Annotated in this window: 61 protein-coding genes, 2 tRNA genes and 4 pseudogenes (2 of these 67 running past the window's edge); 28 read left to right on the top strand and 39 right to left on the bottom strand. The window is 37.5% G+C overall.

Annotation, left to right across the window (positions count from 1 at the left end; translation table 11 throughout):
- From ACLLO5_RS13215 to ACLLO5_RS13205, 3 genes are all read right to left on the bottom strand, one after another.
- A protein-coding gene (locus tag ACLLO5_RS13215) for an SPFH domain-containing protein (protein WP_413175919.1) crosses the window boundary here: on the bottom strand, positions 1-1302 show its 5' portion. Its footprint begins 240 nt before the window's first position; the window shows 1302 of its 1542 coding nt (coding positions 1-1302); the start codon lies at positions 1300-1302; the stop codon falls past the left edge of the window.
- Positions 1303-1719: 417 nt separating this feature from the next.
- A tRNA-Lys gene (locus ACLLO5_RS13210) sits at positions 1720-1795 on the bottom strand.
- A gap of 1 nt (position 1796) precedes the next feature.
- Positions 1797-1869 (bottom strand) — tRNA-Lys (locus ACLLO5_RS13205).
- Positions 1870-2024: 155 nt separating this feature from the next.
- Between ACLLO5_RS13205 and ACLLO5_RS13200 the strand changes: the two genes are divergently transcribed.
- On the top strand, positions 2025-2231 hold the full coding sequence (locus ACLLO5_RS13200) for a hypothetical protein (RefSeq protein WP_413175918.1): 207 nt from the start codon (positions 2025-2027) through the stop codon (positions 2229-2231).
- Between the two features lie 35 nt (positions 2232-2266).
- On the opposite strand, the gene ACLLO5_RS13195 is transcribed toward ACLLO5_RS13200, so the two are convergent.
- Both ACLLO5_RS13195 and ACLLO5_RS13190 read right to left on the bottom strand, forming a co-directional pair.
- Complete coding sequence (locus tag ACLLO5_RS13195; protein WP_413175916.1) at positions 2267-2713, bottom strand: HNH endonuclease; 447 nt, start codon at positions 2711-2713, stop codon at positions 2267-2269.
- A complete protein-coding gene (locus tag ACLLO5_RS13190; RefSeq protein ID WP_413175915.1) occupies positions 2700-2876 on the bottom strand; it encodes a hypothetical protein in 177 nt (58 codons plus the stop codon). Before ACLLO5_RS13190 ends, ACLLO5_RS13195 begins: the two co-directional genes overlap by 14 nt.
- Positions 2877-2895: 19 nt before the next feature.
- Here ACLLO5_RS13190 and ACLLO5_RS13185 point away from each other — a divergent pair, with 19 nt between their 5' ends.
- A complete protein-coding gene (locus ACLLO5_RS13185; protein WP_413175914.1) occupies positions 2896-3069 on the top strand; it encodes a hypothetical protein in 174 nt (57 codons plus the stop codon).
- Between the two features lie 7 nt (positions 3070-3076).
- Here ACLLO5_RS13185 and ACLLO5_RS13180 read toward each other — a convergent pair whose 3' ends face one another.
- On the bottom strand, positions 3077-3385 hold the full coding sequence (locus ACLLO5_RS13180) for a hypothetical protein (protein ID WP_413175913.1): 309 nt from the start codon (positions 3383-3385) through the stop codon (positions 3077-3079).
- Between the two features lie 33 nt (positions 3386-3418).
- On the opposite strand from ACLLO5_RS13180, the pseudogene tnpC reads away from it, so the two are divergent.
- Positions 3419-5017, top strand: a pseudogene (gene tnpC, locus ACLLO5_RS13175) (IS66 family transposase).
- Positions 5018-5072: 55 nt separating this feature from the next.
- Here tnpC and ACLLO5_RS13170 read toward each other — a convergent pair.
- Entirely contained in the window at positions 5073-5600 is a 528-nt protein-coding gene (locus ACLLO5_RS13170) for a hypothetical protein (protein ID WP_413175912.1), read from the bottom strand.
- 150 nt (positions 5601-5750) lie between these two features.
- Here ACLLO5_RS13170 and ACLLO5_RS13165 point away from each other — a divergent pair, with 150 nt between their 5' ends.
- On the top strand, positions 5751-5942 hold the full coding sequence (locus ACLLO5_RS13165; RefSeq protein WP_413175911.1) for a hypothetical protein: 192 nt from the start codon (positions 5751-5753) through the stop codon (positions 5940-5942).
- A gap of 32 nt (positions 5943-5974) precedes the next feature.
- The gene (locus ACLLO5_RS13160; RefSeq protein ID WP_413175910.1) at positions 5975-6160 is read left to right on the top strand and encodes a hypothetical protein; all 186 of its coding nucleotides are present in this window, start codon (positions 5975-5977) and stop codon (positions 6158-6160) included.
- A 91-nt stretch (positions 6161-6251) separates the two neighbouring features.
- Here ACLLO5_RS13160 and ACLLO5_RS13155 read toward each other — a convergent pair whose 3' ends face one another.
- Positions 6252-7178, bottom strand: a complete 927-nt coding sequence (locus ACLLO5_RS13155) for an SDR family NAD(P)-dependent oxidoreductase (protein ID WP_413175909.1) — start codon at positions 7176-7178, stop codon at positions 6252-6254.
- 309 nt (positions 7179-7487) lie between these two features.
- On the opposite strand from ACLLO5_RS13155, the gene ACLLO5_RS13150 reads away from it, so the two are divergent.
- From ACLLO5_RS13150 to ACLLO5_RS13140, 3 genes are all read left to right on the top strand, one after another.
- On the top strand, positions 7488-8066 hold the full coding sequence (locus ACLLO5_RS13150) for a Uma2 family endonuclease (RefSeq protein WP_413175908.1): 579 nt from the start codon (positions 7488-7490) through the stop codon (positions 8064-8066).
- 68 nt (positions 8067-8134) lie between these two features.
- Positions 8135-8713 (top strand): hypothetical protein, encoded by a 579-nt coding sequence (locus tag ACLLO5_RS13145; protein WP_413175907.1) that lies wholly within the window; start codon positions 8135-8137, stop codon positions 8711-8713.
- Positions 8714-8868: 155 nt separating this feature from the next.
- Complete coding sequence (locus ACLLO5_RS13140; RefSeq protein WP_413175906.1) at positions 8869-9384, top strand: peptidylprolyl isomerase; 516 nt, start codon at positions 8869-8871, stop codon at positions 9382-9384.
- Positions 9385-9489: 105 nt separating this feature from the next.
- Here ACLLO5_RS13140 and ACLLO5_RS13135 read toward each other — a convergent pair whose 3' ends face one another.
- Together ACLLO5_RS13135 and ACLLO5_RS13130 are read right to left on the bottom strand one after the other, a co-directional pair.
- Positions 9490-10065, bottom strand: a complete 576-nt coding sequence (locus ACLLO5_RS13135) for a Uma2 family endonuclease (RefSeq protein ID WP_413175905.1) — start codon at positions 10063-10065, stop codon at positions 9490-9492.
- A gap of 67 nt (positions 10066-10132) precedes the next feature.
- Positions 10133-10876: a Uma2 family endonuclease gene (locus ACLLO5_RS13130; RefSeq protein WP_413175904.1), complete on the bottom strand. Its 744-nt coding sequence runs from the start codon at positions 10874-10876 to the stop codon at positions 10133-10135.
- A 439-nt stretch (positions 10877-11315) separates the two neighbouring features.
- On the opposite strand from ACLLO5_RS13130, the gene ACLLO5_RS13125 reads away from it, so the two are divergent.
- On the top strand, positions 11316-12020 hold the full coding sequence (locus ACLLO5_RS13125; protein WP_413175902.1) for a nuclease-related domain-containing protein: 705 nt from the start codon (positions 11316-11318) through the stop codon (positions 12018-12020).
- Between the two features lie 346 nt (positions 12021-12366).
- On the opposite strand, the pseudogene nifD reads toward ACLLO5_RS13125, so the two are convergent.
- A pseudogene (gene nifD, locus ACLLO5_RS13120) lies at positions 12367-13731 on the bottom strand (nitrogenase molybdenum-iron protein alpha chain); the annotation flags it as partial.
- Between the two features lie 135 nt (positions 13732-13866).
- Positions 13867-14328, bottom strand: a pseudogene (gene nifH, locus ACLLO5_RS13115) (nitrogenase reductase); the annotation flags it as partial.
- Between the two features lie 110 nt (positions 14329-14438).
- On the opposite strand from nifH, the gene ACLLO5_RS13110 reads away from it, so the two are divergent.
- Positions 14439-15866 carry an integrase gene (locus tag ACLLO5_RS13110; RefSeq protein WP_413175901.1) on the top strand — a complete coding sequence of 476 codons (1428 nt, stop codon included), beginning with the start codon at positions 14439-14441 and terminating at the stop codon, positions 15864-15866.
- A 10-nt stretch (positions 15867-15876) separates the two neighbouring features.
- Here the strand turns inward: ACLLO5_RS13110 and ACLLO5_RS13105 are convergent, their stop codons facing one another.
- Both ACLLO5_RS13105 and ACLLO5_RS13100 read right to left on the bottom strand, forming a co-directional pair.
- The gene (locus ACLLO5_RS13105) at positions 15877-16413 is read right to left on the bottom strand and encodes a response regulator (RefSeq protein ID WP_413175899.1); all 537 of its coding nucleotides are present in this window, start codon (positions 16411-16413) and stop codon (positions 15877-15879) included.
- A 61-nt stretch (positions 16414-16474) separates the two neighbouring features.
- The gene (locus ACLLO5_RS13100; protein WP_413175898.1) at positions 16475-17137 is read right to left on the bottom strand and encodes a class I SAM-dependent methyltransferase; all 663 of its coding nucleotides are present in this window, start codon (positions 17135-17137) and stop codon (positions 16475-16477) included.
- A gap of 179 nt (positions 17138-17316) precedes the next feature.
- Between ACLLO5_RS13100 and ACLLO5_RS13095 the strand changes: the two genes are divergently transcribed.
- Both ACLLO5_RS13095 and ACLLO5_RS13090 read left to right on the top strand, forming a co-directional pair.
- Entirely contained in the window at positions 17317-17571 is a 255-nt protein-coding gene (locus tag ACLLO5_RS13095; protein ID WP_413175897.1) for a UPF0175 family protein, read from the top strand.
- Complete coding sequence (locus ACLLO5_RS13090; RefSeq protein WP_413175896.1) at positions 17564-18049, top strand: DUF3368 domain-containing protein; 486 nt, start codon at positions 17564-17566, stop codon at positions 18047-18049. Before ACLLO5_RS13095 ends, ACLLO5_RS13090 begins: the two co-directional genes overlap by 8 nt.
- 92 nt (positions 18050-18141) lie before the next feature.
- Here the strand turns inward: ACLLO5_RS13090 and ACLLO5_RS13085 are convergent, their stop codons facing one another.
- From ACLLO5_RS13085 to ACLLO5_RS13070, 4 genes are all read right to left on the bottom strand, one after another.
- The gene (locus ACLLO5_RS13085) at positions 18142-18561 is read right to left on the bottom strand and encodes a retroviral-like aspartic protease (protein WP_413175895.1); all 420 of its coding nucleotides are present in this window, start codon (positions 18559-18561) and stop codon (positions 18142-18144) included.
- Entirely contained in the window at positions 18554-18814 is a 261-nt protein-coding gene (locus tag ACLLO5_RS13080; RefSeq protein ID WP_413175894.1) for a hypothetical protein, read from the bottom strand. The genes ACLLO5_RS13085 and ACLLO5_RS13080 overlap by 8 nt, the downstream gene beginning before the upstream one ends.
- A 193-nt stretch (positions 18815-19007) precedes the next feature.
- On the bottom strand, positions 19008-19310 hold the full coding sequence (locus ACLLO5_RS13075; RefSeq protein ID WP_413175893.1) for a type II toxin-antitoxin system RelE/ParE family toxin: 303 nt from the start codon (positions 19308-19310) through the stop codon (positions 19008-19010).
- Positions 19310-19570: a type II toxin-antitoxin system ParD family antitoxin gene (locus ACLLO5_RS13070; protein ID WP_413175892.1), complete on the bottom strand. Its 261-nt coding sequence runs from the start codon at positions 19568-19570 to the stop codon at positions 19310-19312. Before ACLLO5_RS13070 ends, ACLLO5_RS13075 begins: the two co-directional genes overlap by 1 nt.
- A 156-nt stretch (positions 19571-19726) precedes the next feature.
- On the opposite strand from ACLLO5_RS13070, the gene ACLLO5_RS13065 reads away from it, so the two are divergent.
- On the top strand, positions 19727-19966 hold the full coding sequence (locus tag ACLLO5_RS13065) for a hypothetical protein (RefSeq protein WP_413175891.1): 240 nt from the start codon (positions 19727-19729) through the stop codon (positions 19964-19966).
- A 20-nt stretch (positions 19967-19986) separates the two neighbouring features.
- Here the strand turns inward: ACLLO5_RS13065 and ACLLO5_RS13060 are convergent, their stop codons facing one another.
- The 6 genes and pseudogenes from ACLLO5_RS13060 to nifB all read right to left on the bottom strand — a co-directional run bounded on the left by ACLLO5_RS13060 (position 19987) and on the right by nifB (position 26144).
- Positions 19987-20811, bottom strand: a complete 825-nt coding sequence (locus ACLLO5_RS13060) for a hypothetical protein (RefSeq protein ID WP_413175890.1) — start codon at positions 20809-20811, stop codon at positions 19987-19989.
- A 320-nt stretch (positions 20812-21131) separates the two neighbouring features.
- Positions 21132-21569 (bottom strand): annotated as a pseudogene (locus ACLLO5_RS13055) (AAA family ATPase); the annotation flags it as partial.
- A gap of 203 nt (positions 21570-21772) precedes the next feature.
- Positions 21773-22687 carry a Fe-S cluster assembly protein NifU gene (gene nifU / locus ACLLO5_RS13050; RefSeq protein ID WP_413175889.1) on the bottom strand — a complete coding sequence of 305 codons (915 nt, stop codon included), beginning with the start codon at positions 22685-22687 and terminating at the stop codon, positions 21773-21775.
- A 189-nt stretch (positions 22688-22876) separates the two neighbouring features.
- Positions 22877-24085 carry a cysteine desulfurase NifS gene (gene nifS / locus ACLLO5_RS13045; protein WP_413176081.1) on the bottom strand — a complete coding sequence of 403 codons (1209 nt, stop codon included), beginning with the start codon at positions 24083-24085 and terminating at the stop codon, positions 22877-22879.
- A gap of 171 nt (positions 24086-24256) precedes the next feature.
- Positions 24257-24595 (bottom strand): 4Fe-4S binding protein, encoded by a 339-nt coding sequence (locus ACLLO5_RS13040; protein WP_413175888.1) that lies wholly within the window; start codon positions 24593-24595, stop codon positions 24257-24259.
- A gap of 109 nt (positions 24596-24704) precedes the next feature.
- Complete coding sequence (gene nifB, locus ACLLO5_RS13035; RefSeq protein ID WP_413176080.1) at positions 24705-26144, bottom strand: nitrogenase cofactor biosynthesis protein NifB; 1440 nt, start codon at positions 26142-26144, stop codon at positions 24705-24707.
- Between the two features lie 1220 nt (positions 26145-27364).
- On the opposite strand from nifB, the gene ACLLO5_RS13030 reads away from it, so the two are divergent.
- The gene (locus ACLLO5_RS13030; RefSeq protein ID WP_413175887.1) at positions 27365-28306 is read left to right on the top strand and encodes an NAD(P)-dependent alcohol dehydrogenase; all 942 of its coding nucleotides are present in this window, start codon (positions 27365-27367) and stop codon (positions 28304-28306) included.
- A 233-nt stretch (positions 28307-28539) separates the two neighbouring features.
- Entirely contained in the window at positions 28540-29370 is an 831-nt protein-coding gene (locus ACLLO5_RS13025; protein ID WP_413175886.1) for a metallophosphoesterase, read from the top strand.
- A 629-nt stretch (positions 29371-29999) separates the two neighbouring features.
- On the opposite strand, the gene ACLLO5_RS13020 is transcribed toward ACLLO5_RS13025, so the two are convergent.
- The gene (locus ACLLO5_RS13020) at positions 30000-31532 is read right to left on the bottom strand and encodes a gamma-glutamyltransferase (RefSeq protein WP_413175885.1); all 1533 of its coding nucleotides are present in this window, start codon (positions 31530-31532) and stop codon (positions 30000-30002) included.
- A gap of 235 nt (positions 31533-31767) precedes the next feature.
- Here ACLLO5_RS13020 and ACLLO5_RS13015 point away from each other — a divergent pair, with 235 nt between their 5' ends.
- Together ACLLO5_RS13015 and ACLLO5_RS13010 are read left to right on the top strand one after the other, a co-directional pair.
- The gene (locus ACLLO5_RS13015; protein ID WP_413175884.1) at positions 31768-33393 is read left to right on the top strand and encodes an alpha-keto acid decarboxylase family protein; all 1626 of its coding nucleotides are present in this window, start codon (positions 31768-31770) and stop codon (positions 33391-33393) included.
- 279 nt (positions 33394-33672) lie between these two features.
- On the top strand, positions 33673-34704 hold the full coding sequence (locus ACLLO5_RS13010; protein ID WP_413175883.1) for a Glu/Leu/Phe/Val dehydrogenase dimerization domain-containing protein: 1032 nt from the start codon (positions 33673-33675) through the stop codon (positions 34702-34704).
- A gap of 226 nt (positions 34705-34930) precedes the next feature.
- Here ACLLO5_RS13010 and ACLLO5_RS13005 read toward each other — a convergent pair whose 3' ends face one another.
- The 9 genes from ACLLO5_RS13005 to cysE form a co-directional block, all read right to left on the bottom strand.
- Positions 34931-35704 carry a hypothetical protein gene (locus ACLLO5_RS13005; RefSeq protein ID WP_413175881.1) on the bottom strand — a complete coding sequence of 258 codons (774 nt, stop codon included), beginning with the start codon at positions 35702-35704 and terminating at the stop codon, positions 34931-34933.
- 32 nt (positions 35705-35736) lie between these two features.
- Positions 35737-36846, bottom strand: coding sequence for a hypothetical protein (locus ACLLO5_RS13000; protein ID WP_413175880.1), 1110 nt, complete (start codon positions 36844-36846; stop codon positions 35737-35739).
- 404 nt (positions 36847-37250) lie between these two features.
- Positions 37251-37808 (bottom strand): (2Fe-2S) ferredoxin domain-containing protein, encoded by a 558-nt coding sequence (locus ACLLO5_RS12995; protein WP_413175879.1) that lies wholly within the window; start codon positions 37806-37808, stop codon positions 37251-37253.
- Positions 37809-37952: 144 nt separating this feature from the next.
- On the bottom strand, positions 37953-38156 hold the full coding sequence (nifT, locus tag ACLLO5_RS12990; protein WP_413175878.1) for a putative nitrogen fixation protein NifT: 204 nt from the start codon (positions 38154-38156) through the stop codon (positions 37953-37955).
- The gene (locus ACLLO5_RS12985) at positions 38131-38418 is read right to left on the bottom strand and encodes a nitrogen fixation protein NifZ (RefSeq protein WP_413175877.1); all 288 of its coding nucleotides are present in this window, start codon (positions 38416-38418) and stop codon (positions 38131-38133) included. The genes nifT and ACLLO5_RS12985 overlap by 26 nt, the downstream gene beginning before the upstream one ends.
- Entirely contained in the window at positions 38405-39538 is a 1134-nt protein-coding gene (gene nifV / locus ACLLO5_RS12980; protein ID WP_413175876.1) for a homocitrate synthase, read from the bottom strand. The genes ACLLO5_RS12985 and nifV overlap by 14 nt, the downstream gene beginning before the upstream one ends.
- Positions 39539-40027: 489 nt before the next feature.
- Positions 40028-40225 (bottom strand): DUF2949 domain-containing protein, encoded by a 198-nt coding sequence (locus ACLLO5_RS12975; RefSeq protein WP_413175875.1) that lies wholly within the window; start codon positions 40223-40225, stop codon positions 40028-40030.
- 327 nt (positions 40226-40552) lie between these two features.
- Positions 40553-40783 (bottom strand): Asr1405/Asl0597 family protein, encoded by a 231-nt coding sequence (locus ACLLO5_RS12970; RefSeq protein WP_413175874.1) that lies wholly within the window; start codon positions 40781-40783, stop codon positions 40553-40555.
- A gap of 3 nt (positions 40784-40786) precedes the next feature.
- Positions 40787-41521 carry a serine O-acetyltransferase gene (gene cysE, locus ACLLO5_RS12965; RefSeq protein WP_413175873.1) on the bottom strand — a complete coding sequence of 245 codons (735 nt, stop codon included), beginning with the start codon at positions 41519-41521 and terminating at the stop codon, positions 40787-40789.
- Positions 41522-42104: 583 nt separating this feature from the next.
- Here cysE and ACLLO5_RS12960 point away from each other — a divergent pair.
- The 5 genes from ACLLO5_RS12960 (at position 42105) to ACLLO5_RS12940 (ending at position 44004) form a co-directional block, all read left to right on the top strand.
- Complete coding sequence (locus tag ACLLO5_RS12960; protein WP_413175872.1) at positions 42105-42437, top strand: DUF433 domain-containing protein; 333 nt, start codon at positions 42105-42107, stop codon at positions 42435-42437.
- Positions 42434-42787, top strand: a complete 354-nt coding sequence (locus tag ACLLO5_RS12955) for a DUF5615 family PIN-like protein (protein ID WP_413175871.1) — start codon at positions 42434-42436, stop codon at positions 42785-42787. Before ACLLO5_RS12960 ends, ACLLO5_RS12955 begins: the two co-directional genes overlap by 4 nt.
- Before the next feature lie 53 nt (positions 42788-42840).
- Complete coding sequence (locus ACLLO5_RS12950; RefSeq protein WP_413176079.1) at positions 42841-43437, top strand: Uma2 family endonuclease; 597 nt, start codon at positions 42841-42843, stop codon at positions 43435-43437.
- A gap of 62 nt (positions 43438-43499) precedes the next feature.
- Positions 43500-43763: a hypothetical protein gene (locus tag ACLLO5_RS12945; protein WP_413176078.1), complete on the top strand. Its 264-nt coding sequence runs from the start codon at positions 43500-43502 to the stop codon at positions 43761-43763.
- Entirely contained in the window at positions 43747-44004 is a 258-nt protein-coding gene (locus ACLLO5_RS12940; protein ID WP_413175870.1) for a type II toxin-antitoxin system RelE/ParE family toxin, read from the top strand. The genes ACLLO5_RS12945 and ACLLO5_RS12940 overlap by 17 nt, the downstream gene beginning before the upstream one ends.
- A gap of 321 nt (positions 44005-44325) precedes the next feature.
- Here ACLLO5_RS12940 and ACLLO5_RS12935 read toward each other — a convergent pair whose 3' ends face one another.
- Positions 44326-44598, bottom strand: coding sequence for a hypothetical protein (locus ACLLO5_RS12935; RefSeq protein WP_413175869.1), 273 nt, complete (start codon positions 44596-44598; stop codon positions 44326-44328).
- 380 nt (positions 44599-44978) lie between these two features.
- On the opposite strand from ACLLO5_RS12935, the gene ACLLO5_RS12930 reads away from it, so the two are divergent.
- Positions 44979-45194 (top strand): DUF5615 family PIN-like protein, encoded by a 216-nt coding sequence (locus ACLLO5_RS12930; RefSeq protein WP_413175868.1) that lies wholly within the window; start codon positions 44979-44981, stop codon positions 45192-45194.
- Positions 45195-45337: 143 nt separating this feature from the next.
- On the opposite strand, the gene ACLLO5_RS12925 is transcribed toward ACLLO5_RS12930, so the two are convergent.
- The gene (locus tag ACLLO5_RS12925) at positions 45338-47515 is read right to left on the bottom strand and encodes a DEAD/DEAH box helicase (RefSeq protein WP_413175867.1); all 2178 of its coding nucleotides are present in this window, start codon (positions 47513-47515) and stop codon (positions 45338-45340) included.
- 120 nt (positions 47516-47635) lie between these two features.
- Here ACLLO5_RS12925 and ACLLO5_RS12920 point away from each other — a divergent pair, with 120 nt between their 5' ends.
- Entirely contained in the window at positions 47636-48985 is a 1350-nt protein-coding gene (locus ACLLO5_RS12920) for a serine/threonine protein kinase (RefSeq protein WP_413175866.1), read from the top strand.
- A 97-nt stretch (positions 48986-49082) separates the two neighbouring features.
- Here ACLLO5_RS12920 and ACLLO5_RS12915 read toward each other — a convergent pair whose 3' ends face one another.
- The 3 genes from ACLLO5_RS12915 to ACLLO5_RS12905 form a co-directional block, all read right to left on the bottom strand.
- Positions 49083-50408 (bottom strand): ATP-binding protein, encoded by a 1326-nt coding sequence (locus tag ACLLO5_RS12915; RefSeq protein WP_413175865.1) that lies wholly within the window; start codon positions 50406-50408, stop codon positions 49083-49085.
- 154 nt (positions 50409-50562) lie between these two features.
- Positions 50563-51879 (bottom strand): tellurite resistance TerB C-terminal domain-containing protein, encoded by a 1317-nt coding sequence (locus ACLLO5_RS12910; RefSeq protein ID WP_413175864.1) that lies wholly within the window; start codon positions 51877-51879, stop codon positions 50563-50565.
- A gap of 70 nt (positions 51880-51949) precedes the next feature.
- On the bottom strand, positions 51950-53278 hold the full coding sequence (locus ACLLO5_RS12905) for an ATP-binding protein (RefSeq protein WP_413175863.1): 1329 nt from the start codon (positions 53276-53278) through the stop codon (positions 51950-51952).
- Positions 53279-53388: 110 nt separating this feature from the next.
- On the opposite strand from ACLLO5_RS12905, the gene ACLLO5_RS12900 reads away from it, so the two are divergent.
- The 4 genes from ACLLO5_RS12900 to ACLLO5_RS12885 form a co-directional block, all read left to right on the top strand.
- A complete protein-coding gene (locus ACLLO5_RS12900) occupies positions 53389-53706 on the top strand; it encodes a TMEM14 family protein (RefSeq protein ID WP_413175862.1) in 318 nt (105 codons plus the stop codon).
- 596 nt (positions 53707-54302) lie between these two features.
- Positions 54303-55538: a phosphotransferase gene (locus tag ACLLO5_RS12895; protein ID WP_413175861.1), complete on the top strand. Its 1236-nt coding sequence runs from the start codon at positions 54303-54305 to the stop codon at positions 55536-55538.
- 50 nt (positions 55539-55588) lie between these two features.
- Positions 55589-56680: a T3SS effector HopA1 family protein gene (locus tag ACLLO5_RS12890; RefSeq protein ID WP_413175860.1), complete on the top strand. Its 1092-nt coding sequence runs from the start codon at positions 55589-55591 to the stop codon at positions 56678-56680.
- Positions 56681-56758: 78 nt separating this feature from the next.
- Positions 56759-57153 carry the 5' portion of an acyl-CoA thioesterase gene (locus ACLLO5_RS12885; RefSeq protein WP_413175859.1) on the top strand. It continues 55 nt past the right edge of the window, so only the first 395 of its 450 coding nucleotides appear in the window; its start codon is at positions 56759-56761; the stop codon falls past the right edge of the window.

Raw genomic sequence — 57153 nt, 5'->3', positions numbered from 1 at the left:
CAAAATTGCCTTAATTTCCCCAGGTAAAATAATATCTTTCACCCCCACAGAATCTACTTCAATTCCATAGTCTGCGGCTTTTTGACGAATATATTCAGAAATACTTCTATCAATTGCTCCTTTGTCTTCCAATAAAGCATCTAAAGTCCGTTCACCAACTGCACCACGCAAGGCAAATTGCAACTCTTTGTACAAAAAGCCATTAATATCTGATAACGCATTTTTTGCTCTTAATGGGTCTTGAATGCGAAAACCAGCAGTCAAATTTAACCGCAGAGGTACTTTATCTTTAGAGAGGATTTCTTGACCAGAAATTTCCATGTTTTGCAATCGCAGGTCAATAGTTTCCGTTTGTAAAGAACGTCCAAATGACCACCAAGCGTGTATTCCTGCTTGGAGTTGCCCTTGAAATTCTTGATTAATGTAAAGTAGTCCAATATGCTGGGTGGGAACGTGGCATATATGCAAATAATTACGAGTGAGCAATTTTATTTCTGCTGCACCTTCAACCAATTCAGCCACTAAGGAGGATTGTAACTTTGCATTATTGCTAATGTCGATAATTTCCACTCCCACACCTTGCCAAAATAGCTTCCGGCTTGTGGGTGGTAAAATAGAAATTACCTTACCTCGATAGCGCACGATTCCAACTTGTGAAGGTAGTAATTCCACAATTTCACAGTAAGCAGCAACAAAATCAGGATGTCTTTCAATTAATATATCTTCCAGAGGAAAATCTGGGTTAGGGACAATCCGGCTGATACTCCGCACCGCTACTGTCTTATCTATTGACCAAAAAGCATACTCTCCTGGTTCTAAAGGTCGGACAAAATTATTTTGCAGATATAGTAAACCAATCTCAGATTCAAAGATTTGGAATTTCTTCAATCCATTTAACGCAAATGCGCGTAATTGCTGGACAAAAGAATTAGGTAATTCCCAGTTTTCTTCTAAGTTAAAAAGATGAAATTCTACTTCAATAAAGCCACGCCAAAAAGCCCGTAATTGATTAGGGGCAATGCTGATCCAATTCTGACCCAAACGAACTAAAGCCGCTTCATTAAAAGCAGTTCTGACAATTAATATATGTTTTTGCAGTTCTGTTCCATGATTTTGCAACAATAATTCTAGGTTTTCAATTTCCACTTCTGGTTCGTTGAGGTCATAAGTTCTAATTTGCCAATGACGACCAAAATAAGTATATGTACCAGGCTGCAAAATTTTTTTAAAGTCGCTGCGGTGATATAAAATGCCAATTTCATTAGGTTTGATGTAAAATGTTTGCCAGATAATAATTTGCATATTTGGACGATAAATGATTTATTGTATTTTCTTGTAACTACATACTACATAATATTTTTTACTCTGTCAATACAAGTGTTCACAGTTTATGCGTGGGCAAAAACTTCGCCAAAACTGGATTAAGAAGAATGTAACTTTTTCCTAGCTGCTCCGTAGCAACCGAGAGCAAGAAAACATTCTGCAAATATGCCGTTCAATTGTCCTTATGGAAACTGAAGGGACAAACTCAAGTTAGGGAGAAAAGCAGTTGCGCTTACTCATTAACTGTAGCCATTAAGCATCACTCTTGCGAGTAATAACCAACAGCAGAACACTTGCACCGCAGAGTTAGTGAAGATAACACGGATTTGAACCGTAGGATTTCTCCTTTACCACTTGCTACTTCCCAAAAGTAGTGTCCTGTAACCCGGACAGGGTTGGTTGAAAGTACAGGAATTGAACCTGTTACACATCGATTAAAAGTCGATTGCTCTACCAAATGAGCTAACTTCCGGGGTTTGATACAGGATTTGAACCTGCGACGGGTTGATTAAAAGTCAACTGCTCTACCAACTGAGCTAATCAAACGATAGAATAGGTTGGATGACTCAGCGGTATACGCTCATACTAGAGTTTGGCGCACCAGTTAGGTATACAGAACCTAAACTATAGCTTTGTAACTTTACTACTATCCCACTTCAAATGTAGCATATTGTAATTTACTATGAGTTTTTTTTTAATTTTTGCCAAAATTAGTCAGAATTTTACTAGATAGACAGTGTTTTTTATGGTGGTTTGCTGAACCTGAGCGTTTGAATGAAGAGGCGATGCCTTCGGCGAGCGCAGCTATCGCACATATTGCTGATGAAGGCAATGAACTATGGCTTTCTGTGGCTAGTGTGTGGGAAATGGGGATAAAGGTTTTAGTTTGGGAAGTGCGACTACAATGAATGCTTACCGAAGCGATCGCTTCTCTATTTTTCCATCATTCTTGTGGATCGTCTTCAGGAGGATGGAGTCCGCTTTCAACCCATCGTTGTCGAGATTTCTGAATGAATTTTTCTCCACGACGTTCATCATTTAGATCAAGACGTTCGCAGGTTGCACGTCCCGTAGGAGTAGTACCAATAATACATAAGCCGTCAGATTTCCAGATGAAGTGTTCAGACCAGATTTGCTGACGGGGATTAAACAAGGGAGTTTCTTTTCCCGTATCAGGATCAATACCCGTAGTGAAGTTATAGCGTCTTTCGTTGCAACGACGACAGGCCAGAGCAAGATTATCGGAAGTATCCGTACCTCCCAGAGATTGGGGTTGCAGATGGTCAATGGAAAGGGGGGCTGTGCTGAGAAGTTCAGGGTAGTGACAGTATTCGCAGCGACATTGAGCGCGTTGTCTAACCTGCTGATAAAGAGTTTTAGGAATGGGCATGGTCTTGAGCAGCAACAGCAGCGTTAATATAACTGAAGATGTCGTCAAGTTCCCCTATTGCTTCTAATTCTATTGCTTCTTCTGGGGTAAGGGTATCTAATTTGTTTTTATCAAGCAGTTCTTGCATCCGTTCACCTAGCTTATCGGTAAATTTGAATAGCATGAGATTGTTGATATGCTTGATGCAGATTCCTTCTGGTAGGAATTGGGAGGGTTTAACCAGTGTAGTTGTCATTGGTGGATTATCTTTAGTTTTCTTGATTTTATCATTGGATATTTTGGTTGGGGTGCGATCGCTCATTGAGGTTGGGGGTTTGGGAAGGTGCGATCGCTATTTGGGATTTAAGGAAGTATGATCACATTTTATTCAGGATAAAACCATAGATGCTTCCCATCTGGGTCATCGTGTATAAATTTCCGCTTGCGATACCATTCAATAAGTTCTTTACTGTCTCTGTCTCTTTTCTCAATTATCTCTGCTTGCTTTTCCCAAAAATCAGGTTGCTGCATTGCCAGATCCGATGCTTCACCCATAGCGTTTCGTTCTTCTTCAGAATATGTCTCTTCATCGTGTTTTAATCTCTCGTATAACTCCTCCATTCCTTGCTGTCCAATAGCTGGGTGAACTCGGATTCTTAGTAACCGTTCAGGGGGTAGAAGAGAGATAGCCAAAAATTACCCCCAAAATCTGATAAATTAAGTGACATGGAACAGAAGTGCGTCAATCACTTAGAACAGATACCCCCAGAAGATTGGGGAAAGACTCCAGCCAGCGTCAAAAAGCTGGTGGAGGAGATGGCGCAGCAAATAGAACAACAGTCAAAAAAACTAACGGAAGTCCTGAGTGTTCAAGAAGAATTATTAGAAAAAATTAATAGAACTTCCGTTAACTCATCATCACCACCATCAAGTGACCCACCGGGCTTTGGTAAAAAGCTGCAAAAGAAAAAAAGCAGTAAAAAGCGAGGGGGTCAGCCAGGTCATCAGGGAAATAGCCGCGACTTATACCCAATAGAAGAATGTAGCGAAGTAATAGACCATCATCCAGAAGAATGCAGAAATTGTGGTTCTACCCTGACTGGAGTTGATACAAACCCCTATCGTCACCAGATAGTAGAAATACCACCAATCAGTCCAATAGTCATAGAGCATCGTCTACATCAATTGACCTGTGCAGGATGTGGCACAAAGACCCGTGCAATACTACCAGAAGACGTGAACCCAAGTGGTTACGGAGTCAGAGTAGTAGCACTAGTAGCACTTCTGAGTGGAGTGTACCGCAATAGTCAAAGAATGGTACAAAGTGCCATGCAAGAAGTATTTGGGATTTCAATATCATTGGGGACAGTCAACAGACTGCGGCAAGAAGCGAGTAACGCCCTGGCAACCTGTGTAGATGAAGCCAAACTATATATTCAAAACGCAAACATCGTCGGAGCCGATGAAACCAGCTTTAATCAAGGAAATATAGATGGTAGTAATCCTGAACAGAGAAAAGCCTGGTTATGGGTTGCGGTAACACCCCTAGTCACATTTTTTGAAATAGCCCTCACCCGTTGCACCCAAGGGGCAAAGAATTTATTAGGTGAAAACTTCAGGGGAATGTTGAACTCTGACCGTCACGGTGCTTACAACTGGGTAGATTTAGAACGACGGCAATTATGTTGGGCCCATCTGCGACGGGAATTTATCAAAATATCGGAACGGACTGGAGTCTCGGCAGAATTGGGAACTGCACTGGTTAAACAACAGGAGAAGTTATTTGAGTTATGGCATCGAGTCCGAGATGGTACGTTATCTCGCGGTGAATTTGTGGAGTTGGTTCAGGAGATTCGCTCATCCATCAGAGCAACTTTGCAAGAAGCTAACGAATACGAGATTACAGGACGGGAAAAAACTCCCTTAGCAAAAACAGTCCGCACTTGTCGTCAACTGCTCAAAGTTGAGTCGGCGATGTGGTTATTTGTCACAACTGTTGGTGTCGAACCCACTAAATAATGCAGCAGAAAGAGCGATTCGTCCTGCCGTGATCTGGTGAGCCAGCGCGTTGGGCGGGTTCCCCGACTTGAAGCGACTGGCGAACCCGAAGGGAGACGGACTAGTTTTGGCTCTCAAACTCAGGCTGGTAGTGTTTTTGTGGCTCGGATGTTAACTGTGGTGACAACCCTCAAGTCCCAACAGCGTCATGTTTTGGAGTTTATGACTCAGGCTGTTATTGCGGCTCGTGGTGGTACACCCCCTCCTTCTTTGATTCCAAAGCCTACTACTTGTGCTGATGATTCTGATTTGTTGACAGCTGCCTAATTTTATTGCTCGATTTTGGGGGTTGTTTTTCGTCTTCTTTATACCCCCTGAACGCTTACTCAGTTCCATCAATACTGTATCTACGAATTGCGCTTAAAATATCTTGAATTCTAGATATTAGATATACTTTAAGCTCTTTGGATAAATCAGTTGATAAGACTTCTTCTAATATATTTTCAAACTCAGCATTTAAGTCTTTTAAAAAGTCCTTCTCTAGAAGAATTTTAGGATTCTGTCTATGAAAATCATTCGCTAGTGCATCTAGTATAGTAAGAATATTTTTGGATTCAATATGTGTTGCAAAAACACTCCATTTTGTAGTCCAAATACTATTGACAATAAAAACATGATGTAATTTTCCTATAGCTTGAATATATCTATCAATTTTGGGATTATTACTTAATTTTTTTGCTTCTTCTTCTGCTTTACTCAAAAGCTCATAAAAATTCACCATGTTTTTGGGGATAAGCTCAAGATTCATTGCACTCAACAAAATATGTCCAGATGTCTGTTCCCTAGAACCATTTGTGACTGCCTCATCAAGAATCATCTCTAGTTGTCTTAATGCATTAGATTGACTCATTTTTTTACTCAAATTAACTCAAATTAATAGTTGCTATATATTGTAATTACGAAAAGTATATCATACCACAATCAGTATCTGTAGTGTGATCGCATTTCTTCCATAGCGTAGTCAGGATATACTAAGAATAAATCTTATCAAAAGATAACTATGATTCAGACAGTAGATGCCTTATTCGATGGGAATATTCTTCATCCTGAAGTACCATTAAATTTGAAAGCAGGTACACGAGTGCGAATTATTGTGGAGACTGTATTACCTGAGACAAGCAGCAAACCAAAATCATTTCTGCAAACTGCCAAATCACTTGCTTTGGAAGGTTCACCAGTTAGATTAAAATAATAAATAACCACAGAACAAGATCGTAACCTATTATGAGTGACAAAGAAACTGTCCTGGAACTTGTAAAACGTCTGCCAGCAGATGTCTCAATCCGTAACATAATTCAAGAAATTGAGTTCATTTTAGCAGTTCAAGAAGGATTAAATGAGATTGACCAAGGGGAAGGAGTATCAATTGAATCAGTGGAGCAGATGATTGAATCATGGACTACTGTATAATTCTTGCTCCCAGGGCTGTTACTGATTTGGAAGATATTGTTAGATATAATGTCCAGTAGATTTTACCGGACACTGCTTATTTTCACGTACTTTATACCTGTTTATTGAATTCAAATTTCACGCTGGTGAGTTTTTCCGATACTTCCCATAGTTTTTGAGCGATCGCACGATCTTTGGATAACGCATTCGATTCCACCTTGACTGGATAGCCACCTATCTCCATAAACCCATTGGGACCAAAATATTCTGACCCTTTTAAACCTTCTTCAATTGCCGCCCGCAGAGTCGGTAATGCACCCATTGTGATATCTTGAGCAAAGATACCATTGAGATATTTCATCACATCACCCGCAGTTCTCTGCAATTCAGTAGCAGTCCAACCTGGATGTGAGGCAGTTACAACGGTCTTAATTCCCTGCTCTTTTAGTTTCCGGTCGAGTTCGTAGGTAAAATAAAGATTAGCAAGTTTGCTATCACCGTAAGCCGTCCATTGGGCATAATTTCTCTTTTCCCAATTCAAATCATCGAAATCTATTTTGCCAAAATTATGTGCGCCGCTGGAAACATTGACAATTCGAGAACCTTCCGTGCTAATCAAAAGTTTTAAAAGTTGTCCCGTCAAAGCAAAATGTCCGAGATGATTAGTTCCAAATTGTAATTCAAAACCATCTATAGTTTTTGAATAAGGTGGAATCATCACACCCGCATTATTAATCAATAAATCCAAACGTGAATAATTTTTCTGAAAGTTTTCAGCGAAATTTTTAACCGATGCTAAATTTGCTAAATCAAGTTCCATTACCTGAACATCAGCATCTTTATTTTGTTGAATAATTTTCGCCAATGCCTTATTTCCTTTGTCCAAATTGCGAACTGCAATAATCACAGATGCTTGTTTATTAGCTAAAACCCGCGCTGTTTCATAACCGATGCCGCTACTCGAACCTGTGACAATTACTATTCTGCCTTTTTGACTCAGAATATTTTCCGTGTTCCATTTTTCGTTTTTCATCATCATAAGATAGTTAAACTAACTAATTTACACAAATAAATGCCACATTCAAATTAGTGAAAATATTTAATTTTTCAGCTTTGTTTAAAGCAAGTTTATCTACGCATAATATACTAGACTCATTTTAAACCACCATCTGCACCGCAAAATGTGAAAATAATCTTAATAATTGAGTATTTGCATCCTTTCTTACTTTGCGTCTTTGCTCCTTTATATCTACCCTGCGGTATCTCTAAGAGAGATTGCGCGAAATTTACCTGAAAATAGTTGTAATTGTTGTTGCTATAATCAAAGCAAGCTTGAAAAAATCCTGATATGATAGCTATTCCCCAACAACCGCAAAAAATGACCATTGAGGAATATCTCGCATGGGAACTTAACCAAGATATTCGCTATGAATACATCAACGGCGAAGTTTTCGCCATGACAGGTGGTACAATTCCCCATAATGATATTGCTCTCAATCTTTACCGACCTCTATATTCTCATCTCCGACCTAGAGGTTGTCGAGTTAATGTGTCAGATGTGAAAGTACAAGTTAGTCCTAAAAGCCCATACTTCTATCCTGATCTTATCGTTAGTTGTCACCCTGAAGACCTCAATGCCCGCAAATTTATTCAAAATCCTAAATTAATTGTTGAAGTTCTTTCTACTGGTACAAGCGGTAAAGATAGAGGAGAAAAATTCAGATATTATTTAACAATGCCCAGTTTGCAAGAATACATCTTGATTGATTCTGAAAAAATATCTGTTGAACGTTACTGTCGAGGAGAAGGAAGAATGTGGCTTTACTATCCCTACACTACTGGAGACATCATCACTTTATCAAGTATTGAATTTGAATTTCCAATTGAAATGCTTTATGATGGTGTTGGGTTGGAAACTGAAGAATAACAATACAATTAACATACTTGATCAAACAAATCTGAATCTAAAATAGAATTTAGTGACTTATTACGATTATGGCAAAACGTAAAAAAAGTAATTTTCAATGGATTAAAGAAACCCTGGAATTAAAGCCAGATCATCATTGGGAATCTCCCCCAGAATATAATATTTTTGTAGCAGGTAGAGGGGCTGTACGCTTCAATGTTCCTCGCAGTTGGATATCTGAACCACAGGAAAAATCATTCAAGTTCATGGATAAAAAACCACCTGATGATGATTGTTGTTTGGAGGTATCGTACAATCACTTACCTCCTAACGATTGGACTCTATTTCCTCTCAAATCAACTTTGAAAAAAATCATGGAAGATGATAGCCGTGATGTGATTGAAAGGGGAGAAGTGATTACCGTCAAGCGACAAACTGCCCGGATTATGTGGTGTGAAATTAAATTTATTGATACTCAAGCCGAAGCAAGGGAAGCTTTTTCTCGGACTTGTGTTGGTTTAGGTTCAAATATTCAATGTTTGATCACTTTTGATTATTGGGCAGATCAAGCAGAACAATTAATACCTGTTTGGGATGAGGTGATGCGGAGTTTGACACTGGGATTATATATCAGAGATCCGAGAACTGGTTTAGCTTTCCCAGATTAAAATGCCGAGAAAACAACCTAACCTTGAGTTTCTTTATCACAAGTGGAAGTTGTTGGTTTGAAAAGTTATGGATTTTAGTCAACATTATGTTCAAGATTTTGGGTAAACTGGAAGCGACAAAATAACGCATTGCACAGATTAGTAATTCAATATTCATGACAAATCCCACCGCAACTCTTGAAACTTCCCTTGGTACTATTACTCTTGAGCTATTCACCGACGTTATGCCCATAACTGCGGGAAATTTCATCAAATTGGCCAAAAGTGGCTTTTATGATGGTCTGCATTTCCACCGTGTGATTAAAAACTTCATGGTGCAGTTTGGTTGCCCCTACAGCAAAGATCCTAGCTCTCCTCGTGCGGGAACAGGTAATAGTCCTGATGGGTGCATTCAAGATGAGCATCCCGAAGATGGGAAACTTTCTAACGAACCAGGAACTCTATCTATGGCTAATACGGGGAGACCTAATAGTGGCAGTTGCCAGTTTTTCATCAACACTGTCCACAACTCCTATCTAGATTGGTTTACACCCGGTCAATCCAAGCATCCTGTTTTTGGTCGAGTTACTGAAGGCATGGATGTATTGAAAGCCATTGAAACTACTCCTACGGGTGCAGGCGATCGCCCCAAAACTCCGGTTAAAATGATCAAAGTTACTATCCACGAATAAACTAAAGGATTAGTGCGGAGGTGTCTCCGCACACCGCTATCTTCAGGCAAAATCTCCTGTTTCTCATGAAAGAACTCCACAAAAAAACTAATCCGATCAAACAAACTAACCTTGAGTTTCTTCTTCAGTAAAAATAGGAGGCCATAATTCAGAAATAGCTAATTCCCAACCTGGAAAAAGTTCTGGTAAAGTTAAAATATCGCCATTATTTAAAATACTTGGTTCACCTTGATGACGATAAACCGTTACAGTCTCCTCATCAGGATCAATTAAAATTCCAATCACAGCACCTAAGTTTATAAAATTGAGAATTTTAGTAACTAAAGGTTTAATTCTATCACTTTGAGATTTAATTTCTACTACTAAATCTGGTACAAGTTCACCAAAATAACGGGGACTTTGACGCAGACGTGCAGCCCGAACAAAAGAAACATCTGGTGCGGTGAGGTTGCTATCAGGTAAAATAAAACCACCAGCAGAATCAAATACTCTTCCTAAACGACGAGGATAAACCCAATTAGCTAATAGCCGGCTAAAAAGAATGCTAACTTCACTAGATACAATATCCGATGGACCCACAATAGAAATTCTCCCGTTTGTTAACTCAACATCGTAATCTAAACCGGCTGCACTAAAAGCGGTTTGGACTTGTTCTACATCTTTAATAGTCATTATTGACATAAAATAATACTCCTAGATATACAAAGTTGGGGTAATTAAAACAAACACAATTTGATTTTAGATTTCCTTAAATCGTATCTGGATCAATATTTAATTCTCTCAATTTCGCGGCTAACTTTTGGGATTTTTTATCTGATATTTTCGCCTTTTCTGCTTCCACTGCTGCTCTTTTAGCTTCAATTTCTGCTCTTGTTGCTTCCATCTCTGCGCTTTCTTCCGGTGTAGGAACTAAAGCTCCTGATGATGTAAAATATCTTAATAAACCATCATAAATCCCTAAATATAAACCCAATTCTTCACTCCATAAATGTCCTTTTTCGTTAGGTTCTAAGGGTTGATATTTGCCACTGATTAAATTAAATCCTGCAAATTCTAATGTATAAGGATCAAACCAAAAATAATCAGGTGTCCGGAAAGTATCTTGATAAAGTAGTTTTTTAGTTTCTCTATCAGTTTTAGCTGTAGTTGGTGAAAGAATTTCGACAATGACATGAGGATATTTGCCATTTTCTTCCCACACAACCCAACTTTTTCTAGTTTTTCGTTCTGTTCCTAAAACTACGAAAAAATCTGGACCTCTAACATCTTCTGATTTCTTTTGATGAGGACTATAGTAAATACTCAGGTTTCCGACAGCATAAAAATCACTTCTCTCTTTCCATAACCATTTGAGTGATTTTATTAAGAGCATTATTTGTTCGAGATGCAGTTCTGTTTCCACAGGAGGTTCATCACTATATAGGTCACTGGGCGGGAAAATGATATCTTCTAAGGTGTTAGGTTGTGATTCCAGTGCTTGAGTAATCATCATGATATGATACCAAGTAATTATTTGTTTATTGTAGCATTAATTGTCCGAATCAGGATATCCAGAATTTACAGGATTTTATTTATCATTATTGTTATGCGATCTCACTACAATAAAATTGATATCCAATCATTGAAATCAAAATGGAAGTTATTCAACTTACAAAGATAGTGGATTTATCAGTCCATTTACATCTTGATATTCCTACACAAATTGATCCAAAACAAGTAAATATTATGCTGGTAATTTATTCAGTTGTCGATCTAAAGATCAGAATCTAAACTAGGATTTTTCTGATTTGTTAGGATAGTTAAATTGTCCGTTATTAAACAGATTGAATTTTTGGTGTTTTCTGAGCTAACTGAAAGCGATTGCCAAACAGGTTTAGAATAGTATAATATATTTATTATCAATCTTAGTAAATATCATTAAATACATACCCATGCCAAAGCTAAATTCTCAAGCAGGAGAAAACGTTCGTGAAATGGCTTTAAAAAGACGGATAAAAGCCATTACTTCTTTTGCTTCCGCAGGTTTTATGGTGTTATTCCCATTTTTATTTGTGAAAATTTTTGATGATTTTTTGAAAAAAATATTTTCTCTAAATTCTTCCCAAGCACCACCTCCAACATTACAATTCCCAATAATATTTTATGCTCTGTTTATTTTTATTTCTGTCTGCTTATTCATCAATGGTATTTATTTGTGGAAAAGAGCAAATCATGCTGATCAAGGTGCTAAAGGTGAAGAGGATATTGCCCAATTAATGACTCAATTAAAACACGCAGGATGGCAAATTGAATATGGAATGCGCTTAGGTAATGGATTAGGAGATGCTGATATTATTTGCATTTCACCTAAAGGAAAAGCTTATGTAATTGATGTTAAATCACACCGAGGAGAAGTTACCACAGATGGAACACAATTATATAAACAGATGGGAAAATCAACTTATGCGTTTGAAAAAAATTTTCTGCAACAAGCAATGAAGCAAGCTTTACAAGTAAAAAAACAGAAAACCTTAAATTTTGTTACACCAATTGTGGCTTTTTCTAATGCTCAGGTTTCCTTACCAGCAGAAAAACTACAAAATGTTTATGTGGTTGGAAAGGAAAAATTAATCCCACTTTTAAAGTCGCTGGATTAGAAATCGTAAGCTGTTGAACATTGAACTTGCATATTGCTTAAAAATAAAACTCTTGTGGGGTGGGCATCCTTATGCAAATCAAAAGTTTATCAGTTTACTCAAAATTAGATAAATTTAGGCTAATAAAATTCCCCATAAAAAAGTGTTCCATTTAACATTCTTGATTTAAGCCGAATTTAAGCTAAATCTCAAAACCAGACTGAATCAGAGTTATACTATATTCAGTATTTAACAAACAATGTTACTCACAAACCATATAACTTTCACTTAGACTAAAAATCAACTTCTCTTAATTCCCAAATCAAAAAACCTCAAATTAACGCACCTTTCAACAAACACGATCAAGTTCGGAGTAATCCCAAGAGTGCATTTGACGGAAAGGAAGACCCATCTTTTGGAAGACATACTTCTCTTTCACACCAGAAGCAACTAAGTCTGGCTTCAATGCTTTGATGAATTCTTCAAATTCGTAAGCGGTAACGTCGTCATAAACGATAGTTCCGTTTTCGATGTAATTGGTAGTACGTTTATAGTCGTCATTATGAGCGAACTCATAACCTGTACCAATCATCTTCATTCCTAAATCTTGGAAAGCGGGAACAACGTGACGAGGACGTAGACCACCAACCATCATTGCAACTGTCTTACCTTCCAAACGGGGGCGATATTGCTTAACGATCGCATCCATTGTGGGTTGGTACTTAGCAATTACCTTCTCAGCATTTGCTTGGATTTTTGCATCAAACTTAGAAGCGATTTCACGTAAAGATGCAGCAATCTTGGTGGGTCCGAAGAAATTATACTCAAGCCAGGGTATACCGTAGGCTTCTTCCATGTGACGGCTGATGTAGTTCATCGAGCGGTAACAGTGGATGAGGTTCATCTTCACGTTGGGGGTCATCAACATTTCGTTGATTGTACCATCACCAGACCACTGAGCAACAACACGCAAACCGATTTCTTCTAACAAAATACGGCTGGCCCAAGCATCACCACCGATGTTGTAGTCACCAATGATGGCTACGTCATAAGGAGTGCCTTCAAACTTCAATGTACCATCTTTCTTAGCTTGGTCGGCTCTGGGGAATACCCAGTCACGAATCATGTCGTTAGCGATGTGGTGTCCTAAAGACTGAGACACACCACGGAAACCTTCGCAACGGACAGGAATTACTGGCTTACCGATGGTTTTGGATGTCTTCTTAGCTACTGCTTCGATGTCATCCCCAATTAGACCGATGGGACATTCAGATTGAATAGAAACCCCACGATTTAAGGGGAATAATACGTCTAATTCTTCAATTAACTTGGTCAGTTTCTTGTCTCCACCGAACACGATGTCGCGTTCTTGGAAATCTGAAGTGAAGTGCATGGTACCAAAGGTATCAACACCTGTTGTACCTAAGTAGTAGTTACGACGACCAGACCAAGACCAGTAACCGCAACCTACAGGACCGTGGCTGATGTGGATCATGTCCTTAATAGGACCCCAAACCACACCTTTAGAACCTGCGTAAGCACAACCACGAGCAGTCATTACACCAGGAAGGGATTTGATGTTAGATTTAACACCACAATCAGCCTTACCTTCTTCGTATACGTTTAAGTGCTTCTCGCGCTTTTTAGCAGCTTTTTCAGGGTAAGCTTTGAGAACTTCTTTAACTAGTTCTTTTCTTTGTTCAACAATCTTCTTGTCATCGGTCGAAGCCATTGTCTATCTCTCTTGCTTCTAAGGAACGGGTATAAGGATGGGGACTTGATGTCCCCTGTGGGTATGAAGGGGAAGGGAAGGTAAAAAGGAAATTGTGTAGAGTTTCCCTTTTTCCTTTTCCTAATTTATAGATTTCTACTTAGCAGCAGATGCTGGTTTGCCAATGATTTCAGCGTGCTTGGAATCATCGTCAAGAATACCGAATTCAACCAACAATGCTTCCAACTCATCCATTTCGATTGGGGTGGGGATGGTGAGATTTTTGTTGTTGATGATCTTCTTAGCTAATGCGCGGTATTCATTACCCTGATCGCTATCAGGTGCATATTCGTTAACAGTCATACGGCGCAATTCTGCGTGTTGAACGATGTTGTCGCGGGGTACGAAGTGAATCATTTGAGTGTTCAAACGTTCAGCCAAGGTTTCGATCAATTCGATTTCACGGTCAACCTTACGGCTGTTACAGATCAAACCACCTAAACGTACACCACCGGAGTGAGCATATTTCAAAATACCACGAGCGATGTTGTTTGCAGCGTACATCGCCATCATTTCACCAGAGGTAACGATGTAGATTTCTTGTGCTTTACCTTCACGGGAAAGAGCAATAATATAATTTTAAAAGCCGGAAAATGTTTATTTTCTACAATGTTTGCTGCAATCATTGTTTTGAGTAAACAGTTTTTTTATTAGGGTAAATCTAGGGTATGGACAGAACACAGGAAGCATTTGCCGATTTTCACCAAACAGCTATTACCGATGGGGGATATTTAGGCAGAATGCAAGCAGTAGAAAATCAAGAAAATCACCTAACGGCAAAACTGACAACAGAATTAAAAGCAATTAATGCTAGACTAAGAGCCGCAAGGGTGAGTGTTTCTGTCAGAAGATCCGGTAATTCTTTACAATTGAGAAGTACACTACCTATTAAACCAGGTGATATTGATAAAAACGGTAGCGGGACAAAGCAATATGATATTTCTTTGGGTATTCCCTTTAGTTTTAATGGTTTAAATACTGCGGAAGAAGAAGCTAATGAATTAGGAAAATTAATTGCTAGAAAACAATTTGTATGGAATGATAAATATTTAGGTAAAACTAGATTCAAAGCTAAATTTCTCACCATTGGAGAATTGATTTCTGAATTTGAGCAAAACTATTTTCAAACCAGAAAACGCACTCTCAAAAGTAACAATACCTTTAATAGTTATTTCTATATTGCTAAAACACATTTACCAAAGGATAAATTAGCTATAAATGCTAATTTTATTGATGCTGTGAAATTCTGCACGTCATCGGATAGTGTAAAAAATGAATTAATTAAGGTAATTAGGGTTTTGTGTAAATGTTCTGGTTTAGAAGTTCCAGAATTGAGTAATTTAAAAATTAAAGCTATTTCTCAACGTAAACGTGATATACCCACTGACGCAGAGATAGAACAAGAATATTTAAAGTTTGAAAATTATGCTATCAATCGTCCTAGTAAGTTAACAACTAGAGAAGATAGAAATAATTGGAAATTGTGGAGATGGGTTTATGGAATGTTAGCCACTTATGGATTAAGACCAATTGAAATTTTTGTTAATCCTGATTTAACTTGGTGGTTATCGTCAGAAAATACAATGAATACTTGGCGAGTAAATGAAGAATGTAAAACCGGAGAAAGGGAAGCTTTACCATTATATCCGCGCTGGGTAGAAACTTTTAATTTAACAACAGATACAGAAGCAATTGAATTATTAAAAGTAAAAATTAAAGATAAAGTTACGAGTAGAGAAATCAACTCTGCGCGACATGGTACAGATAGATGGTTTAGATTTGTGGGTATTGCTTTTCAACCTTATGATTTACGTCACGCTTGGGCAATTAGAGCGCATTTAATGGGGATTCCCATTAAAGCTGCTGCGGATAATTTGGGTCATTCTGTGAATATGCACACATCCATTTATCAAAAGTGGTTTAGTTTGGAAAATCGCAAGGTTGCAATTGAGGAAGCGATTAAGAAAAAATCGAAGGTGGAAGATTTACAGGATATGGTGATTACATTGGAACAGGAAAATGAGAGGTTGAGAATTGAGAATGAAAGATTAAGGTTGCAGATAGGAAATCAAAGTTTGATGAAAATGATTAATTAAAGTTGTAAAGTTAATTTTTTTCATCAGTATAAATAAAATTTTTGACAACTTTGATTAAATTTGGAAGTGAGTAGTCAATAAGTCTACGAGAAATTTGATATTTTAATTCAGGATCTTCATTAGCATGAAATTCTGTAATTAATACTTGTATTTCCTGTAGTGCATCATCTCCAACGAAATAACTAAATTTGTTATTACAGATGCGTGATACTTTGCTATCTGTTTTGTTAACATAGGCAGATAATATACTTCCCTTAGAAGCCCAAAAATGATCAAAATTTTGATCTTTATATGTGTAAAAAATCCAATTTACTGGATGCAGTGATAAATTATTACCAGCACGCCTAATTAATTCATAACCATTCATTTTTGGCATTACTATTTCTGTAATCACACAATCTGGAATTATAGGAGATATCTTTTGTAAAGTTTCCCATACTTCCAAACCATTTTCCAAAGTAATAACTTCTACATTCAAGTTTTCGAGTTGTATTTTGATTTGTGCGCGAGTATATTCATCGGGATCAGCAATGATAATTAATGTCATATATTTGATGATTTTAATGAAATCTTTAGGTTGGGTTAAGTAACAACATAACCCAACTTACCTATTTTTTAAATGTTACTCTAAATCGTCTCACGGAAGATGATCTTTCATAATCTAAATAATCTTCAAAATCTACTAATGATAAACCAGCATCTACAAATTTCATCACGTCATTTTTAGTTAATGGATAAGGGACTTTATCAAGTTGATCTTCCATATTTCTACCTCTACAAATTACCAATAATGTACCATCAGGAGCGAGAAAATTAGCAATTAAAGAAATGGCTGGTAAACTTAATTCTGGAGGTAATGCTTGCAGTGTATAGGATTCTAAAATAAAATCAAAAGTTTGATTCCATGTACTAGGAGGATTTAATAAATCAGCCACTAAATAGTTAACATGAGAATTAGGAAATCTATTTTTACACCATTCTATTGCTGAGGGTGAAATATCAAAAGCTGTGACTTTAAAACCACGTTGAGATAATTCTTCTGCGTCATCTCCCAAACCACAGCCAATTGTTAATGCTGTTTTTTCCTGACTTTGAATATTATGATGATCTAACCATTGTACTAGGTTATGATTAGGTTTCATCTCTGCCCAAGGAATAGCTGTATTGTCGTTGTTTGCTTGAGAGTAAAGTTGTTCAAACCATTCTTTTGGTTTACCAGCTTCAATATATTGCTGGGCTAGATTTTGAACGTAAGCTCGATTTTCTGTCATATATTTATCATAAATCTCTATATTCTAGTTTATCAGCAATCACTCGCCTAAGCTAAAGCTTGCACAATTGATTAATAATAGGTAACAACTGATTAAGATTCATATTTTTGTGGATAAAAAATGGTTAAAAATTATATAATGCTATTGTAAATTAGAAACCTCCCAATTTGATTAATGTCATGAGTATAAACATTAATGTTGAACTTCCTAATGATGTTTTTTCAGCACTTCGCAGTAACCCAGAAACTTTTGTGAAAGAAATGCGTTTAGCTGCTGCTGTAAAATGGTATGAAGTGGGTATGATTTCCCAATCTAAAGCTGCTGAAATTGCAGGAGTTAGTCGTCATCAATTTTTAGAAGCACTTGATAAGTATAATGTTTCTCTTTTTCAAGTAACTCCTGAAGAATTAGCTGAGGAGTTAGCGCGTGAATAGAAAATGGGTGGTGAATAGTTCACCATTAATTGTATTAACTAAAATTAATCAGGTTCATCTACTCAAAGAACTTTGTAATGAATTGATTATTCCCAGTGGTGTTGTTCAAGAAATATGTGTTGCACCTGATAATGATCCGGCAAAAATTTGGATAAATAATGAAGGATCTATCTATATTAGAGATGTGGATCAGATTGATATATCAATTGCTGCATGGGATCTTGGTTTAGGTGAAAGTCATGTTTTAAGTTGGATATATAAAAATCCCGGATATGAAGCAATTATAGATGATCGCGCTGCCAAAATAGCCGCAGTAGCTTTGGAAATTCCTGTACGCGGAACTTTAGGTGTTATTTTACTTGCGAAACAAGAGGGTAAGTTAAAATCTGCTCGATCAATTTTTGAACAACTTCCAGAGGTTGGTTTTAGAGTTAGTAGGCAAGTTTTAGATTCAGCACTTAAATTAGTTGGTGAATAGTGCTGCGATCGCACTCCACAAACCACAACATCGGAAAAGCGATCGCACTAAGAACCCACAACATCGGAAATGCGATCAGATCAGTTTATTATTTATTTTCTTCTTGGATGTACCTCAAAAGCTAAATCTGCACGATAAAAACACACATCAAACTCTGCAAAAAAATTCATGTGTCCAAGTATGACGGGTGCTTCTCTAGATTCTGTCCAAGCAAATGCAAGCAAAACAGGCGAAAATTCAGCAATGGTAGCTGATAAAACTAATCCCCGTGCTGGGAAATGGGCTAAATTCCCGATTAACTGAATTGGAACTTTTTGCTGTTCCCAAATTGCTCCTAGTTGCAGACCTATTTCATAGGGTAATACATTAACGCTTGCACCTGTATCTAGCAAAGCCATAACTTCAATAGAACGGTTTTTGTGAGTTAATGTTAATGGTAAATAAGGCATATTGCTGGAAACACCAGGAGTGTTACTTCGCTCAATAAAGGGAAATCTTTTACTTTCAAGCATAGCCTTCTTCCTTTGCTGCTGTTAGCATATCAGATAATGCTTGAGCCGCTTCATGGGCATGATATGGAGACCAAACAACGGCTTCAGTAGATGCTAGTTGCTCCAGCAGCAAGTCTTCCTGTTCTTTATTATCAGGTGATTCTAAATTGCATCCTTCTTCTTTTGCTACGGCTAATAATAGAAAATGAATAAGACGCAATTTATCTTGGTGGGATAGCTGACTAACAGTAGGTAGCAATTCATTTAGTGGCATATAGCAAGTTATGACAGTATTGGATAATAATCCTAAGATAACAATATTTTAATCGCACTCAAACCAAACACCGAAAAGCGTTAGCGTCTCGTAGAGATAGCTTACCAAAGGTATCGCTCACCCATAAACCACAATACCGGAAATGTGATCGCTTACCTCACCGCAGGTATCGCATCATAGTAAATTTTTGATTTTAATCTTTAAATTCTTCAAATACAGCCTTTAAATCTCGTTTTCCATAAACAACACGGACAATTTCAATTCCATTTTCTAAAGGATAATAAAAAACAATATAATCATTCACTATAAAACCACGTAAATCAGATGCAACCCAAGGATAGTCTTTTCCCATGTTTGGAAAACTAGAGACTAACTTACATTTTTGCCTAATATTATCAAAAAGTTGACTTGCTGCTTTGATATTGGTTTGAGCGATAAATTCACAAATTTCATTGAGGTCTTGAACCGCAAGTTTAGAGAAAAAATAAGTACCCATTATTGAAATTGTTCCATTTGCTTTAACTTTTCTTGTAATTGTTGAAAAACTAATTCACCTTCTATTACTTCACCTTGACGAAGTTGTTCTGTTCCTTCTGCAATTTTTTGTCTTAATTCAATGAGTTGCTTTTCTTTTTCATCATGTTGTTCTAAAAGTTGAAAAGCTACAGATAATAGTTCATCAATATTTTTGTACTTACCTTCTTGTAGTTTTTCAAGAATGTATTTTTCTTGATCTGGCTTGACTGCAATTTGCATCTTTATCTCCTTATCTTTGAATTGATAAAAGTTCTCAAAATTTTATTCTCAATACTAATTTTACCATTAAATCACCTACTTTGACCCACTAAATACAATCGCTCTCAAACCCACAACATCATAAATGCGATTGCTCTCAAACCCACAACATCATAAATGCGATCGCTCTCAAACCACAACACCGAAAATGCGATCGCTCTCAAACTAAACACCGGAAATGCGATCGCACATCAACCAAAACATCGGAAAAGTGATCGCACATCAACCACAACATCGGAAAAGCGATCGCACCCACAACCCAACACCGGAAATGCGATCGCATATCAACCACAACATCGAAAAGCGATCGCACTCCACAAACCACAACACCCAAAAAGCCACTGCTTCCATATATAGTGAAGTGACAACGCTAGTAACTAAGGACTAGTTAATTCAGCAAAGTTTTTCTCTGCAAACTGGACAAACCTTAGTAAGAGAATTAGGGAAGTATATGCTTCTTCTTCTTGTATGCTGGAAGCTGCTCCATGAGAAGCATCGTCTCGCCAATACTTTAATAAATCAGTATATTTACGAAATTCCTTTTGAATGAATTGATTTTTCTGTCCTATCAGATAGTTTTCTACTCTACTACGGCCTTGACTAGCAGAGTACATTGTTAAAATTTCGTCTTCATTTCCTTTTTTCTTAATTGCAAGAGCTAACAGAACTGATTCATAAGCAGATCCACACATTACACAGCAGGAAAAGTAGTTGTGTGAGCGATAGCATCCGATTGCTTCCTGACTCCGAGAATTATAACCATCACCAAATAGGTAAACTCGACTACTTAAAAGTTGAGAAAAGCGTCCATATTCTGAGGGAGTACAGTTATTTGTATCGAATTTTTCTAACCATGAGCGACCATATTGTGTTATTACAAACTTTGCACTAAAATTTTTTGGAAACTGTAGTTCATTCTGTTCTCTAATTGGATAAGGTCGCAGGATACTTCTAGAACAAAGATACCAAATAGCATCATAAAATGGTTCAGATCCAGTTACAGTTTCACAGGTTACAGGTTTATAAAATCCTGACTGGGTTTCCAAGTTGGGAGGTTTATTCTTTAAAAGATAATCTCCAATTACCTCATCTATAGAAAAAATTTGTTTGTTTGGATTGCGATGTAACCATGATAAGATTTGTTGTTGAGCATCCTCGTCTGTTAAATTAGGTGTAATATCGGTAAGTTTAAATTCAGTCATATATACGTAATATTGCTGTTGTATTGCCTATAGCAATTTTAAATCATAGGTGAAAATTTTCAAAATAGATAACAAAAATATATTTTCTTCCTATTAGAACTATCGTTATAAACGATCACGAGCAAATTATTCATCTGTAACACATTTATCAAAAATCATGTATCCCTCTTGACACAAGGTAAAAAATAGGGTAAACAAAATAAATAAAACCCCAACAAAAACCCCATTTTCCCAAAAATTCCCCAGGGCAAAAATAGGGAACAAAAAAACAAAATTCCTCAAACAATTGCACCATCAAAAACCCTAAACAACCCCCCTTAACCTTCACGGATAGGCATAGCAAAACCACCACATACAACGTCACCTAATACGTCGTAAGATACGAAATCTAAGTCTTGGTAAGCACCATTTTCTTCTAAGAAGTTAATAGCGGTGATAATACCACGACCTGCACAACCTACACCGGGTTCTGGACCACCAGATTCAACGCACTTAACACCACGGAAACCGGTCAACATTACTTCGTGGAGTTCCAAATCTTCAACTGCACCTCTTTCAGCAGCCAAGTGAAGAACGGTTGTTTGAGCCTTGGAGTGAAGCATCAAACGGGTGGAGTCAGCTTTAGGGTCGCAACCTACGATCATGATGCGTTGACCCATTTCAGCCATAGCTGCGAGGGTGTTTTGAGAGGTGGTAGATTTACCGATACCGCCCTTGCCGTAGAAAGCTATCTGTCTAATATTTGCGTCAGTAGTCATTGTTCGTGTTTTCCTAGAATTGGTTGATTGGGTGTCTTTCGTTTTTTGGTTCTCACGGCCAAGTTCTACGGCGGTGAGCGTGTGTAGAACGTCGCTATGGGGGCGATCGCTCTACAGACAATTTGATTGTGTTCATAGTGTTTATTGGGTTGTAAGAATTACTGGTTTGTTGTAGGGGTTTAGCAATGCTAAACCCTGACTATCTAAACTGCTTCAACAATGATATCTTTGCTGATGCGATCGCGTAACCTAGATTCAATCGCAATCTTTAAAGTTGCTGTGCTGCTAGAACATGAACCGCAAGCACCTTGGAGAACAACTTTCACTTTATCGCCTTCTACATCGTAAAGTTCAACATCTCCCCCATCGGCGATTAAAACGGGTCGGACTTCTTCATCTAATACTTTTTGAATTAAGGCAATTTTTTGTACATTAGTTAATGGTTTTTGTTGCCCTAAACTATTACCTAAACTTGAAACTTCTGTCTTAGCTTTCGCGCCATTGGTGTGGAGATTTTCTTTGGCGAACTCTTGCTTAACTTCTTTTATTATATCATCAATTTTCGCTAAACAAGAACCGCATCCGCCACCAGCTTTTACATAATTTGTTACTTGTTCTGCACTGAGAAGATTATTTTGAGCGATCGCTTTTCTAATCTTAGTATCAGTAATACTAAAACAAGTACAAATTAGAGTTCCTTCATCATCGTCATCATGGGCAGCTAAAGGAATGCCTCTATAATTAAATATAGCAGCTTCTAGAGCTTCTTGACCCATAACGGAACAGTGCATTTTTGCTTCAGGTAAACCACCTAAATATGCAGCAATTTCTTTATTGGTGACTTTCAAAGCTTCATCTAAAGTCAATCCTTTAACCATTTCAGTTAAAGCACTAGAAGAAGCGATCGCACTGGTACAACCAAAAGTTTGAAAACGAGCATCAAGAATCTTATCAGATGCAACTTCCACTTTCAAATGCAACCTGAGAGCATCACCGCAAGCAATACTGCCTACCTCTCCAGTTGCAACCTTCACACCAGGTTCATTTGTTTCTTCAATTGCACCTTGGTTTTTGGGATCGTAAAACAACTCTAATACTTTATCTGTGTAGTCCCACATAGTTTATTTTAAGAAGAAGGAGTTCAGGAGTCAGGAGTCAGGAGTCAGGAGTTCAGGAGTCAGGAGTCAGGAGTCAGGAGTCAGGAGTCAGGAGTCAGGAGTTCAGGACAAAGAATTAATTTTTCAACTCTTGCCTTTTGCCTTTTGCCTTCTTGCTGTCACCTGTCACCTGTAACCTGTCACCTAAATTTACCGATTTACTAAAGTATGCTCTTGCTGTTGTAACCAACCCGCTTCATCATTTTTGAAGGGAGATAAAGCGCGGAGACGTTCAACAATTTCCGGCATGATTGCAATTACTTGATCAATTTCTGCTTCGGTGGTGTAGCGACAAAGACTGAAGCGAATTGAACCATGTAAAGTAGTGTAGGGCAAACCCATTGCTCTTAAAACATGGGAGGGTTCAAGTGAACCAGAAGTACAAGCAGAACCAGAGGAAGCACAAATACCGTGCTTATTCAAAAGTAACAGAATTGCTTCACCTTCGATATATTTGAAACCGATGTTGCTAGTATTTGGTAATCTATTTTTCACATCACCATTGACTACACAATCGGGAATTTTAGCAAGTAAACTTTGTTCGAGGCGATCGCGCAATTTTCTTTCTCTCTTAGTCGCCTCTTCCAAGTGTAGCATTTCCAGTTCCGCTGCCTTACCTAAAGCGATAATTCCGGGAACGTTTTCTGTACCTGCTCTCCGTCCTCTTTCTTGATGTCCACCTATTAAGAAGGGACGGAATCTTACACCACGTTTCACATACAAAGCACCAATACCTTTGGGGGCATGAATTTTGTGACCAGACATAGTTAACATATCTATGGTGCTGGTATTCATGTTCAAGGGTACTTTACCTACCGCTTGTACTGCATCAACGTGAAAGATTGCTCCATATTCTTTAACTCTAGCACCAATTTCTTCAATTGGAAAAATAGTGCCGGTTTCATTATTGGCATACATCACTGTTACTAAAGCAGTGTTGCCAGTTAGAGAAGCTTCTAACTCATTCAAGTCTATTTGTCCTTTCTCATTAACTGACAAATAGGTAACTTGATAACCTTGAGTTTCTAATTGTTTGCAGACATTTAAAACTGCGGGATGTTCTACCTGGGAAGTGATGATGTGACGTTTTTCTGGTTGAGATAATAAAGCAGCACGAATAGCCGCATTATCACCTTCAGTTCCACAACTAGTAAAGACTATTTCTGATTCTTGGGCACCAATTAAAGCCGCAATTTGTTCTCTAGCTACCTTCACATTTTTAGCTAATTGCCCACCAAAGGTGTGCATACTAGAAGGATTAGCGTAATAGTCAGTCAGAAAAGGCATCATTGCCTCAATCACCTGGGGATCTACCTTAGTGGTAGCATTATTATCCAGATAGATGCAATCTTTTAGCATAGTTTCCATATTAATTATAAAGTATTAAGGGATTGGTAATTGGTGATTGGTAATTGGTAATTGGTAATTGGTAATTGGTCATTGGTCATTGGTGATTAAATTTCTTCTCTGTCACCTGTCACCTGTCACCTGTCACCTGTTACCTGTCACCTATCACCTATCACCTGTCACCTACACCACTACTTGATTCTTTTGCAATTGTTCCGAAAACTTTTGGGAATAAGTGTTATACCAACACTCCCAATAATCTTGTTTATTTGTTAACTTGGCAATGACCCGGTTATATTTAACAAACCAACTTTCCCAATAATCACTAGGTTCTTTAACGCAACCATCAACAGTAGGACAAACGGCTTTACATTGAGGTACTGTATATATGCCGCCAGCGCAGTTTGTACAAAGTTCAGAATCAATGGAGTGATTACCATCTACGATTTTCACTGCACCAGTAGGACATACAGACAAACAACGCTTGCAGGAAATACACGCTGCGGTAATTTTGTAAGCCATGATTATTCTCCTTGGTGGGGATTGGTGATTGGTTATTGGGGATTGGGTATTGGGGATTGGGTGTTGGGAAGAGTTGTTTCCTGTTCCCCAGTCCCTAATTCCCCAGTCCCTATTCCCCAGTCCCTACATACTGCTGGTAAAATTCAAGTGCGACTTTTTCAATTACGTCGTAAGCTTCCACAGTCTTTATCCCTGCTGCTTCTAATTTCTCTTTGGGACAGTTACCAATTTTGGCAACTAAGACTGCTTTACAATCTGCGATCGCTTTCATTATATTTTCTGCGGTCGCTTCTTCGCCGTATCCACCTTGACAATATTGGTCGATTTTGCGATGACTTACAAAGCGCACTTCATTACCGTCAACTTCGTACACTTGAAATTCTTTCGCATGGCCGAAGTGTTGATTAACTAATCCACCACCTTTAGTCGCTACAGCAACTAAAATTTTCGGACTATTGGCAACTTTCTTACCGGTTTGTACCTTGGCTTTTGCTAGTTTAATTTCTTCTCTAAATTTCTCAATGCCCTCATGAACTTCCTGGCGTGTTTCCAGGTTATATTCTGGAGCCATTTCCAAGAATTTCTCTTTGGTAAATTCCTGGCTGCGGTCTTCTCCTAATAATCCTACCGCATCTGCTCGACACTGGCGACAGTGACGCATCATTTTCATGTTGCCAGAACAGTTATCTTGAACTTCTTTGAGTTCTTTTCCTGTTGGACCACGTTGACCGGTTAAACCGAAATGTGTCCCATGTTCTGGTGCAGAAATTAGCGGCATGATGTTGTGTAAGAATGCACCATTCTCACGAATCATTTTGTTAACTTCCACCAAGTGATGATCATTAATTCCGGGAATCATCACAGAATTAACTTTACACAAAATGTCAGCTTCTTTTAAAGCTTGCAATCCTTCTAACTGCTTTTCTAGCAGAATCTTTGCACCTTCTACACCTTTATAACGCTTGCGTTTGTAATGAACCCAAGCATAAATTTGTGCGCCGATTTCTGGATCAATGGTGTTAAGGGTGATAGTAACGTGATCTATATTTAATTGTTTGATGCGATCGATATATTCTGGTAGCATCAAACCGTTAGTTGATAAGCAAAGCTTTATATCTGGTGCTTTATCTGCAATCAACTCAAAGGTACGGAATGTTTTTTCAGGATTTGCTAAAGGATCACCAGGGCCTGCAACTCCCAAAACTGTCATTTGGGGAATTTTACCTGCAATTACCAACACTTTATGTGCGGCTTCTTCAGGTGTGAGTAATTCACTCACTACTCCAGGTCGGCTTTCGTTAGCACAGTCATACTTGCGGTTACAATAGTTGCATTGAATGTTACACGCTGGTGCAACTGCAACGTGCATCCGTGCATAATGGTGATGTGCTTCTTCACTATAGCAAGGGTGTTTGGCAATGCGTTCTTTGAGCTTTTCGTCCATTTCTGGGGTGGTGCTGCTGTCGCAACCGCAACCACCTGATTTGGCTTGCTTGATATTGGGTTCCTGTTCGGAGGAGGTGAGGAGTCCTGTAGCCGGTAGTGTCATTGAATTTCGCAAAGGTCGGTGGACTAGATAGCCACTGTGGGAGATGCCGTTGCTACTTCCAATGCCTATGAACTGAAGTCGCGTCTTATACTTGCCTCCAGGAATTAACCTGACAATCATACCAAATTTGCATAACTTAAGTATCATTTGAAATTCTGGAGAATTTTCATCCAAAATCCCAAATCTAAATACTAAAATCCAAAAATGATACAAGAGTGGGCAGTAAATCTTTGGGGTTCGGCTGGTGTGTGTCAACGTTGGGGTCTTGGGTAGATTTTGTGTATACAGCCGCGACTTCTATTCACTTCAGGCATGGTGCTATCTCATCCCTCCACTCACTTTAGGCTTCTAACTTTGTTAAGGAGCGTTAAGTGATTGGCGATAAATGATTTATAGCAGCCCTTTTTAGTGAGGTGGCTGGTTGATCTGGGATAGGATTTATTGGATTTATTACGTTTGTACTCAGATTTTGAAACCCCAATCTTTTCAGGATTACAAAAATTAAATAATATTTTTTCGGGTAGGGGTTCTAGTATTTTTCAGTTGGGGTACGAGTATTTATGGAACGGGGTTCAGGATTTATTTGTACTCAGTCAAAACCCAATATCTGTAAGGATTTGGGTAAGATTTTAATTGATTTTACGATAAATTCATCATGTACTCAAACACTCCTCAAATCCTGCCAAAAGCCATAATTTACAAGGATTTGAGGTGGAAAAACTGGAGTAGGATAAGCCGTCTACTCCAGATACGTGCGAAATTCAATTCTGTATACAACATATCATTTTTTTTGAGCTAAAAATGCAGTTCATATTCTTTTAAGTTTTCAATGATTAATAATGCGAATTGCACTTCTAATTCATGTTGAATCATAATTATGGCTTCAATAAAATCATAGCTCTTAATGCAGATTATTTGCAAGTATTTTATTTTTTATAGCTCTTTTGATGGTTTTCAGGTTCTTAAAGCTGTTCGAGAATGAGAAATGATGTCAAATTAAGAAATAGTGAATAGGGAAAGAAATTAATCGTTCTGAACTAGGACTAAAGCTGCGTGTCACACCAAAAATCTATTGTAGGGTGCGTCAGATATCAAAAATCTGTTTATTTACTAGATTTATCCAGTCTGACGCACCTTACCAAGGTGCCAGTTGCATAAGTCCTGTGAACTTTGATCAATAGCTACACTGTAATTATGGTGAACAAAAATAGGGGAAAGCTATGAAAGCCGTCGTTATCCGTCGCTACGGTTCTGCTGAGGTATTGCATTTGGAAAAGGTGGAACAACCAAAAATTAAACTTGATCAGTTACTGGTCAAGGTTCATGCTAGTAGTGTTAATCCCATTGACTGGAAAACCCGCAAGGGAATGTTGAGTATTTTGACCGGGAACAAATTCCCGCTGATTCTGGGTTTTGATGTAGCTGGGGAAGTGGTGGAAGTGGGTTCACAAGTAACACGCTTCAAAGTAGGAGATGCTATTTATGGCAGCACCAGCTTTCCAGGCGGCGCTTATGCAGAATTTGCCGCAATTTCGGAAAATTTAGCGACTCCCAAACCCAACAACTTGAGTTATGCAGAAGCAGCCACCATACCATTAGCGGCGCTAACGGCTCTACAAGCCCTGCGAGACTTGGGCAATATCAAATTAGGACAAAGAGTATTGATTAATGGTGCTTCAGGCGGTGTGGGCATTTTCGCGGTGCAAATTGCTAAGGCATTGGGGGCTGAAGTGACTGGTGTTTGCAGTTCTCGCAATTTGAATTTGGTCAAATCTCTGAATGCAGATTTAGTTATTGATTATACGCACCAGGACTTTACAGAAGGTAATGTGCAGTACGATATTATATTTGATGCAGTTGCTAAACGAGCATTTTCTAATTGCAGAAAAGTTTTAAAGCCTAATGGGGTATATATTTCTACCCTTCCGACACCGGAAGTAATTGTACAGGGTTTTTTAACTATGTTTCTTCCTGGTCAAAAGGTGAAATTTGTGTTAGAGCAGCCGAATAGTCAAGATTTGATTTATTTAAAAGAGTTGATTGAAACAGGTAAAATGCGGACAGTGATCGATCGCACATATCCTCTGGAAGAATTAGCGGCTGCCCATGAGTATAGCGAAGGTGGGCGCACAGTCGGTAAGATTGCGATCGCACTGAGTTAGAATTTCTATTTGATATCCAGTCCGTTTTCCTATAGCTGGTAATTGGGTAGAGGAAAAAATTTATGATTTCTAATGAAGCGGACTTGGTATGATTTGCGAAGAATAGATAGACATCCTCAATTTTGACATCACAACTTTTATGAAATTTCCAAAAAGTTATCTTCTGACTCAGAACAAATTGAAAATTTTTAGTTAACCTATAAAAAATACTACTCAAAATCATTAAACGGCTTATGCACAGGTTATTATCTGGACCGTTGACGACAGAAAGATTAACGGTTAAGATTGCGGGTTTACCTGCATCATTACAAGGTAAAAAACTGGTGCAGATGTCAGATTTTCATTACGATGGTGTGCGATTGTCCGATAAAATGCTAGAAAGAGCGATCGCCATCTGTAACGAAGCACAACCTGATTTAATTATATTAACTGGTGATTATGTAACCACAACTCCAGAACCTATTCATCAACTCACAAAACATTTCCAAAACCTCAAAAGTAATTGTGGTATTTATGCTGTGCTTGGCAACCATGACATAAGTTATGAAAATTCCCAGTCAGTAATTACAACAGCACTAGAAAATATTGGTATTAATGTCCTGTGGAATCAAATCGCTTATCCACTAGGAAATGAATTCCCGTTGGTAGGATTAGCAGACTTTTTTTCTAAAGAATTCAATCCCGGACTAGTCATGAACCAGCTAGACAAAAACACACCATGTCTAGTTTTATCTCATAACCCAGATACAGCTAAAATATTAAATACATGGCGGGTAGATTTACAATTATCCGGTCATACTCATGGAGGACAAATTATCATTCCTGGATTTGGACCAGCATTAATTACTTACAATAAAATAGTCAAAAAAATACCCATTAAATTACGTCGGCGTGTACCATTTTTGAGAAAAAATTACTGTGTAGTCCGACATTGGGAATGGTCACAAGGGTTACATCAATTAGGCAACAATCAACTATATGTAAATAGGGGTTTAGGAACTTATCTCCCAGGACGTTTCTTTTGTCCACCAGAAGTTACAATCATTACTTTAAGTAATTCATAATGCCTTTTTCAGAGGAACTTCGCTAACGTAATTCGTAATTATTTATTTTCTTCTTTGCTCCCCTGCTCCCCTGCTCCCCTGCTCCCCTTCTTCCTGTCACCTGTCACCTGTCACCTGTCACCTGTCACCTATTCCCATAATCAAAATCGCTGTAAATTACGACAGATACAAGTCAGTAAAATACAGCGATTTTTTTGTGAAGATAATTCAATAAAATGGGTTAATCCGAATTAACGACAACAACTAAGGTGGACTAGATTCGTAATCTACTACTCAGGATTGTGCATCCTTCATTCCAACTAGGCAGGCATTTCTGGCTGTGCGTTCAAAAACCTCCAATAACAAATTAATGAAATCAAGTTTTAAACCCAGGAAGCCACAACCTAACAGTGATTACGATAACTTTAGAGCAGGAGGCACAGGCTCTAAGTCAGGTGTTTGTAAGAAAGTTTTTGCTGAACTTTTAACCTTTCTGTACCTTGTTTTTAATCTACCATTAATTTTTTCCTTTGTGTGGTAGTTTTACTAAACTTGAATTTTGTTAATCTATCGCAATAATTGTGAAATCTTTATTAATCTTGTTAGGATTTATTCCTGGTTGTTGCAGTATCTTTGGAAGTAATTTGGTATCAGGTGCCACCACTAGCAACGCCACCTGTACGGCGGGGATCAGCTGCGGCTGATAAACCTTGTTGAGGATGCCACAAAGTGGCCTGAACTCCCCCAAAATACATGGAACGTTGGGGGAAACGGTGGATGATAAATCCTTCTATTTCTGGAATGGGAATACCTGCTTCAATGACTATAGTAGGTGCGCCTTCCCTAGTTTCTACGTGGAGACGAGGATGAGCGATCGCATCTTCTAAGGACATTCCTAAATGGACAAAATTTAGTAATACTTGAGCCAGTGCTGTTGTAATACGGGAAGCACCAGGAGAACCGATGGCTAAAACGCTACCGTCAGCACAGTGGGCAATAGTTGGGGACATATTAGAAGTGAGACGCACTCCTGGTTTTAAATGCTGGCATCCTTGGGGATGAAGTTCAATTTCTCCCAAGGAATTGTTAAACCAAAACCCAGTCCCAGCAACCATTACACCCGAACCATAACCAGCGGAAGCGGTGATGGCACAAGCTAAACCGTTACTATCAACTGCGGAAATGTGGATAGTTGAGGGTGATGTTAACAATGTTTGCGGTTTTCCCACACTGGCTAATTCTAGGAGTTTTGCAGTTGACCCAGTGCGATCGCCAGCCAGGTCGAGATGGTAGTTGCGGTAGTTCAAAACAGCGTGCTGTACCTCTACCATTTGTTTCACCGTGGCTAAATTCCATTCTCTCAAGCAATAACCATCTAACAGCAATAACATCGCCGCCAAACAAGCGCCACCCACAGCCGGAGGCGGGTTAGTGGCAATTTGCCAATCATCAAAATTAATGCAAATGGGCGATCGCTCTATTGCTTGATAAGCAGCAAGATCCGCAGCAGTTAATAAACCTTGATTTTCCTGAATTTCTTTAACTATTCGCTCCCCTAATTCCCCAGTATAAAAAGCCTGTACCCCCTCCTGAGCAATCAATTTCAGGCTCTCAGCTAGTCCAGGAACATGAATAATTTCCCCGTGTTGTACAGGAGTACCATCAACATGGTGTAGAGTCTTGTAGCTTTGAGGATGCCAACTGAAAATAGCTGTATGGGCGTGAAGTAAATATTCCGCCGCACCCCCAGAAAGAGGAAATCCCCGTTCTGCCCATTTTTGTGCTGGTGCTACCACATCTGCCCAAGAAAGATTTCCATACTGTTCCCAAGCCTTGCCTAAAGCTGCAAACATCCCCGGTGTGGCAATAGTTCCATAACCAAGCACCGTACTAATTTTGCCACCATAATCAAAAAATACTTCCCTAATACCTTTGCCAAAACGCTCATTTTCCAGTCCTCGTCCCGGCATTTCTGCATAACCGTCAATGACGATAGGATGGGCATTTGCTGGCCAGATAGTAATAAAACCACTACCACCGGCAGCCATCACCCCCAAATCAGTAGACATAGAAACAATAGTAGCTGCGATCGCCGCATCAACCGCGTTACCTCCTTGATTAGCAACCGCCGCACCAGCATCCGCAGATATTTGAGAACCAGAAGCAATAATTACTTGTGACATATTGGAATCATATAAATCGCTGTTTTTCAACTATGAGTAATAGTCAGGATATCTTTAGGCATTCCACCATTAATTTAGTGCGATCGCTCAATAAATTTGTACAATAAACTTACCCTATTAATTTTAAATCTATTGGTTTGTAAACACTTCAATTATTAACGCAATTACATCCAACCAAAGGCAGATTTATTTTATAAATAAACCCCAAAAAAATCATCAAAAGAGGTAAATAAAAATGCCCCAATTAGCACCACATATATTTAACATCTTAAATCAGCATGGTGTAGAACACGCATTTGGTATACCAGGTGATTTCGCCTTAACCTTATATGATGCCCTAACCGAAAGCAAAATTACACCTATTGTCATGACACATGAACCCTGTGTAGGCTTTGCGGCTGATGCTTATTCCCGCATTCGGGGTTTAGGTTTAGCAGTTGTTACCTACGGCGTTGGTGGGTTAAATATGGTGAATGCTGTAGCTGGTGCTTATGCTGAAAAATCACCATTAGTAATTTTAAGCGGTAGTCCAGGTATAAAAGAACGAAGAAAGCATAATTTACTGCATCATAAAGTTAAAACTTTTGATACCCAAAGGCGTGTTTATGAAGAAGTCACCGTCTATGCAACAGCAATAACTAACGCAGAAACAGCAGATAGAAAAATTCATCGTGCCATTGATTATGCACTAACATTCAAGCGTCCTGTTTATCTAGAAATACCCCGTGACATGGTGTATGCAGAGATGCCAGAAATAGAACACCCACCACCACCGATAAAGCGCACCGATGCTGATACCTTAACGGAAGCACTAACAGAAACCTTGTCAATGCTACACCAGGCTAAATCACCAGTAATTATTGCTTGTGTAGAAGTTCATCGTTTTGGTTTACAGCAGCAACTTTTAGAACTAGCAGAAAAATTAGGTGTGCCAGTTTGCTCAACCATGTTAGGAAAATCAGCTTTTCCCGAAGCACATCCCCAATATATCGGTATTTATAACGGTGAAGCAGGAGATCCAAATGTACAAAAAATAGTTGAAGAATCAGATTGTTTGTTGATGTTGGGAGTGTTCATGACTGACATAAATTTAGGGATGTTTACCGCCCATCTCAACCAAAATTTTACAATTTATGCCACCTCAGAACGTATTGCCATTAAGCATCATGAATATCCCCATATTAGATTTGAAGATTTCATCACCGCCTTAGTAAAAAGTCCAAATCTACCACATTTTAATTCACCTAATATCTATACAATGAAACCGCGTTTAGAACCATCTCCTGATGAAATTTCCATGGGTGGACTACTTTACGAACTCAATCAATTTATAGATAGCAACACCTTACTAGTAACAGATGTAGGAGATGCCTTATTTGCAGGAGATGATATTCAAACAAAACAAGGAACATCTTATTTATCTCCTGCTTTTTATGCCAGTATGGGATTTGGAATTCCGGGAGTAATAGGCGCTCAATTAGCTGAACCATTGCGGAGAGCAGTTGCTTTAGTTGGTGATGGTGCATTCCAAATGACAGGAATGGAATTACTAACAGCGAAACGTTTAGGAATAAAGCCAATAGTTATTATTATCAACAATGGCTCTTATGCTTCCTTGCGAGCAATGGGACATCAACAAGCAGCTTATGTAAATATTCCCACCATTGACTATGCTCAGTTAGCTCAAGTGTTAGGTGGAGGTGGCTTTGTTATCCATACAGATACAGAACTACAGCAAGCTTTACACACAGCTAAAGATAGTGAAACTTTCAGCATTCTTGATGTCAGAATTTCACCAGATGATGTTTCACCCGCTTTACAGAGATTAAGTACATTATTTACCAAAACACTCAAAGGATAGTAACAAAATTAAAAATCTACTCACAATAAAATTTTTATTCCATAAAACAGCAACACTCAAAAATTTACTACCTAGTGCAAGATTGCCTATCTTCTTTATAGCGGTATGTACTTGATTCAAGTACATCATAATAGTGGGTTTCTTGTATCTCACTCAACCAAGAACCGCTAGATCATTTATTCTGCCCACGGTTTTTTTGCCATTATTTTAGTTCATTTAATCTATATTTATTAACTGAAAATTAATCAATTTTACTATCATCAACGAGAGGAAAATGTCATGCAAATATTTTCACATATCGTCGAAATGGGACATGAACAAGTAATATTTTGTTATCATAAAGAAGCAGGATTAAAAGCCATTATTGCCATACATAATACTAATCTTGGTGCAGCTTTAGGCGGGACAAGGTTGTTTCCTTATGCAAATGATGAAGATGCTTTAAAAGATGTTCTTCGCCTCAGTCGCGCCATGACTTATAAAGCAGCTTGTGCAAATATTCCTGTAGGTGGAGGTAAAGGTGTAATTATTGCCAATCCTGACCAGAAAACTGATAAATTATTTTCTACTTATGGACGTTTTGTTGAGAATCTTCAGGGACGTTTTATTACAGGTCAGGATGTAAATATTTCTCTGGAAGATACCTATAAAATGTCTGAGCAAACAAGCTATATTGTAGGGTTATTAGAACGATATGGTGGTTGTAGTCGCGCTACTGCTATAGGAATTAATTCAGGAATGAAAGCAGCAGTAGATTTTTATTTAGGTAAGAAAAATCTCCAAGGATTGAAAATAGCAATTCAAGGAGTGGGAAAGGTTGGTAAAAATCTCTGTCAGATTTTATCTGAGGAAGAAGTGGAAATTTTTGTCAGTGATCCAATTGCAGAAAGATTAGCAGAATTAAAACATTTATATCAGGTAAATGTTGTAGATTTAGAGGAGATTTATGAAATTGATGTTGATCTCTTTGCTCCCTGTGCTTTAGGTGGCGTTATCAATAGCTCAACCATTCCTAAACTTAAAGCCAAAATTATTGCTGGTGGTGCAAATAATCAGCTTGAAAATGAAGAATTAGATAGTCAGATGTTAGCTGAGAGAAATATTTTATATTGTCCTGATTATGTCATTAATGCGGGAGGTTTAATTAATGTCTATGATGAAATGGTGGATTTAGATGAGGAGAATTCTTTAGCAAGGGTGAGAAACATAGGTGATACTCTGATGGAAGTATTTCAAATTTCTCAAAATGAGAATATTACAACATTAGCAGCATCGAAGCGTTTAGCGGAAAATCGGTTTTTGGGTGGTTAAAAATAATCAGCAGGGATTTTGAGATTTGAGAAAATTTTTAAACAAAATTTGCAATTCATAGGAAAGCAAGAATCCCCGACATAGAAGTCGGGGAATATATCAACCTACGGATGCGAATAAATAAGTAATGGGACAGAATTAATTACACAACTAATTTTTCTGTTCCCTGTTAAGAGTTCCCTGTTCCCTCTCTCAACGAGTGAATTTAATTTTGTCCAACTACTTACTACTTAATTGCAGCCCTTAATGTTGTGAGATTTTTACCAATTGCCACAAAGTTTGAGTTGCGTGACAGTTTCTGAAGAGTTGCTGGTTCGCTTTCTAGCACAATCTTGTTGTAGATATTAATAGTTTCGTTCAGTTTGTTAGCATTCACAGTTACTGCTTCATTAGTTTCAGCGATAGTTAAACCAGCTTTTGACGCTTTAATGCTGGCTATTAGCCGTGCTTGTGATGACTCAAGTGAAGGAAGACTAGATGTACTAGAAGCAGCGGGGATTTGGATAATCTGAGATGCTGCACCTGTTAATTCTTTTGCTAATTGTGAAGAAAGCCCATTTGAAATTAAGGATGCTTGCAATCCACTACTGTTAATTGGTAAGAATATACCAGCACGACCACTAGCAACTATAGCAGCAGCAGCACGATTCAGCTGCTGTACAGCCGTACTTGAAAGATCAATACGTAGAGAACCATCCGCTGCTTCTGTGACAGTCACATTAGGCGTAGCTCCGCTTACAGATCCCGCAGTACCTCTACTGGGTGATGAAATAGGGTTATTACCTGAGCCTGTGTTTCCACCTCCACTCCCAGAACCTGCTGTACCTTTACTTGGTGATGAAATAACTGTACCACCAGAGCCTGTGCTTCCACCACCACTCCCAGAACCTGCTGTACCTTTACTTGGTGAATTAGTTTGCGCTTGATTTGTTAACTGCCAAGTAAACGAGATTAAAGGTGTCAGAAGAAGGGCAATAACAATTGTTCTAATTTTCAACATGGTTATTCTCTAAATTGTAAATGTTGAAGCGTTTATTTAGGTAGGAAATTGAAACCATAGCCCACTGTCACAACAAATACAGTACCGCCAGCACTGTTATCCGTGAGATCCGCACCTTGAAGAGTAATAGTCAACGGAATGGTAGACACAGGAACTAATGAAATTCCGGCATTTAAACCGACTCCACTCCAACCCAGACCTACACCTACCTGGGGATGAACTTGCAGACCCATTCCTGCAAATATACCTGTACTCTCATTACCTTGTCGGAAGTCGCCACCACCTGCTCCTACAGAAAAGGAGATGGCCATTGGATTGACAGGATTGTTAGGCTGTAAAAGAGAATATGTGGTGAGTACACCATAGGCACCAGAAGGTCTAATACCTTCATTACCGTACTGGGCAAATGTATTCCAGCCACCAGCCACAGCAACTTGAGTGTTGCCTTGAGCATAGACAACACGGTGAGCTTTGAAATCAAAAGTGCCGTTATAACCGAAGTTTTTGATACTACCGTTGTTGAAGGTGAATTCCAAACCAATTAGATTGTAGGCATCTCCTAAACCAAAGCCTGCACTCATACTTGCGTCTGGGTCTCCGTTCCTACTTTTACCTGCTGTAGCGCCCGATCCTACTACAAATAAGTCTCCCCAGTTCGCCCCAAAAGCACTCGGAGCGCCAAAACTGAGTCCAGGTTGATAGGTGCGTTTGGGTAGAGGGGTTATTTTAACCAGGGGTTCAATTAATAAATCCTGGCGTGATTTATTAACATCTAATTTATCACCCGCGCTGGTTGAGGCATCTATCTTTTGAGTGATAGTCTGGGGCTGAGTAGGAGAAAGTTTCTTGGCTTGATCAGAAGTATCACCCGCGCTGGTTGAGACATCTATCTGTTGGGTGATAGTCAGTGGTTTTTTGATCTGAATTAAAGGTTGATTAAGTTCAACAGCTAGCTGTTGGGATTTTTGGCTGATATTTTCAGTCGCTAATTCCTTGCTTGCGGCATCAGTAACTGATCTATCAACCGCAGATGCAGATTTAATGGCAACAGATGTAGATAGGAAAAGGCAACCGAATAGATTTATTCCCATCAACAGCAGCCAATTAGCGGAAATTACATTGGCAAATTGGCGTTTACTCAAAGTTATAGTCCTCACACTCTTATACAATTAAATTATTGAACTAAGAGGATGTTTTGAAAGTACCAAAAGGTAGAAATTAGCGTTGTTTTTTGTGTTAAATACAACAGCAAATCAAATTTGCACTCATATAAATATATGAGTAGCCATGTTAATTTTGATAGTAAAAGACCCTTTTAAAATATCCTCTAATATAACATTCCTACAGACCTTAATTAAACACTTCCGGAAAAGAAAATAAAGACAAAAAATGCCACATAAAAATGTTTATGTAAGGTTTACATAAAACACATATTTAGTTCTTGTCAGACATCTATTATGTAGATTACGTAAAGTAAATTTCTATGTTCTCAAGGTGCTGTTATGTTCAAATTTCAGCTTCATATTTGTGAGTTTTATTACAATATTTATCCATGTTTAAAACATCCTTCTAAATAGTTTTCTAACAAAGAGGCGATTGCATCTGGATGAATCTTTTTGTATTGCTTTTTACCCAACATCAAAACACAATTGGGTGCGCTGCTACAACGTTTTTGACAGTCAGTATGTTCAATTTTTACTTTGTCTAACAAACCGCGATCGCACAAAGTTTTTTCTAACTCTGATAATAACCCTTTACCACCTCGTTTCATACAACCAGATTTTTGACAGACCATGATCTTGGCTGTAGTTTCTGGTAGATGATTATGAATTGGACAAAAACCAACAGGTTGGACTCCATAAGCTGTGAGCTTCAGTTTACTTGTCCGTGGGTTTAGTTTACTGATAGCATTAACGCGAATTTGTTCACCAGGAACTAAAGTAGCAACCAGGGAACAACGCAAATCTTTAGGTAATTTTATTTTTACATCTCCTGAAGGAATTGCTAACTGCAAATGTTTATATTTTTCTGGTTTATCACCAACAAAACCTAAAAACTGTCCTTCCAAATTCAATTTCGATAAGGTCTGGTACTTTTCACCCATATTGATAACTCAATTTTGTGATAGAAAATAATAAACCCCACGTTTCTGGGGTAATGTTGCTGATCTAAAGGAAGAAGGAAGAGGAAAAATATATTTTTGTTATTTTTACCTATTACCTTCTAGCTTTACTCATTTGTGATAATTTTAAGCTAGGCGTTTAGCTTCTACTGTTAGGGGTAAACTTTCCTTAGCTGGAATTTCACTAAATTCTAATTCCCAACCATTAGCTAAAGTGAGAACTTTACCTGCATCACTATCTGTTTGTTTAACAACTTCTTCTTCTAGGTCTTTTTTAGCGACATAGACAACCAATGTTCCAGCATCATTCATCCGTAGCATTACTTTCATTTTTTTCCTCAGCAGATTCTAGTTCTCTTTTCCGACAACCGATGATGTACCCTGTATCTAAAAAATGCACGGCATATATATAGTAGGCTTGCAAAAAAGTTCCTATACTTGCCACATAACCCACGTCTCCAATTCTTGCTAATACTTCACCAATTTCTCTACCGGCAAAAGTACCATCGTTTTTGATTAGTTTCTTAACTCGGACTTTTTCGCCAATTTCAAAAATCGGTGGTGAGTCAAGTTCTATTTCATCGCGTTGCATGGGAATACCTCTGTTCACTTACTAAATTCAATAACTCTTCTGTGGTGAGACTGCGTTTTTTCAGTGTTGATTGTAAGCGCACTGCATCTAATACAGACTGGGTTTCTTTTGAGTTTAAAAAGATACCGTACTGTTCTAACAAGTTAGATAATAAATGCCTTCCAGAATGTTTGCCTACTACTAAACGACGTTCCCAACCTACTTCTTCTGGTGAAAATGGTTCATAGGTTTCTGGGTTTTTGAGTACACCATGAGCATGAATTCCAGACTCGTGAGCAAAGGTATTTTCACCAACAATTGCTTTCCAAGGTGGGACGTTTGCACCTGATGCAGCAGCAACTAATTGAGATAGTCCTAATAAATGTCGCGTGTCAATTCCTAAATCAACACCGTAGATACATTTTATGGCCATGACAACTTCTTCTAAAGCTGCATTTCCTGCTCTTTCACCTAAACCATTAACGGTGGTATTAACAGAAGTTGCTCCGGCTTTAATACCGGCAATAGCGTTAGCAGTTGCTAGTCCAAAATCATTATGGGTGTGAATCTCTACAGGAATTGATAAAGTAGATACTAATCGCGTAACTTTGAGGTGAGTTCCAAAGGGATCAAGGACTCCAACTGTATCGCAAAAACGAAATCTTGACGCACCCCATTCTTGAGCGTATAATGCAACATCTTCGAGGAAGTTTTCATCGGCTCTAGAAGAATCTTCTCCTCCTACTGCAACCCAAAGACCATTATCAACTGCGAAGCTAATACAGTCTTTGAGTCTTTGTAAGCTTACTCTCCATTGACCATGAAATTTAGCAGCAATTTGTATACCAGAAACGGGAATAGCAATATGTATTCTTTCTAATCCACAGGCAATAGAAGCTTTAATATCTGAGATGACAGCGCGATTCCAACCTAGTAATTTAGCATCTAAATCTAAGTCGGCAATTGCTTGAATTGCACGGATTTCTTCTTCTCCCATTGCGGGTATGCCGACTTCTAATTCGGGAACACCAATGGCATCAAGAAATTGAGCGATCGCTACTTTTTCTTCTAAGTTAAAAGCAACACCTGCTGCTTGCTCACCATCACGTAATGTAGTATCATTAATAATGATTTGACTCATCTCAAACATTCCTTTAGCCGAGTTTTTACTAATACCCTTTAACGCTACAATTTCCAGTAATAATAGATATGAAACAAATATTAAAAAATTTCAAATAAATGCTAAAAATAGCACCCACTTATTAAACACACTTGATCATATTTAATTATTGCTCAATAACTCACACCATATCTGTATGGCAGAAAACCAAATCTTGGTATAATTTACAAGGTCTTCTTTCTGTCATGATTTGGATTTTCTACAAATAGGCAGTAGCTAATATAGCTATTCGTAAGTCCCGTAAATAATAAGATACTCAGTCCAGCAATTAAACTAGCAATCATAGTCGCAACCTCAACTTTTTAAGATAATTGTTAGGTGGTATAAGCAATTTATATTTCACAAATAGTCGCTTCACGTCTAAGTGTAGAAATTTTAACCGACATCTAAAACTAGATGAAAAACTTATTCCATAGCATTTTTAACTTTTAATTTTGAATTTTTAATTGTTTAAGCGTGTTCTGCTAACCAATCAAAAATCTGTTCTAATTGTTCTAAATTAATGAAGCCATATTGCCAAAGCAGCATAGGGATGGGACCTTTATCTAATTCGCGGTGTCGCAAAGCAACAGCAATATCCGCTTTTGAAAGTTCCAGTTCATTATGCAAAAATTGAAGTAACTGTTTATCGCTGTTTCGGTGTACCATAATCTGACGTTGAAAATACCAAACTAGACAAAATTACAAAATGCTAACCCCAAGGATACTTAATAACTTCACTCTGTTTAGGAATGAAATATGTCAGAGAAATCTGAGATTTAGCAGAGTAAGTGAAACCTAAGCTTAGGTTAATTTCTTGCTTTCGGCAAGCTCTTTTGTGAGTGAACAATAACTTGGAGTTTTTTGGAGAGTAAATTATGCTTACATCATCAATTTTCCTCTCATATTGTATTGTTTAGACATTTTTTCAGTTAGAAATTGTCTTCATTAATGCCAATTTGAGATGGTGGATGTTGGATTTGAATTGAAGATGATTTAACTGTGACTCCAACAACCTTCTAACCATTCCACCAACTCACAACGAGAAGCTAAAAATTGCATGACTGTACTGCGGACAAGTATTGCTTCTTGCAAACTATTGACTTGTACTCGCAAAGAACCATCCGGAGGACAGGAACAAGTAATCATTAATTCTTGCAAACGGTGATAAATTTGCCATCTATCACTTAAAGGAATCTGCAAAACTTGTTCACCAAGTGACAGCATAATTCAATGATCCTCATCCTGGTGTTGATTCTTTAGGGTTTGTAGTTGTTGTTCTAGCTTCTCAATTCGGGAAACCAAGGAACGAATTATTCCCGCTTCTACATCGGGTAACTTGCCATGTTCTAGGGGAGAAAGACGTTTGCTTTGTTTATGAGAAATAATGCGGCCAGGAATACCCACAACAGTGGAATCTGGAGGAACATCACGTAACACAATTGAACCTGCACCTATACGCACGCGATCGCTAATTTGAATATTTCCCAAAACCTTCGCACCCGCACCCACAACAACGTTATTACCTAAAGTTGGATGACGTTTACCGCTTTCTTTCCCAGTTCCACCCAGAGTTACACCTTGATAAATAAGTGCATAATCTCCCACAATGGCAGTTTCACCAATCACAACACCCATGCCATGATCAATAAATACACCTTTACCAATTTCTGCACCTGGATGAATTTCAATTCCTGTTAAAAACCTTCCCAAGTGGGAAATTAAACGAGGAATAAAACCCACTTTACGGATGTGTAACCAGTGCGCGAGACGATGAAAACAAAGAGCATGAAATCCAGGATAACAAAATATCACCTCTAACCAATTACGTGCGGCTGGATCACGCTCAAAAATGATGCCAAAATCACTCATTAATGGCTCAAAAAAACCGCCAGGACGTTGATTTTTCCGCAAGTCTGTAATTGCAGTTTGGGTTTGACTAATACTGTCTAAAGACTGTTGCATCGGTACTGTCTGGTTAAAAGAGCCATGTTGTGTTTTTCTGCTTATATCAGGTGACTCGAAAGCAAACAAAACCACAGATACCGATTGGATTTATTGAATTTATTACGATTGTACTCAATAGGTTTAAACCCCTATTTAACAGAAGTTTACATTTTCTGTTGGGGTAAGGGTACTAGCTTTTTATCACAGGGGTACTGGTATTTTTGGGGTAGGGTTTGAGGTTTTTTGTACTCAAGATAAATCTATTTACCTGTGAGACTTACAGCGATTTAGGCAAGATATTTTGAGATATATTAAGTTGTACTCTTATGCTCAAAAACGTCGCATTTATGACAGGAAATATACGTTTTATGTATTTGCTGTTACTATTATTAGTGTAGAGTTTTGGTAGTTAAAAAACCGATTTCTTTATTTTGTTTTAGGATTTTATTTTCTGTATGTGGGAATACAAAATGTAATAGGTAGGAAGATAAGAAAAGTTGAGCATCTATATAATTTTACTTAGCTTGGGTTTTTATATTGTGTTATAATCAAAATTTACGAATTCATCTAAGTTTTTATGTAAATAGTAGTTATTAACCCTATGACATTAGCAGCAACGCAAACCAAACAATATATCGAACAGCGAAATGAAGGTTATTGGATAGAGGGAACGAGAATTTCCCTAGATTCAATTGTATATAGTTTTCTCAATGGAGATGCGCCAGAAATTATAGCCCAAAACTTTCCCTTATTGTCACTAGAACAAGTATATGGCGCTATAGCATTCTATCTTGCTAACAAAGAAGTAATTGATGCTTATTTAAAACAAGGTGAGGTAGAGTTTGAGAAGTTACAACAATCTGCTAGAGAAAAGAATCCGCTTCTATATCAGAAGTTAAAAACTGCTCAAATACAGAAGCAACAAAAAGCATGACATTAATTCGATTTCAAGCAGATGCTGACCTCAAACAAGCGATTGTTACTGGCACAATACGGAGGCAACCAAACCTTGATTTTCAATCAGCATACATAGCAAACTTAGAAGGTAAAAAAGACCCAGCAGTCTTAGCAATAGCAGCACAGGAAGGCAGAATTCTTGTTACCCATGACAGAAAAACAATGCCCGCTGAGTTTGGTAAATTTATCATGTCCCAAAGTAGTGCAGGAGTTTTGATTCTTTCCCAGAGTTTATCAATTAGTGAAGCAATTGAAGCCATTATCTTAGTTTGGGAAGTTTCCAATGCTGAAGAATGGGATAATCAAATTATGTCAATTCCATTTTGAATTTATTCAAGACGGACAGATTGAATTTACTGAATTTCCAAAAGATGTGAACAATAGATAAAATATTTTTTCGTAATGCTGAGGCAACTATACAATCTCCTACCCTCACCAACCCATTAGACAATTTTCTTCAACAACCCAATATTGAAGCCTCTCCTGCTTGGGAGTTTATCCAGGGAAAAGCCCAGCAAAAACCCATTCCAACGCTGTTTCATTCGCGCCTCCAACGTAACCTTGTTAACGCCATCAACAGCCAAACTACCACCTACGAAGCTATCCAAGAACTCCGCTGTATCGTACCTCCCATGTCTCCTGTAGCTGATATTTCGGTTGTTAAGAGCGATCTGCTTGCAGCAGCGCTTCGCTATCGTCTTACTGATGAAGATGGATCGCTACAAGGTTCACCAGACTGGTTAATTGAAATTCGCTCCCCCGATCAAAGTACCTTAGACATACAACACAAAATCCTCCACTGCTTGAGTAACGGGACACAGCTTGCTTGGCTCATTGATATTCAAAGAAAGCAAATTTGGGTGTGGGAAAATCAAGAATTACCTCTTATTTATGCTGATCATGATGCACTCCCCACCCTTGGTAACATTTTAGAATTAACTGTTGCAAATGTGATGGCAATGACTCAGCAAAGATGATTTATGAACAGATGTATTAATAATCGTGGTATAATAAAAAAATGATTAACACCACAAGACTTATGCTAAAAACAGTCGAAGGTATTTATCGAGACGGACAGATTGAATTTACCGAAATTCCCGAAAATGTCAATAATAGCACCCAGGTTCTCATTACTTTTCTCGATCCTGGTAAAATTGACCCTAGCAAGATACGCCAATTAATTGAGCATTTGGAAACTATTGCTGGTATTCAGCAGGGTTTTGAAGAACTCAACAGTGGCCAAACTCGTCCTCTTACAGATTTTATTGAGGAAATGCAAAAGAAATATGACATTTCAAGTTGAAATTACTCCAATTGCTGAAAAACAGATTGAGCAAGCATATCGTTGGTATCGAAAACGTAATCCTGAATTTGCTGACACCTGGTTTCGGGGATTGATGAATGCTATTGCTACCTTACAAGATAAACCCCAACGTTGTGCTTTAGCAGTTGAACATGAGATTTTTTTGAACAAGTTCGTCAATTGCTTTATGGTAAATCTAAAAATATTTACAGAGTGCTGTTTACAATCAGAGAAAATATAGTATCTGTTTTATATGTTCGCCATGCTTCTCAAGCACCTATGACTGTGGATGATTTAGAGGATTTAATTTAATTTTGTTCTAATTAAATAATGTCCTATTCCACCTGCTTGATAACCTCCAAAGGTAAATCTAGCGCCTCTGCAATTTGCTCATCACTTAAACCAAAATACCGTAACTTATCAATTTTTTCTATTTGTGCTTTATTCTTTTTACGCTGCTGTAATTTAGTATTTATAGAATGATTTTTATCTGATTTATTTTTAGGTTGTTTAGAACCAATATTTATACAGCCAATTATATTTTGATTAATACTTTTATCACCTAAAAAAGATTCACATTTCCCTGTCGTTCCAGAACAGATTTAAGATTACCTTTATCAACTGGTTCATCAAAAATATCAGATAACATTTGCAAAAGTTCGTAACCTACATCCTTGGTATGACCGGCACTACAACCACAATTTTCGGCTATATCTGCATACTTTTGATGCTTTAGTGTTCCCTCAATAACTCCACGTTGTAAGTCATTCAGATGCTGTCCTGTGTTGAGATAAACAGCCTCATCTACAAGTTGTAGTAGTTCGTTAACCTGCATATTTAGGAATATAAAGGTACATAAGTAATTTTAGCAGACTTTATCCGTATTTATCAGCTTTTTTCCGTCTTTTTGGTAATTTTTTTTGCGATCCGCTTTTTTCCGCTTTTCAGGTTTGGGTGTGTGGTGTAGGGTGGGTATAAATAAACGCGAGTTTGAAGTTGGAAAACCCTATTACAGAGAGGATATCAATATGATCAATCAGTTAATCGGAGCATTAGTATTAGTATTCAGTCTATGGTTAGCTGGATTTCTCCTTGGTTTCATTGTAGAATTCACGTCAGCTATATTTGGATTTTAAGAACTACACAAAAATAGTAATGATCAGAAAATTTTTCCTTTTCAGTATTGTAATCCTAATAATAGGCTCATTGCTATTCTTGGATAATTTAGAATCCAAAGCAGAATCTATAATTGACAATGTTACTACAACTTCAGAAGCCGGATTAATTGGTGTATCAGACAGAGAACAAATTGCTTTTGCTTTATCTGAAAACCGGATATTGATTACTCATGATGATGATTTTGTCATCCTTCATCGTAGTGGTATAACTCATGCAGGAATTACGTATTGCAGGGGAAACGCCGTTCAATAGGTGAGATTTTAAATACTTTAATTCTGATTTGGGAAACTCTTGAACTAGAAGATATGAAAAATCAACTTGAGTTTTTGTAAAATGATACTAAATAGATAAATTAACTCAAGAATAAATATGAAATGTTTAACACTAATTTACAATCACTCATTCATTTTTATTTGCAAGGAAACTAACCGCCTCATTTCTTCCATATCTAAATAATCATTAACAAACGCTTTCCTTAAAAGTTCGTGGGGAATAAACTGATCATATTTTTGCAACTCTGGCGCTTCTGCATGACTAACTAAATGTTCTGCGGTAATTCTTTGCTCACATAAAGAAGCTATTTCTGGATAAACAGAAGAGAATTTATCCTTACCTAATTTCAAAGTCAAATAATAGGGATTTGTCCCACCAATACTGCTGATTTCCAAAGATTCTCGACAAAAGCAATTAAGCAATCTTTCTAAGGTACGGTAAGCCACAGTACCCATCCAAGGAAATATACAGCATTTGTTTTTTTCTAATTGTATGATATTCTGTTTATCTAATCCGGCTTTTTGTGTTAATTTGCGAACTTCCTGCAAACGGGATTGAGCATTTTTCTGTAAATAACTGTATTCTGTATCTTCTAACAAAACCTGACGCATTCGTTGTAAAATTTTGGTATGAATATTACCACTACCACCACGCCAATAAATACTGGCTTTCCCCTCAACTTGCTTGACAAAAATAGCTTTCTTTTTGAAATCAACTTCTAAAACTTCCCAACTTCTTCCCGCTAAAGAAAATTGATTACCCACGGACGGAGGTGTGACAATACTACCAATCTCTGTTCCATTTTGTTTGACTACATACTCTTGATTATCAGCAAAGACGGCATAAAATTGAAATTTATTAACTATTTTTTCACCAGCTAAACCAATAATTAATTTACCATGTTCAGTTTTTTGAATATGATTAATATCAATTAAATAGTTTAACAGTAACTTGTAATCACTTTGAGAAATATTAGTAAATGGTGATAAGCTAAAAATTTGTTGAGCTAAAGCAGCAGGAGAAACTGCCCCCCTTGCGGCTAAAATACTCATTGTTTGATGATAAAGCAAACTCAAAGGATATTTAATGGGCTGAATTGGTTCAATCCAACGTTCTTCTAAATAAAGTTGAATAATAGCGATAGACTGCAAAAGTTGCCAGGGAATTTGTTCTGCTAATGAAGTTTCTGCTAATGGTTTTTCTTCTGCACAAATAAAACGCATATCCGCAGATTCTCCCCTTCTGCCACTTCTTCCTAATCTTTGTAAAAAACTAGCAACAGATAAAGGTGATTCTAACTGAATTACTCTTTCTAAATGACCGATATCTATACCTAATTCTAGAGTTAAAGTGGCAGCAGTTACAGCCGGAGTATGAGGTTCACGCATGGCATTTTCAGCGGCTTGTCGCAAACTGGCAGATATACTACCGTGATGGACATGATATATATCTGGAAATCCTGCTGTTTTGGCTATTTGCCGCAAAGAAGAAATAATAGATTCTGTTTGGGTGCGGTTGTTAGCAAAGATTAGACATTTACGAGATTTAGTAATATTGAAAATATATTGTTCATAATCTGATGTTTCTACATCTTTATTAATAAAAAAATGTTCTATAGCTAATTTAATTTGGCGGTTTCCCGCTTCAATTTTTGGTGTAATTACCTGTTTATCTGTTCCTGAACTTAACCATTCTTCAGCCATTGAGTAATCACCGAGAGTTGCGGATAAACCAATGCGGCGGGGTTGAGTTTTGGTAAATTTTGCTAACCGCTGTAATTGACAAATAATTTGACAACCTCTTTCTGAACCCATAAAGGCGTGAATTTCATCAATAATGATAAAACGCAAATCACCAAATAATTTAATTAATTCCTGCTGTTTGTTAATTAATAAACTTTCTAGAGATTCCGGTGTAATTTGTAGAATACCTTGGGGATTTTTTAAAAGTTTGTTTTTGTGACTTTGACCAACATCACCATGCCAAGAACATACAGGTATATCTGCCGTTTTTAATAAGTCATTCAGGCGTGCAAATTGATCATTAATTAAAGCTTTGATGGGACTAATATATAATACGCTTATTGTGGTAGCGGGGTTTTCTTGTAATAACGTTAAAACTGGTAAAAATGCTGCTTCCGTTTTTCCCGCAGCGGTGGACGCAGCAACTAGTAAATGAGCATCGGTGTTAAATATGACTTCACACGCAGCAATTTGTACTGGTCTTAATTCTGTCCAATTATGAAGATAAATGTATTCTTGGATAAAGGATGCAAGTTTAGAAAATGTGCTGTTATTCATAGATGAAAGAATAATCACAGAATACTGTGTTTCACGATAGTTGCTGACCTCAGTAAGCTTACAGTAATCTAGTAACAGGAAGTCAAGTTATAAAAGTAACGAATTTGTGACGTTAGCAAAATGACAAATCAAAATTTAGGTGATTTTGCCAAAGAGACGCTATCAGAACGCTATGAAATGCAGCAGCAACTGGGTAAAAAGGCAGGACGGAGGACGCTGCTAACTCGTGATTTACAAACCCAAGAACTAGTAGTAGTTAAACTACTGACCTTTGATGATGAGTTTCAATGGCACGATTTAAAGCTGTTTGAACGCGAAGCCGAAACTCTCAAATCACTTTCTCATCCTGCTATTCCCCGCTATTTAGATTATTTTGAATTAGATACACAAACCTACAAAGGATTTGCATTAGTACAAAGTTATATTGCTGCTGAATCTTTGGAAACACAACTGAAAGCAGGACGCAGTTTTAGTGAAGAAGAAGTTAAACAGTTAGCAATAGCATTACTAGAGATTCTTAAATATTTACACAGTCAGAAACCACCTGTAATTCATCGTGATATTAAACCTAGCAATATACTATTAACAAATCGCTCTGGTAATAGTGTTGGTGATGTTTATTTAGTTGATTTTGGTTCGGTGCAGACTATTGTGAGAAGCACTAGTACCATGACTGTGGTTGGTAGTTATGGATATATGCCACCAGAACAATTTAGTGGTAAAGCTACTCCTGCTTCTGATCTTTATGGTTTAGGTGCAACTTTAATTTATTTGGTTACAGGTCAGCATCCAGCAGATTTACCGCAACAAGATTTAGTGATAAAATTTGAACAAGCAGCTAATATTAGCCCTGATTTTAGTCATTGGTTGCGGAAGATGACACAGCCTATTTTGAGTAAACGTTTGGCTTCTGCTCAACAGGCTTTACAAGCTTTACAACTACCTATCCACAAAATTCATACTCCAGTAAAAGCATCTAATTTAATTTTAGAAAAGCCTTTTGGTAGTAGGGTGATTGTAAATAAAAATGCTGATTTTATAGAAATTTTTATTTCCCCAAAAGGAAGAATGTCTGTTTGGTATGTTATGACTATTTTACCGCTTTCTGTGCTGTTTGCCTTTTTTTCACCTGTATTGGGTACGTTCCTGTTATTTGGTATCATCCTTGTGTCCTTATTTGGCAAGAAAAGGCTGTATATTGATAAACGAGAAATTTCTTTATGTCATGAATTATTTGGAATGAGGCGCTATCATCCACTTCCAAGTAACAGAAAAAATATTATTCGTTTGGAGCGCAGTAATATCTATTATAATCTCGCTCCTCACCCTTGCTTAATTATTTGGGCGGGACTGACAAAGTATGAAATTCATACCAGTCAAAATAATATGTTTTCTGTTAGTACCATAGAATTGGATTGGTTAGCAAATGAACTTAATGATTGGCTAGGTCTACCAATTACTAAAGAGTAACACATTGCAAACAACAAATTACTCAATAGACTAGCAGATGTTCGTCTTTCTCTTCCTCTGCGTCTCTGCGGTTAAATAAATAGAAAAGTATAACTTCTCACAAACTAAATTCGGCTACATCATCATCTAAATCACCATTTTGACCTGCTAGGGTTGGTTTAAAATTAGCACCGTGAATTAATTCAGTGAACTTAATTTCTGGATTTTGATAAATAACATTCAATACGCTAATAAAGTCGCGGATTATTTCTCCTGGTGTTAATAATGATTCTGCACCTAAGCGAGTAATAATTTCTTGAACAAATTCTTTTAACTCACTATTTTTCAATATTTGTTCATACCCAAAATTCATTGCGTGAATTTCTGTTAAACGCTGTAAAAGTGTGAGAATTTCTGTTTCCGTTAAGGGGTTGAGACGAATTACAGGCCCTATGTATTCCTGTACATTGGCTTGGGTAACAAATCTGCTTTCTTTGGTGCGTCTGCGCCAAGCTGGGTCTGCAAATAGTCCGCGATTTGGGTCTTCTAAAAATTTTGTTGTTCCACCGACAAAGATACCTAGATGTTCAGCTTTACATTGCATAGTATCGTTAAACATTGCTAAAAGTCTGTTGTAGTTTTTTTCACGAGTAACTGTGGTGGAAATTTGATATAAATTTACAGATTCATCTACTAAGATTAATAGTCCTTTATAACCGATTTCGGCGACAAATTTAGCTAATAGTTTGATATAGTCATACCAGGTTTCATCATCAATGATGACGCGCACTCCTAAAGCTGCTTTAGCTTCGGTTTTGGTGTTAAATTCTCCCCTTAACCACCGTAAAGAGGCATTTTTTAATTCATCGTCGTCTAAGCGATAACTCCGCCAATAGGCTATGATGACGCTACCAAAATCAAAGCCGTGAACTAAGTCTTCAATATACTGAATTACTTCTCGAATTTTTGTTTCTACTTTGTCATCAAAACCTTCATCATTGGGTCGCATTCCGGTTTCTTTAGCTACTTCTTGCTGGATTTTATTAATCCATCCTTCCAATATAGAAACTAATGCACCACCATCAGGACGGGTTTTTGTAGCGAGATGACTCATTAATTCTCGATAGGTTGCTAAACCTTCATTGCGGCTTCCTGCTAGTCTGCGTTCAGAGGATAAATCAGCGTCAGCAACTACAAATCCTTGCTCCATTGCGCGGTTACGAATCATTTGTAGCATGAAGCTTTTTCCTGAGCCGTAGTTACCGATTATAAATCTAAATGCTGCTACACCTTCTGCAATATCGTTGAGATTTTGTAATAGGCTATTTAGTTCTTTTTCTCGACCTACTGCTATATGTTCAATTCCTGTTCTGGGTACTACTCCTGCGCCTAGTGAATTAATTAAAGCAGTGGATACTTTTTTCGAGATTTTGAGCTTTGTCATGTAGTTTACATTACTGGATTTTTAATCTATATTACAAATAGCTAGTATATCATATACCGTTGGGATATATGTTATTGGTTGATTTTGACTATCTAAAATTCTAAATTTATATCAGATATGTAAGCTATTTAGTAATATGATTATGCTGAATTGTTTAGGATTGAGTAATTAATTCTTCATGCTTGGTTATCATTTTTTTCACATTTGGTATATGCTCTTGATAAATTTCGGGAATTTCTGCATCTGTTTTTATAATTAGTTCGCCAAGGGTATGATTGGCAATTTCATTTATAGCATCAATTAATAAATTTGGCATGGTGATATGTTCTTCGGCGATTTGTTTGATAATAGCCTTGGGATTATCTTGAGCAACTATGGCTTTTAATACGTGAATTTGGTTTGTTGGCAGTTTTTCTAGAAAGTTATTCCATTCTGGTGGTAAATTATCTGAAGTAGGACTGGGAGAATCTATGGGTTCTAGTATTTCATCAAAAGGAAATAATTCAATTTCTTCTTGTGTGTTTTCGGTTAATGCATCTTGATGGAGAGTTTCCATGTTTTGGAGTAATTCCCAAACTTGGTTTTGCAACAGGTCGCGCTCATCTTGTAATAAAGAGATTTGATTTTGTAATTGGCTAATTTCTGATTGTTGTGTTTGTTTTTTGGTGTGTAAGTCGGTGAGAATATTTTCGAGATTTTCTCTGGCGGTGATTGTATCTGCGAGTAAGTTATTTTGATTGGCTACTTTGATTTCTAATTCGTGAATTTCGATTCTCAGTTCATAAAGTTTTTCGTCTAGTTGGGGTTTGAGTCGATTGATGAGAATTAGGTTATTTTCTATTTCTTGTTTTTCTTGTTTGAAGGCTTCAATTTGGGCTTGAAGTTGGGTAATTTCTGAACGCGATACGTTACAATTTAGTTCTAGACGGCGTTTTTCTGCTGCGAGTTCAGAGCAAGAATTATTAAGTTCTTCTGTATTATTTTGTAGTTGATGCAGTTCGGTTGTGAAATTATTAATTTCTAATTCTAACTGCTTTTTTTGTGCGGCGAGGCTTCCTAGCTCTCGATGAAGACTATCTCTTTGATTACGACATTCGGCGATCTGATTTTGCAGTTGTTGTGATTCTGTATAAAGGATGGTTTTATGTTCTTCTACTTGTTTAATTTCTCTAGCAATTCGATATTTTAATCCTTCCAGTTCTCTAATTCTTCTATGGAGGGAACTTAAAACTAGCATTTCATAATTTCTACGCCGTTTATCCACAAATAATGCGGCGGAATAGGTTGCTAAGACGGTAATTATGCCTGTGAGGAAGGCTTTAGTAAAATCCCAGTTGGGGACGAGGCTTAAACCAAAACTGACACTAAAGGCAAATATACCTAGAATTAATCTATTGCTGACTATTGCGGATTGCATATTGCTGGTTTTTAGCGTAGTAAGTTTGTCCGAATTAGTAGTTGTTAATGTCATTATTTTTCACATTTTCTTGTCATTTAAGTTGATGGGGATAATTTTTGATAAAAGTTGATGATTCGGTTAATTAGAGGCTATTTTTATTTTCTCTGTCTAGGGATAAATCTGCTTTTAAGAAGTCTATAAACTGCTGTGCGGTGCGTCCAGAACGGCCATTATGGCGAGTTGCCCATTGTAAGGCTTTGTATTCTAAATCTTCTTGATTGAGATTAAGACCCTCTTGTGCTGCTAAATGCTGAACAATTTGTAAATATGTTTTTTGATCTGCTGATTCAAATGTTAATGTGAGACCAAAGCGATCGCTAAAGGAAAGCTTCTCCTGCATTGTATCCCAAGCATGGACTTCCTCGTTATCCTTGGGGGTAGGTCTATCACTAAAATATTCCCGAATTAAATGACGACGGTTCGACGTAGCATAAACTACTACATTTTGTGGTCTAGCAGTTAAACTCCCTTCTAAAACTACTTTTAATGCTTTAAAAGCATCATCATCTTCCTCAAAGGAAAGATCATCAACAAAAATGATAAATTTTTGTGGTACTCCCCGCAACTGTTCGATAATTTGTGGTAAGTTTTTTAACTCTGATTTTGTTACTTCTATCAAACGCAGGTTTTTGTGACCATTTTCATTTAGCAAGGATTTTACTAAAGAAGATTTACCAGAACCCCGACTACCGTAAAGTAATACGTGCAATGCTGGCTGTCCTGACAATAAAAACTTGGTATTTTTTAACAAGGTATCTTTCTGCCACTCATAGCCTACCAATGTATCTAGTTTAACGGGATCAGGATAGGGTATAGCAGTAAAATTACCGTTTTGCCAGCGAAAAGCCCGATATTGTGCAAATAAACCTGTTCCGTATTGCTGGTAATAAGTGGCTAAATTTTCTACAGCATCAGCCCATGTTTCCAACTGTAAAAATGAGGACATGAAATCTGTATAAATTTTTATGTTTTCTGATTCTTGATACCACACCACCGGAGAGACTGGCAAATGAGTAACAAATTGCACCCATTCACTTAAAACAGCACTGTTACACTCGTATAAATTTTGTAATATTTGTAAATCATTTTGGGCTGCCGCCACCAGCGCGGTTGGTAAATCAGCAAATGCCCGTTGTTGAGCTAATCTAGTAAAGGGGTTGTCAGCCATGAGAATTTGACGAATTAAGTATTCTTCCCAAGTTTGTTTGCTGGCTGCTAAAGCTTGAAAGTAATTACCGTAAGCTTGGAGACAGTTCCGCCCATCGGCATCACTGTAACGTATAGCTTGTAATAGATCAAGAAATGCGATCGCCACTTCCCCTTGCAAAACTGATTGGTAAAGTAAAAGAGATGCTGCTTGACGCTGGAAAAATTGGACTTTGGTGTAAGAAGAGGTATTTACCGTAGACATCACTTGATCATCCATCAATCAACTGTACTTTTCCACTGACTCTATCAGATTTGGGATTGATACCACGGATAAAACCGAGGCCTTGTAACGTAAAGGAATTATTGGTAACAATGAATTTAGGAATAGTTGTCGCTTTTGGCTACGGCATTTTAGCATTAGTAGGTGGAATCATTGGTTATATCCAGGCTAAGAGCAAAGTTTCTTTACTGAGTGGTAGCATTAGCGGTTTTTTGATCATCTTTGCTGCTTACAGTCAACTTCAGGGACAAACCTGGGGTTTAACTTTAGCAGCTGTTGTTACTGGTATTTTAGTAGTTTTCTTTGCCTTGAGACTAGCTAGAACACGCAAATTTATGCCCGCAGGCTTGATGATTATTTTCGGGATTCTGACATTAGCCGTAATAGTGAATCAAATCTTTGCTTCTTAGGGTTATTCATGTTTAAGTAAGCATATACATTTTTAACACCAGTAAATTTATTAGTACATTTATATTATAAAATAACACTGTAATTTTTACAACATTACAGCAAACATGAATAAATAGCGGTAAGATCCCCGACTTCTTTTATTTATTGTGTCCATAAATGATAAATTGCTCACAGAAGTCGGGGATTTGGATATTAATCAAAAATAAACACAAAAAATAGAATCCTATTTTCTGTCACCAGTCATCTGTCAACGGTAACAGATGTTTCCTGAGAGCCAAAAACATTGACTAGCAATCATAAACTATTTAGTAAATTTTACGATCAATAGCATTTAGCCACAGAACTCTATATATACTAGAGTTATTAATGTCAATCGTGTAAAGATTTTATGGTATTCTCAGTATACTTTAAAGGAAAAATAAAGGTTATTTTGCCATTTTGGCAGGTTTGGCAGGCATAAATAAGATATTACTAGATAGTAGCAATCGTGATTAATGCTTACTCTCTTGTGATTACCTACCGAATCATCATTAGTCTAAATCAACTCTGACTTCAGTAATTCTCTCAGCAACTTAAGAAACTAGGAAAATCATACATGATATTATCACTGTCTTCTCAAAATGTTATCCAGTATCTGCAAAATGTAGGTCTGTGTAGCTCAGAAGATGGCACCTTATATGACTCTGAGTTGCCAGAAAATAGCGGTAATAATCGGAATTTATTAGTGAATCTCCCAGATAATCGTAAACTCCTGGTTAAACAAGAACGTCGTCTGAATTTTGATAGCAATCTCCATCAATTCTTTAATGAGTGGCTATTTCACCAATTACTCCAAAAATTTCCAGTTCTTGGCAATATTTCCGAGCTTGCATCATTATTGCTACATTTTGATGAAGAAAATTCTATCATTGTCCGTAGTTATTTAAGCGAATATGTGGAACTAGGTAAGTTTTATGAAAATAACAGTATTTTTCCCACAGAAATCGCCACCGCTATAGGTACTACACTAGCCGGATTACATTGTTCTACTTTTCAACGGCGAGAGTATCGTGATTTTATGGATACTGCTCCCCAAGGACAGTTTCGCTATCACTTCTATAATCCTGCTCAAGGTATCGGTTCAATTAATCAAGACATTTTTAGCAAGATCCCCACTGAAGCACTCAAGTTTCATGTTCTCTATCAAAGCTACGAAAGTTTAGAATCAGCAATTGCTGACTTAGCTTATGAATGGAAGCCTTGCTGTTTGACTCACAACGATTTGCAATTAAACAATATTTTGGTACATTCCCGTTGGCAACAACTAGATAATTGCTTAATGAGAGTAATTGATTGGGAAGCTTGCGCTTGGGGAGATCCAGCTTTTGATTTAGGAACTTTATTCGCAAGTTACATCAAAATTTGGCTTTCGAGTTTGGTAGTAGATCCCAGTTTAGAGTTAGAAGAATCTCTAAATTTGGCCATGATACCCCTAGAAGTCATTCAACCTTCCATGTTAGCTGTAATTCGTGCTTATCTCCTGGCTTTTCCCCAGATTTTAGATGAACGTCAAGACTTTATTTTGCGTGTCATTCAGTTTACAGGATTAGCACTAACTCATCAAATTCAAAATATGATTGAGTGCTGCAAATACTTTGATAATACTCATATCTGTATGTTGGAAGTAGCCAAAAATTTGTTAATTAGTCCTGAAAAATCTGTATTAACTGTTTTTGGAAGTTCCGAAGCCGAAATCCTGCAACCTGTCAAAGGCTGCCACAAAATAGTTCAACCGGAAGAAAAGCAACTACTGCGGATTTATTATGAAAAAACTCGTCTACGCGGTTGTTAGTAATTCTAGTTCTTTTTATTTAGAATAAATTTGGAGGTGCAAATTTATTAATGTTAAACAATTCTACTAATGAAATCCTAAATTCTTTATTTGATATTGCCGCCAATATCCAAATAGAACCTAATTTTTGTATTCAACATCCTAACTATCAACCTTTTGCTCTACCGACTACAGTAGCAAACAGATTTCAACAAAACTCACCAGATTTACAACATAAATATCTAGCCCTACTTTTGCGAAATTTCCTACATGGTATTTATTATAATGGTTCACTCCAAACAGCTTTATCAATCAATACTAATCATGGAAATTACTCAGCACATAAAATTTTAGATCAAAACTCTAATGTGGGTATTGATTGGGACTTTTATGAACAATTACATCAACACAATCATGGTAATGGTCATTATGATTGTAATTGGGAAATTTTGCGCCTAGAACCTGATGGTAGTTTAGCGGTGACAAAAAATGATTTAACATTGTATGTTGAACCAGAATGTTATCTTAAATCCCGTAAAAAATCTGCCAAAGTGGGCGATTTAATCGCTATTTGGATGCCTAAAAATCGCTTACAAAACGGCTGTTATGTGGCAGTTAGTAATCTGGGACAGGAACGCCAAGATATAGGAGATGCTAACTTGGGAGTAGGGCGAATTTATTTTAATTTTAGTTCATTGGGTGCGATCGCACTCATGGATAGCCTGACCCAACATCTTAACAGCGCCAATATCCCCTTTAGCTTTGAAGTTCTGTATAACCCATCAACCTATGGACGTTATGATGCAGGTGTACTTCACTTTGAACTACAAGATTATCCAGTCATTCACAAAATTCTTCAGATAGTTTATAAACAGCACCAATCTTATTTTCAGCCAGAAATTCCCCTATTTACCAAATTTTTAGCCCCCGGACTAAGTTTAGCAGAAGCACCAAGCCAAAAATTTGCCCCACAGGAAAGCTTTGGCATGAACCGATGTCAAATAGTTGCTAATGCCTTATTAGAAGCCTGGGAAAAAGGTAAAAATGCCATTGAAGAACGCATGAGGATCATTGACCAACATTTTGCACAGAATTTAATTGATGTCCAGCGTCCTTACCTTAACCCCAGTTCTGAAGATATCTATATCCCCTTAAATTGCTAACCTTAGTAAGTAGAGTAACATGAGTTTATAGAGCAGGTGTAATGCCTGCTTTTTGTTTTTATTGAGGAAGTATAAAAGATGATTTTCACATATCAAAGAACTGTCAGATTTGCAGATACTGATGCGGCTGGAGTCGTTTATTTTGCTAATATTTTAAGTATGTGTCATGAAGCCTACGAAGAATCTCTAGGGCATTCAGGTATAAATATTCAAAATTTTTTCACTCATCCATTTGTCGCTTTTCCCATTGTTCATACCAATGTAGATTTTTTACGTCCTATGTATTGTGGTGACAAATTGATGATTAGTTTAATTCCTCAAAAAATAGGTATGAATAAATTTGAAATTAGCTATGAAATTACTGTAAATGATGTAATAGTTGCTAAAGCAATTACTAGGCACGTCTGTATTGATGTGAATAGTAGAAATAAGCAGGAATTACCAGATGAGATGATTTCTTGGTTGGAAGCAAA

Origin of the sequence: Anabaena azotica SJ-1, from assembly GCF_047275885.1 — a bacterium.
GTDB lineage: Bacteria > Cyanobacteriota > Cyanobacteriia > Cyanobacteriales > Nostocaceae > Trichormus_B > Trichormus_B azotica_A.
Note: the sequence above shows the minus strand (reverse complement) of the source record. Positions and strands in the feature narration are given on the sequence as shown.

Coding starts and splice junctions, on each gene's coding strand:
- ACLLO5_RS13155 (WP_413175909.1), bottom strand. CDS start 7,178: ATGATGATGAAAAACGAAAAATGGAACACGGAAAATATTCTGAGTCAA.
- ACLLO5_RS13030 (WP_413175887.1), top strand. CDS start 27,365: ATGAAAGCCGTCGTTATCCGTCGCTACGGTTCTGCTGAGGTATTGCAT.
- ACLLO5_RS12925 (WP_413175867.1), bottom strand. CDS start 47,515: ATGAATAACAGCACATTTTCTAAACTTGCATCCTTTATCCAAGAATAC.
- ACLLO5_RS13130 (WP_413175904.1), bottom strand. CDS start 10,876: ATGATGATTACTCAAGCACTGGAATCACAACCTAACACCTTAGAAGAT.
- ACLLO5_RS13020 (WP_413175885.1), bottom strand. CDS start 31,532: ATGTCACAAGTAATTATTGCTTCTGGTTCTCAAATATCTGCGGATGCT.
- ACLLO5_RS13005 (WP_413175881.1), bottom strand. CDS start 35,704: ATGTTGAAAATTAGAACAATTGTTATTGCCCTTCTTCTGACACCTTTA.
- ACLLO5_RS13060 (WP_413175890.1), bottom strand. CDS start 20,811: ATGACTGAATTTAAACTTACCGATATTACACCTAATTTAACAGACGAG.
- nifB (WP_413176080.1), bottom strand. CDS start 26,144: ATGACACTACCGGCTACAGGACTCCTCACCTCCTCCGAACAGGAACCC.
- ACLLO5_RS13100 (WP_413175898.1), bottom strand. CDS start 17,137: ATGACAGAAAATCGAGCTTACGTTCAAAATCTAGCCCAGCAATATATT.
- ACLLO5_RS13165 (WP_413175911.1), top strand. CDS start 5,751: ATGATTCAGACAGTAGATGCCTTATTCGATGGGAATATTCTTCATCCT.
- ACLLO5_RS12935 (WP_413175869.1), bottom strand. CDS start 44,598: ATGCAGGTTAACGAACTACTACAACTTGTAGATGAGGCTGTTTATCTC.
- nifV (WP_413175876.1), bottom strand. CDS start 39,538: ATGAGTCAAATCATTATTAATGATACTACATTACGTGATGGTGAGCAA.
- ACLLO5_RS13160 (WP_413175910.1), top strand. CDS start 5,975: ATGAGTGACAAAGAAACTGTCCTGGAACTTGTAAAACGTCTGCCAGCA.
- ACLLO5_RS12910 (WP_413175864.1), bottom strand. CDS start 51,879: ATGACATTAACAACTACTAATTCGGACAAACTTACTACGCTAAAAACC.
- ACLLO5_RS13125 (WP_413175902.1), top strand. CDS start 11,316: ATGCCAAAGCTAAATTCTCAAGCAGGAGAAAACGTTCGTGAAATGGCT.
- ACLLO5_RS12960 (WP_413175872.1), top strand. CDS start 42,105: ATGACATTAGCAGCAACGCAAACCAAACAATATATCGAACAGCGAAAT.
- ACLLO5_RS13140 (WP_413175906.1), top strand. CDS start 8,869: ATGACAAATCCCACCGCAACTCTTGAAACTTCCCTTGGTACTATTACT.
- ACLLO5_RS12905 (WP_413175863.1), bottom strand. CDS start 53,278: ATGTCTACGGTAAATACCTCTTCTTACACCAAAGTCCAATTTTTCCAG.
- ACLLO5_RS13190 (WP_413175915.1), bottom strand. CDS start 2,876: ATGCTATTCAAATTTACCGATAAGCTAGGTGAACGGATGCAAGAACTG.
- ACLLO5_RS13075 (WP_413175893.1), bottom strand. CDS start 19,310: ATGGGTACTTATTTTTTCTCTAAACTTGCGGTTCAAGACCTCAATGAA.
- ACLLO5_RS12900 (WP_413175862.1), top strand. CDS start 53,389: ATGAATTTAGGAATAGTTGTCGCTTTTGGCTACGGCATTTTAGCATTA.
- ACLLO5_RS13185 (WP_413175914.1), top strand. CDS start 2,896: ATGCAGATTCCTTCTGGTAGGAATTGGGAGGGTTTAACCAGTGTAGTT.
- ACLLO5_RS12970 (WP_413175874.1), bottom strand. CDS start 40,783: ATGCTGTCACTTGGTGAACAAGTTTTGCAGATTCCTTTAAGTGATAGA.
- ACLLO5_RS13070 (WP_413175892.1), bottom strand. CDS start 19,570: ATGCAAATTGCAGTCAAGCCAGATCAAGAAAAATACATTCTTGAAAAA.
- ACLLO5_RS13025 (WP_413175886.1), top strand. CDS start 28,540: ATGCACAGGTTATTATCTGGACCGTTGACGACAGAAAGATTAACGGTT.
- ACLLO5_RS12945 (WP_413176078.1), top strand. CDS start 43,500: ATGCTAAAAACAGTCGAAGGTATTTATCGAGACGGACAGATTGAATTT.
- nifU (WP_413175889.1), bottom strand. CDS start 22,687: ATGTGGGACTACACAGATAAAGTATTAGAGTTGTTTTACGATCCCAAA.
- ACLLO5_RS13170 (WP_413175912.1), bottom strand. CDS start 5,600: ATGAGTCAATCTAATGCATTAAGACAACTAGAGATGATTCTTGATGAG.
- ACLLO5_RS12975 (WP_413175875.1), bottom strand. CDS start 40,225: ATGGTACACCGAAACAGCGATAAACAGTTACTTCAATTTTTGCATAAT.
- nifT (WP_413175878.1), bottom strand. CDS start 38,156: ATGAAAGTAATGCTACGGATGAATGATGCTGGAACATTGGTTGTCTAT.
- ACLLO5_RS13145 (WP_413175907.1), top strand. CDS start 8,135: ATGGCAAAACGTAAAAAAAGTAATTTTCAATGGATTAAAGAAACCCTG.
- ACLLO5_RS12940 (WP_413175870.1), top strand. CDS start 43,747: ATGACATTTCAAGTTGAAATTACTCCAATTGCTGAAAAACAGATTGAG.
- ACLLO5_RS13040 (WP_413175888.1), bottom strand. CDS start 24,595: ATGGCTTACAAAATTACCGCAGCGTGTATTTCCTGCAAGCGTTGTTTG.
- ACLLO5_RS12915 (WP_413175865.1), bottom strand. CDS start 50,408: ATGACAAAGCTCAAAATCTCGAAAAAAGTATCCACTGCTTTAATTAAT.
- ACLLO5_RS13105 (WP_413175899.1), bottom strand. CDS start 16,413: ATGACATTAATTATCATTGCTGATCCCGATGAATATACTCGCGCACAA.
- ACLLO5_RS12890 (WP_413175860.1), top strand. CDS start 55,589: ATGTTAAACAATTCTACTAATGAAATCCTAAATTCTTTATTTGATATT.
- ACLLO5_RS12995 (WP_413175879.1), bottom strand. CDS start 37,808: ATGGGTGAAAAGTACCAGACCTTATCGAAATTGAATTTGGAAGGACAG.
- ACLLO5_RS12895 (WP_413175861.1), top strand. CDS start 54,303: ATGATATTATCACTGTCTTCTCAAAATGTTATCCAGTATCTGCAAAAT.
- ACLLO5_RS13010 (WP_413175883.1), top strand. CDS start 33,673: ATGCAAATATTTTCACATATCGTCGAAATGGGACATGAACAAGTAATA.
- ACLLO5_RS12985 (WP_413175877.1), bottom strand. CDS start 38,418: ATGCAACGCGATGAAATAGAACTTGACTCACCACCGATTTTTGAAATT.
- ACLLO5_RS13095 (WP_413175897.1), top strand. CDS start 17,317: ATGAGTATAAACATTAATGTTGAACTTCCTAATGATGTTTTTTCAGCA.
- nifS (WP_413176081.1), bottom strand. CDS start 24,085: ATGCTAAAAGATTGCATCTATCTGGATAATAATGCTACCACTAAGGTA.
- ACLLO5_RS13015 (WP_413175884.1), top strand. CDS start 31,768: ATGCCCCAATTAGCACCACATATATTTAACATCTTAAATCAGCATGGT.
- ACLLO5_RS13195 (WP_413175916.1), bottom strand. CDS start 2,713: ATGCCCATTCCTAAAACTCTTTATCAGCAGGTTAGACAACGCGCTCAA.
- ACLLO5_RS12920 (WP_413175866.1), top strand. CDS start 47,636: ATGACAAATCAAAATTTAGGTGATTTTGCCAAAGAGACGCTATCAGAA.
- ACLLO5_RS13110 (WP_413175901.1), top strand. CDS start 14,439: ATGGACAGAACACAGGAAGCATTTGCCGATTTTCACCAAACAGCTATT.
- ACLLO5_RS12955 (WP_413175871.1), top strand. CDS start 42,434: ATGACATTAATTCGATTTCAAGCAGATGCTGACCTCAAACAAGCGATT.
- ACLLO5_RS13150 (WP_413175908.1), top strand. CDS start 7,488: ATGATAGCTATTCCCCAACAACCGCAAAAAATGACCATTGAGGAATAT.
- ACLLO5_RS13135 (WP_413175905.1), bottom strand. CDS start 10,065: ATGTCAATAATGACTATTAAAGATGTAGAACAAGTCCAAACCGCTTTT.
- ACLLO5_RS13085 (WP_413175895.1), bottom strand. CDS start 18,561: ATGCTTGAAAGTAAAAGATTTCCCTTTATTGAGCGAAGTAACACTCCT.
- ACLLO5_RS13065 (WP_413175891.1), top strand. CDS start 19,727: ATGCGATCGCTCTCAAACCACAACACCGAAAATGCGATCGCTCTCAAA.
- ACLLO5_RS13080 (WP_413175894.1), bottom strand. CDS start 18,814: ATGCCACTAAATGAATTGCTACCTACTGTTAGTCAGCTATCCCACCAA.
- cysE (WP_413175873.1), bottom strand. CDS start 41,521: ATGCAACAGTCTTTAGACAGTATTAGTCAAACCCAAACTGCAATTACA.